A 57,671-nucleotide genomic window follows, 5' to 3' on the forward strand; every position below is an offset into this window, starting at 1 on the left:
CGCTCAAGCTCTTCTCAGCACGCCTGTGGATCAGAAGTTATGAGTCTACGCCCTAGACGAGCCAGATTGGGAAATGGGGTTCAACTAGGTTATCCATGTCAGAAAAATCAGGCTCCGGCCAGATCCACATAGCGCTCACCTTCGATGACGGGTTCTGGGCGCCGGCTTATGCGACGATGCGGTCGATCTGCCTGGCCACTCACCGGCGCCGCGATCTGGTTTTCCATCTCTGCCATCGTCCGCTGAGCGCGGAGCACCGCGACGATCTCAAAGCGATCGAAACCGAGTTCGGCGCTACGTTGCGCTTTTACGACCTCACCCAGACCCCACAGTTCCGGGAGCTGATGGGCCGGGTTCCCTATCATAAGCGGCTGACCGACATCGTCTATGCCCGCTTCGTGCTCGACAGCTTCCTGCCCGCGGATGTGGAGCGCATCATCTATCTGGACTGCGACATGATGGTGATGGCGCCCATCGAGACCCTTTGGGACGCCGATCTGGGTGGCAAGCCGGCCGCGGCGGTTCCCGAGCCGTGGGGAAAGCTGATCGGCAGTGGTCGCGATATCGCCGAAAAGAGCGATCTGCTCGATCCCGCCGATCCCTATTTCAACGCCGGGCTCCTGGTGATCGATCTGGACCCTTGGCGCGAACTCGACGTTTTCGGCAAGCTTCAGACCCTGATCGCCGACGGTTCGGTCGATCGGCTGAGCTATAGCCAGAACGTCATCAACCTCATTCTCAAGAACAATTGGCACAAGCTCGATACGCTCTGGAACGTCATCGATCCGCATCGGGCCCATGTGTCGCTCAATCCCTACAATCTCCACTATACCGGCAATACGCGTCCTTGGACGCTGACGGCGCGGTTGCGGGGGGTTGGCTATGCCCGAATCTACCGGCATATGATGACCAATGCACTGTTTTATCGCTTCTGGCGCTACCGCATGAAAAAGCAGCTCGGCAAATATCTGCCTTTCATCGGTACAGGCCCCGGCTCCCGTCCTACCTCGACGCAAAGGCCGGCGACGCCGCCGGCTGCGTGAGGACGGCTCATGCCCGCAACGGACGGTGGCCCGATCCACGTCGCGCTCACCTTCGACGATAATTTTTGGGCGCCGGCCTATGCGACGATGCGCTCGATCTGCCTTGCGAGTCATCGCCGGGGCGATCTGATCTTCCATCTCTGCCACCGGCCGCTGACCGACGAACATCGGGCCGATCTCGAAAAGATCACCCATGAATTCGGCGCGCAACTCGTCTTTTACGACATCACGCGTTCGCCCGATTTCGTCCGGACCGTCGATGGTCTTCCCTATGACAAACGACTGACCAATGTGGTCTATGCCCGATTGTTGCTTGATCGTCTGTTGCCCGCTTCGATCGAGCGCCTTATCTATCTCGACTGCGACATGATGGTGCGCGCGCCCATCGAAACGCTCTGGACGACCGATCTGGAGGGCAAGACCATCGGCGCGGTGCCTGACCCCTGGGGGCCGTTGTTTTCGATCGGCAAGGACATGCGCGAAAACGGCGATCTCTACGATCCGGCCGACACCTATTTCAACGCGGGTCTGCTGCTCATCGACATGAAGCGCTGGCGCGAGGCGAACCTGCTCGAACGGATCGTCGCCTTCACCCATGAGGGCATCATGGATCGAATCTATTACGATCAGGGTTTTTTGAACATCGTTTTCTGCCACGATCTCAAGCCGCTTGGATGGCGGTGGAATTTCACTTCGCCAGAGCCAATGCACGAACGCTTCGATATTGCCGTGCTGCACTATACCGGCCACGCCAAACCCTGGAAGTTATTCGCGCGGGTGGCGTTTTTCCGGCTCTACCGCCACGTCATGACCAATGAGCTCTATTACCGCTATATGCGGCACAGGTTGAGGGGGCGATTGGCGAGAATGGTGCCGTTTCTCAAGAAATAGGTGTTCCCGCGATATCGTCGCGGATGCAGGCGCGGCTGTGGCCGGGGACGATTTCGCGTAAGGGCGGGATCGTGTCGGCGCAGGCGGGGAGGGCGAAGGGGCAGCGGGTGCGGAAGACGCAGCCCGAAGGCGGGTTGGCGGGGCTCGGAATGTCGCCGGTCAGGACCTGGCGCTGGCCGTGCTTGTCCGGGTCGGGCGAGGGAATTGCCGAGAGCAGGGCGCGCGTATAGGGATGGGCGGGGTTGGCGTAGAGATCGGCGGCCGGGGCGATCTCCATGATGCGGCCCAGATAGAGGACGATCACCGTGTCGCAGATATATTCGACGACGGCGAGATCGTGCGAGATGAACAGCATGGTCAGCCCCAACCGCACCTGAAGCTCGCGCAAAAGGTTGATCACCTGGGCCTGAATCGAGACGTCGAGCGCGGAAACCGGTTCGTCGGCGACAATGAATTGAGGCTCCATAGTCAGGGCCCGGGCGATGCCGATGCGCTGGCGCTGGCCGCCGGAAAATTCATGGGCATAGCGGTCGAAGGCGTCAGTGGGCAAATCGACGAGCGAAAGCGCCCGTTCGGCGCGCTCGCGCCGTTCCGCCTTGCTGCCGATCCTCTGGATGTCGAGGCCTTCGGTGAGGATCTGACCGATGGTCATGCGCGGCGAAAGGCTCGCGAAGGGATCCTGGAATACGTATTGCATATTGCGGCGCGCTACACGCAGCTGGCCGGCCGAAAGCTTGGTGACGTCGGTGCCCTCGATCACCACCTCGCCGCTGGTCGGTTCGATCAGGCGCAGGACCGAGCGGCCGATTGTCGTCTTGCCCGAGCCGGATTCGCCCACAAGGCCTACCACCTGGCCGCGCGGGATATCGAAGGAGATGTCCTCGAGCGCCTTGACGATCGGGCCCTTGGAAAAGGCTGCAGGCTTGAAATGCTTGGTGAGGTTTCGCACCGAAATATAGGGAGCGGACATGGTCAGGCCTCCTGCCAGCGGATGCAGCGCGCCTGCCGCCCGGGGCCGGTGTCCAAAAGTGGGGGCACCGCTTCGCGGCACGCTGGAATCACATAGTCGCAGCGATCGGCGAAGGCGCAGCCCTTGGGGAGATTGCGCAGCGAGGGCACCGAGCCGGCGATGGTGGGCAGGGGCTGGTTGTCGCGCTTGAGCTTTACCGCCTCGCCCAGCCGGGGCAGGGAGCGCAGCAGGCCCTTGGTATAGGGATGGCGCGGATGGGAGAAGACTTCGGACACCGGGCCGGTCTCGACGATCCGCCCCGCATACATCACCGCCACGCGGTCGGCGATTTCGGCGACAACGCCGAGATTGTGGGTGATGAACAGCATGGCCATGCCGCGCTCGCGCTGCAGCTTGGCCAGCAGATCGAGGATCTGGGCCTGGATGGTGACGTCCAGCGCCGTGGTCGGTTCGTCGGCGATCAGCAATTGAGGGTCGCAGGCCAGCGCCATGGCGATGGTGACGCGCTGGCGCATGCCGCCCGAGAGCTCGTGTGGGTATTGGGTGGCGCGGCGGGCGGGATCGGGGATACCCACATTGGCGAGCAATTGTACCGCAGCCTCGGCGGCTTCGCGGCGCGATCTGCCCAGATGGATGCGGATCGGCTCGGCGATCTGCTCACCCACCGTATAGACGGGGTTGAGGCTGGTCATGGGCTCCTGGAAGATCATGCCGATATCGTTGCCGCGGATCTGGCGCAGCGCCTCGGCGTCCAGGGTTTCGAGTTCCACCCTATCGCCCGATTTGCGTTTCAGGGCTAGCGAGCCGGCCGCAATGCGGCCGACCTTTCTGGGCAGCAGGCCCATGATGGAGAGGCTGGTGACCGACTTTCCGGACCCCGACTCGCCGACCAGCGCCACCGTCTCGCCGGCCTCGATGGTGAGGTCGAGATCCTGCACGGCGGGAACGTTCGCCCCGCCGATGGCAAAGACGGTGCGCAGGCCCTTGATGTCGAGAACCGGCATGGTCATCAGTTAAGAAGTCCCGCGTTTTTGAGGATGGCTTGGATGCGGCCGGCCTCATCGGCGTTGAGGGTGCGCTGGGGGCGGGCCATGGTGTTGCTGGCGATGATGCCCAGGCGCTGCATGGCGGTTTTGAAAGCGCCGACCCCTGCAGAACCGGCGCTGGTGCGGTCGAGCGAGACGCGCACGATTTCAAACAGCGCGCAAAGCCGCTCCTGTTCCGCCTTGGCTGCGGCGTGATCGCCGGCCTGCATGAAGTTCCAGATCTTGACGTAGCCGGCCGGATCGACATTGCCCAGACCGGGCACCACGCCATGGGCGCCCATGGCGAGCGCGCTATCGACGACGATCTCCGAGCCGGTCATGGCAAAGAAGCTGTCGTGGTCCTTGAGATCGGCGATGACGTAGCGGAGATTGCCGTCGTCGCCGCTGGAATCTTTAAGGCCCGCGATGGTGCCTTCACGGGCGAGGGTGACCGTGGTTTGCCGTTCGAGCTTGATATTGACGCAGACGGGAATGTCATAGGCGATGAGCGGGATATCGACAGCGTCGCGAATGAAACGGAAATGGTCGATGGTTTCGGCCTGGTTGGTGCGGGTATAGAAGGGCGCGGTCACGACGATGGCGTCGGCGCCGGCGTCCTTGGCGATGCGGGAATGGGTGATCACCCGATCGGTGGTGGGATCGATGGTTCCGACCAGTACCGGGGCCCTGCCATTGGCGATCTTTACGGCATGTTCTGTGATTTTCCGGCGCGTTTCGGCGTCGTGGAAGATCACTTCGCTCGTCGACCCCAGGACGAAAAGGCCGTGCACCCCGGCGTCCAGCAGATGCTCGATCACGCGGGTGAACGAGGGGTAATCCACAGTGAAATCGGAATTGAGCGGTGTGACGACGGGCGGAACGACGCCGGTGAACAGAGGCATTTTTGACCCTTTGCTAGTTAAGATCGGAGCGCGGGTCGAACGCATCGCGTAGACCATCGCCAATGAAGTTGATGGCAAGGACGGTCAGCACCAGCGCGAAGCCGGCGAACATCCATTGCCAGGGATATTGTTCGAGAACGATCGAGGAGCGAGCCGAATTGAGCATGTTGCCCCAGCTCGCTTCGGGCGGCGCGATGCCCAGGCCCAGGAAGGAGAGGCCGGCTTCGAGCAGAATGGCGTTGGCCACCTGAAGCGTGGCGTAAACGACGATGATGTCGATGCAATTGGGCAGGCCGTGGCGGAAGAGAAGATGCGGTATACCCGCGCCCATTCCCCTTGCCGCGACGACGAAATCGCGTTCGCGCAATTCGAGCAGCCGGGCGCGCACCATGCGGGAGAGGACCGGCCAGGAGAGCAGCGCGATCACGAGGATGGTGGGGGCGATGCCGGTGCCGGCGATCGAAGCGAGGACCAAAAGGAAGATCACCGGCGGCAGGGTCATGGCCAGGTCAACCAGCCGCATGGAGGCGCCATCGACGAACCGGCCACCGAAGGCCGCCAATGCGCCGATCAGAAAGCCGATGATGGTCGAGATGACGACCGAGACGATGGCGACCGTGAGCGACGTTCGACCGCCTTGCAGGAGCCGCGCGAGCACGTCGCGCCCCACGCCGTCGCTGCCCAGCCAGTGGGTGGCCGACGGCCCCTTATTGATCGCAACGAGGTCGATGGCGATAGGATCATAGGGCAGCCACCATTGGTAGGTGGCAACTGCCACAAGGATCGGGACGAGGATGACGAGCCCGACGATTGCCGCGCTGTTGGAAAAAAAGCGCTCGAGGGCACGCCGGATGGGGCCGGCCGAACGCGTCTGGGTGATTGGGGCCGTTGCCTGGGTCATTGGGTCACCTGGATGCGCGGATCGACGGCGGCATAGGTCAGATCGGTCAGAAGATTGACCAGGATCACGCAGGCGCCGATGATCAGGGTGGCGCACATGATGACGGGATAGTCGCGGGTGTTGACGGCGTTGACCAATAGCAGCCCCATGCCCGGCCAGTTGAAGACGCTTTCAAGGAAGATCGCGCCGCCTACGGCGATACCGATGGTCGAGCCGATAAGGGTGATGACCGGCAGCAGCGCGTTGCGGGTGGCGTGCTTGATGATCACCCAGAATTCCTTGACGCCTTTGGCACGGGCCGTGCGCACGTAATCCTGGTTGAGCACTTCGAGGAGGGACGAGCGCATGTAGCGCATGATCAGCGCGGCATGGGCGATCGAGAGCAGCAGGGCGGGCAGGATCAGGTGCGAGAGCAGGTCGCCGATGGAAAACGGTGCGCCGGGGGTCAGCATGCCGCCGGAGGGCGCGATGCGAAGCTGCACGGCAAAGATATAGAGCCCTAAAAGCGCGGTGAGGAAGGCCGGGCTCGAAATGCCGACCGATGCGATGACCGAGAGGCCCAGATCGAGTGGGGAATTGCGGCGCACAGCACTGATGATGCCCGCCGAAATGCCAATGACGATGGCAACCAGAAGGCCCGATACCATCAGAAGAACCGTGGGCCAGATGCGTTCGACGACCAGCGGCAGGACGGCGACGCCGCCGCGCTGGATGGAATAGCCGAAATCGCCCATGAGCGCCGCCCGCAACCAGGCGAGGTACTGAATCGGCAGGGGTTGATCGAGGCCAAGGCGCTGGCGCAGGGCGTCGAGCGCTGCCGGGGACATGGGGATCGAGGGATTGATATAGGCCGAGATCGGGTCCCCGGGCGTCATGCGCAGGAGGATGAAGACGAGAACGCTCAGGGCAACCAGCATCAGGAGCCCGATGCCGATACGGCGCAGCAGATAGCTCAGCATGGTTTTGCTTTCCTGATACAATCAACGCATGGCGCCCGGAGAAGCCTTGCGTGCGGAGGACACGCAAGGCTTCGGGTCGCCGGGCTACTGGATGTCCCAGAGCTCGGGATGGTCGGCGTAGGGGCCACCGGCCGGAGCCGGGGTCCAGACAAAATCGACCAGATCGGTCGAGGCCACGCCATAGCGGTTGGCCACCCACATGGTTCCCCAGGGCAGTTGTTCGTTCATCACGCGGCAGACCTCCTGCCAGCGGGCGTCGGACTGGGCGGGGTCGGTTTCACCGAGCGCGGCGTCGAAAGCGGCGCTCAAATCATCGAACTCGATGCGCATGATGTTGGCGCCGACCGGGGGCAGTTGCGAGCCGTTGAGGCCGGGGTTGATACCGGCGGGGTCGGGCCCGTTCTGGAGGCCGGCATAGACCAGCGCGAAATCGGTCCAGGCAGGGTTTTCCTGCTGGTAGACGATGCCGTTATAGGTGGGCACATCGACCACGCGCGGCACCACGTTGATGCCGACCTGGGAGAGCATGGCCTGGATGGCGGCCATGACATTTGCGGCCTGAGGCGAGTCGTAATAGGTCAGCCAGGTGATGGGCGCGTTGCCGTTGATCTGGTCCCAGCCCGCTTCGGCTAGAAGCTGGCGGGCTAGTTCGGGATCATAGGCGTATTCATTGAGGCCATCGGGCACCAGATGGGGGGCGACATAGCCGCACTGGGCGGCCTGTGCCGCGCCGCCATAGAGGCTTTCGATGATGGCGTTGCGGTCGATGGCGTGCATCACCGCCTGGCGCACCCGGACGTCCTCCCAGATGTCCACCATCTGGTTGAAGCCGATATAGTTGACCACGAAGGAATTGCCCTCGATCACCTCGAAATTGGCGTCGTCGGCAAATGTCGTGGCGTCGTCGGATTCAACATAAGTGAACTGGATTTCGCCGGCCCGCAGGGCCGAGACGGCGGCGGCGGGGTTTTCGAAATAGCGGTTGATGAGGCGATCGACCTTGGGGCGCCCGAGCCGGTAGTCTTCGTCGGCGATCACTTCCACATATTGGTCGGTCACGTAACGGCTGAAGGCAAAAGGCCCGGTGCCGATCGCTTCGGTAGACCACCAATTGCTGTTGGCGATATTGGCCACGTCCTCGTCGCCCAGGGCGTGCTCGGGCAGGATCATCACCTGGGCCAGAACCGAGAGCAGCGAGCCATTGGGCTGGTTGAGGGTCAGGGTCACCGTGCGCTCGTCGGTGACTTCCACGGCCTCGATGGCGCTGAGGCGGGCGGCGAAGACGCTTCCGGACTCTGCGTTGCGAGCGAGATCGAGGGTGAATTTGACGTCCTCGGCGTCAAAGGCCTCGCCGTCGTGCCAGGTCTCTTCGACCAGGGTGAAAGTGTAGGTGAGTTGGTCTTCGCCGATCGTCCAATCGCTGGCCAGCGCGCCCTCGAGGGCGCTCAACTCGGCGTTGTAAATCACCAGGGGCTCGTAATAGGTCTTGAGCCACATGAAGCCGCCGGTGGCGACAAGCGGGTTGAAGTTGTTGGGAAAGCCGCCAGGGCCGACATCGAAGCCGCCGCTGATGGTCTTGTCCTGGGCCATAGCCGGCGCCGTCAGCGCCGTTCCGCCCAGCAGCAGGCCGGCGAGCGCCAGCCCTTTAGCCAGAGTTCCAAGTCGCATAATTTAGTCCTCCCTTACGTTCGCGATTACTCCATTCCCTCTCGCGTCCGGGCGATCACCTGCTGAATGCCGCGATAGTGGTCGTTGAGCCGGCTGCGGGCCCGCTCGACGTCCTTGGCGGCAATCGCTTCAACGATTTCATGGTGATCCCGCCAGGTGTTGAGCGGGTTTGGATTCTCAAGATTGGTGAAATTGGATGCCTTGGTGAAGGCGATCCAGAAGATATCGATCAGAGCGCTGAGCATCTGATTGTTCTGGCAGCGGAACAGCAATTGGTGGAATTGCTGGTCCTCGACCGCAAAGCTCTCATTGCGCTCGGCGCGCGATTTCATCCGCGCGGTCACCTCGCGCAGCTCGGCCAGATCGTCATCGGAGATCATGGCGATGGTCTTGTCGACAAGGCCGGTTTCCAGGACGCGGCGGATTTCGCGCAGTTCCTCGACGTCGCGCAATTCGTCGCGCAGGCCGTAGGCGAGGTTGTCGAGCAGGGGCTGGAAGGAAAACTCGGCAACGAAAACGCCGATCCCGCGACGGGTTTCCAGAATTCCCAGCGATTCGAGCGCCTTGATGGCTTCGCGCACCGAGTTGCGCCCGACGCCCAATTGCTGGGCCAGCACGGCCTCAGGGGGTAGCGGGTCTCCGGCGCGCAGCCCATTGGATTCGATATAGGCCTTGAGCGTTTCCTGCACCGTGACGTGGAGCAGCGGCGGGCGTGCAAGCGGCTTTATCGATGTCTTGAGGGCCATCATGCGCTCCAAAATTGCCATCCCAGGATGCGGCGGATAGTTGATGTATAGTAACATATGGGATATCCTGCAAGTGGATATAGGATATGACTATGAAGATTGCTCTTTTCGGCACCAGCCACTGGCACGCCCAAATGCATTTAGATGCGGCCCTAAATGCCGGTGGCGAGGTGGTGGCGCTTTGGGACAAGGACACTGCCCAGGCCGCGCGGTTCGCCGCCGTATCTGGCGTTCCTGCGATCGAGGGATTCGATGAGGCGCTGGGCATGGCCGATCTCGTGGTTCTCATGGGACATCCTTCCGACGTGCCCGATCAGGCCCGCCGCGTCATAGAAGCCGATGTGCCGATGATCATCGAAAAGCCCGCTGTGGCGCGGACGGCGGAACTCGAGGCGCTTTGCGCCCTGGCCGATGCGCGTAGCGCTTTTGTCGGGTTGCCGCTTCCCAACCGGTTCGGTCCCGCGCCGATCGAATACAGAAGGCTGGTGGATGAAAACCGGGCCGGGCCGCTGGCCCATGCCAGCTTCCGGCTGGTCAACGGACCTCCAGAGCGCTATCGCGACGATGGGGTGGGTTGGCTGCTCGATCCAGAAATCGGGGGCGGCGGGGCGCTGCGCAATCTGGGCATTCACGGCATCGACGCGGCGTTGTCGCTGGCCCAGGGCGAGCTTCGCGTCGTTTCGAGCCAGATCGGCAAACGCATATACGGGCGAGAGGCTGTTGAGGACCATGCGCTGGTCGTTCTTGCCGACGAGGCCGATGCGCTGTTTACCGTGGAGGCCGGTTATACCTTTGCTTCGATGCATCCGGGTGGCGATTTCGAATGGCGGATCGTTTCGGCCAACGCCACGCTTATCGATCGGGGCGATGCCGCCTGCGTGGCTACGCTCGATGACGGGGTGCAGCGCGCTCTCCCCATCGAGCCCACCGCGACGCGCTATCGTCTGTTCACTGCCGATGCCATCGCCAGGCTCGAGGCCGGGCAAAAGCCGGCCATCACCCTCAACGACTATCTCGCGGCCATGCGCCTGATCGACGCCGCGTATCAGAAGGCTCAATCATGACGGGTATCGGAATTATCGGGGCAGGCCATTTCGGGGCCGTGCACGCCAAAGCCATTGCCGAGGTGGAAGGGCTGGAGATCGTCGCCGCGTGCCGCGGCGATCAAGCGGCGCTGGCAGCGTTTACCGACCGGTTCGGGGGCAAGGGCTATGCGGGTTGGCAGGACCTCCTTGCCGATCCCAAGGTCGATGCGGTGGTTATCGCCACGCCCCACAATCTGCATGAGGAAATCACCATCGCGGCGGCGGAAGCGGGAAAGCACATCCTGCTCGAAAAACCGATGGCGCCCAGCGTTACGGCCTGCACTGCGATGAACGCGGCGGCCGGGCGGGCAGGCGTGCATCTGATGGTCGGGCATGTGATGCATTTCGCGCTGCCCTGCCTTGCGGCCAAGGCCGTTATCGATTCCGGCCGACTGGGGCGCCCTGTCATGGGGGCGAGTTGGATGATCAAGCTCTGGATGGAAGCCAACCGCCAGCCCTGGCATATGAACCGGGCGTCGGGCGGCGGCATGCTGATGACCGCCGGCATCCACGCGCTCGATCGGCTGGTGTGGTTGATGGGTCGGGACGTGAGCGCGGTGAGCGCGATGATGGGCACGAATTTCCACGATCAGGAGGCCGACGATACCGCCCTGCTCGGTCTGCGGTTTGCCGATGGCGGGGTGGGGCAGGTGCAAAGCGTGGGGTATCGCGACGGCGCTGTGGGCTTTGCTATGGATCTTGTGTGCGAAAAGGGCACGCTGCGGATCGATTTCGATACCGGCACCTGGATGGGGCAGGGTGGGAGCTGGACAAAGCTCGACCGGTCCTTGGAGCCGGACTGGATGCATCACGCGGTGGTGCGCGAGTGGCAGGCGCTTCAGGCCGCCATGCGCGGCGAGGCTGAAGTGCCGGTGACGGGGGATTATGCCAGCCATATCGTGGAGGTGATCGAAGCCGCATATGAGGCCGATGCGCTGCGCCGCGAGGTCCCGGTAGGGGCGGGCGCATGAAGCGTGCGTTCCCAACCGGATAATACCAGTTTGTATCCAGCGGGGTCCTCTGCTAATTTTTCCCAATAAGGATAGGGCATGGACGAAACCGCAATCATCGAGGCCTTGAGCGGCAGGCTGGCCGAACGGGACGGCATGCCGCTCTATCGCAAACTGGTGGCGGCGATCGATGGGTTGATCGGAGCGGGCCATCTCAAGCGCGGGGCGCTGCTGCCCAGCGAGCGGGATTTGACGGCGCGGCTCGGCGTTTCGAGGGTCACCATCCGCAAGGCGCTCGACGTGCTGATTGCCGATGGTGCCATCCGTCGCCGGCAGGGCAGCCGAACCGAGGTCACCGCGCGGGTGGAAAAATCGCTCGCCCGGCTTTCGAGTTTTTCGGAAGACATGCTTTCGCGCGGGTTTTCGCCCGGATGTATCTGGATTTCCAAGGAGTTGGCCTTCCCCACGCCTGCCGAGGCCATGGCGCTGGGCTTGGGGCCGAACGCGTCGGTCCTGCGGCTGAAGCGTGTGCGGACGGCTGACGACGTTCCCATCGCCATCGAGACGGCGGCGGTGCCCGCCACCATTCTGGACGATCCCGATCGGGTCGAGGATTCGCTTTACGAAGTGCTCGATGCGATCGGCGCGCTGCCCGAGCGCGCCATGCAGCGCATGAAGGCGGGCCCCGCCGACAGCAGCGACAGGCTTCATCTGCAGCTCGATGATCCCGCCAGTCTGCTGATCGTCGAGCGGCGGTGCTTCAGCGGTGGCCGGGTGATCGAATACACCCAGACCCGCTATCGGGGCGATGTGTACGATTTCGTGCTCGAATTGCATCGATAATACCAGTAAGAAACCAGTTGCCAGCCCGATTGGCGGTGCTATCGTTCCTCTCAAAACCGGTGGAGGACATGCACGCAATGCTCGAAACGCTGAACCAGGGGCTGATCGTTTCCTGCCAGCCGGTTCCGGGTGGACCGATGGACAACGCCGCCTGTGTCGAGGGTTTTGCCCTTGCGGCGCTCGAAGCGGGCGCGGTGGGACTGCGGATCGAGTCGCTGGCCTATGTGGAGGCGGTGCGGGCGCGGACGGGTGCGCCGATCGTCGGGATCATCAAGCATGATCTCGAGGGCTATGACGTGCGCATTACGCCTACGGCGGAAATGGCGAGCCAATTGGTCGCGGCGGGCGCCGATATCGTCGCGTTCGATGCGACGCTGCGCTCACGCCCCGATCCGGTTTCGGCTATATTGGCTGCCATCCACAAGGGCGGCGCGCTGGCCATGGCCGATTGTGCCAATCTTGCCGATGCTGAAGCGGCGCTGGCGGCGGGTGTCGATTGCATCGGCTCCACGCTTTCGGGCTATGTCGGGTCCGGCCCTGAGCCCACGCTTCCCGATTTCGGCCTTATCGAACAGATGGCCAGGCTCGATGCCTTCGTCATCGCCGAAGGCCGCATCCGCAGCCCCGAGCAGGCGGCACAGGCTCTGGCCGCAGGCGCCAATGCCGTGGTCGTGGGCTCGGCCATCACCCGCACCGAGCATATCGTTTCCTGGTACAGGGAAGCGCTGAACCCATGAGCGAAAACCCCGCCCAGACTGTTCTGGCCATCGATATCGGCGGCACCAAGATCTTGGGTGCGCTGGTCGATGGGGAGAGTGTTCATGACACGGTTCAGATCCCAACGCCCGGGTCCGGCGATCCCGCGATCTGGATCAAGGATCTGCTGGCCAGGGGCACGACATGGCAGGGGCGCTTCGGACGCGTGGGCGCGGCAGTGACGGGGGTGGTCGAGGCCGGCCGCTGGTCGGGGCTCAATCCGAAAACGCTATCGATCCCTTCGGGTTTTCCTCTGGCCGAGACGCTGACCGAATTGACCGGCAAGCCCGCCTTTGCAGCCAATGACGCCCAGGCGGCGGCATGGGGGGAATTCGTGTTCGGCGCCGGGAAGGGCACCCGAACCTGCGTTTTTCTCACCGTCTCCACGGGTATCGGGGGCGGGGCGGTGGTCAATGGCCGGCTGCTTGAGGGGTTGGCGGGCCATTTCGGGCAGTTCCGCTCCGATGTGACCGACAGCGCGCCGCTCGAAAGCGCGGCGGCGGGACGTTGGATGGCCGAGGCGGCGCGGGAAGAGGGCCATGACCTCGATGCGCGCGGTGTCTTTGAGGTCGCCGCACGAGGCGAGGTCTGGGCCGACGCGGTCATCGCGCTTTCAGCGCGGCGGATCGCGACGCTCTGCGCCAATATCGGGCTTGGCCTAGCGCCCGAAAAGATCATCATCGGCGGTTCGATTGGGCTGGCGCCGGGCTTTATCGAGCGAATGACGGGATTGCTCGAAAGCATGCCTCCATCGTTGCGGCCGGATATCGTTCCGGCACGGCTGGGGCATCAGGCGGGGATTATCGGGATCGCGAACCTCGCCGCATCGGCGGGAAAGTGAACACTCAACCAAAGGGAAGACGAAGATGTATAAATCAGGATTGAAGGGCTTGATGCTTGGCCTCTTGGCGGCCGCAATGCCATTGGGTGGCGCCCAGGCCGCCGTAACGGTTCTGGGCTGGCCGGGCGGGCCGGAGGAAACCGCGCTCAGGGCCGTGGCGGAAATCTACAACGGTCAGGAGGGGCTGGCCGATGAAAACCGGGTAGAGCTGCTATTTTTCGCCCGCGACGGGTTCTGGGACAAGCTGCAGGCCGACCTTGCGGCGGGCACGACGGCGTTCGATCTCAACCTTCTGGCCACCTATTCGATCGGCCGTTATGCGCCGTTCATGGAGCCGGTGACGCTCTCGGACGAAGCGGAGGCGGTTTATGGGGAATCGGTGCTCTCGACCATGCAGTTCGAGGGCGCGCAATATGGCATTCCCACCGATCTGTCGCTTCATTTCATGTATTACCGGCAGGACCTGATCGACGCGCTGCTCGCCGATCCTGACGCGGCGCAGGTCTATGGCGATATTTCCGAGCAATATCTGGGCACGCGGCTCGAACCCAAGGCCCCAGACGAATGGACTTGGGACGATTACGCGGCGACGGCGCTCTATTTCACGCAAGCGGTCAACCCCGACAGTCCCACGCGTTACGGCACTGTGCTGCAGATGCAGAACCTGTTGTTCAATATGATGGTCTGGCAGTCCACCGCCCGCTCCTATGGCGGCAATTGGATGGATGACGAGGGCAACGTCACCGTGGATTCGGACGCTTATCGGCGCGGGCTCGAGCTTTACAAGCTCTTGTACGATGCCGGCACGACGCCGCAGGATTCCACGTCCTATGAATTCCCCGAGGCCAATGCCGCCTTCAGCTCTGGCCAGGTGGCGACCATGTTGCAGTGGAACGGGGCGGCGGCTGAATTGTCCAATCCCGAAACCGCGCCAGTCGTTGCCGAAACCGTGGCGATCGTCGCGCCGCCCGCGGGCGATGAGGGCCGGTTCACCCATATCCACGGCCTGGGCTTCGGGCTCAACCAGAACGCGCCCAACAAGGAAGGGGCGCAGGCCTTCCTAGAATGGCTCTCGACCGAACAGGCGGCGCTCGCCTATGCCGCCGCCGGCGGCGCGCCCGCGCTCACGCCCGACGTAGTTACACAGATCGCCGATGAGCGGCCCGATCTGGTGCAGCTCGGCGAGTTCGCCAGCCAGTACGGCTATGTGATGAACGGGGCGACGGGCGCCAATGCGCTGAGTGTCTATGAGCTCCAGGCCCAGCATTTCACCGGCTATTGGACCGGCCAGGAGACGCTCGATGATGCGCTTTCCGCCGTCGCCACCGGCATGGAAGAGTTGTTAAGCCAGTAGCTGCCGACAGCGCCGGGCGGATATTTTCGCCCGGTGCTGGTTCTCAATCGACACGATGGATGCACGGATGGATCAAAAACGGCAATTGGAATGGGGCGTGCTCACAGCGCCTATGGTCGTTTTCCTGCTGCTGTTTCTCGGCTTTCCGGCCCTGGTCAACATCGTCTATTCGCTCTCCCGCGTGAGCTTTCAGACTTTACGCGCGCCCGAGCTGAGCGGGTTTTCCAACTATCTCGCGGTCCTGTCCGATGGTGATTTCTGGCGGGCGATCTGGTTTTCGCTGCGCTTCGGGATCATCACGGCGCTTGCCGAATGTCTCATCGGGTTTTTTCTGGCGATCTTTCTCGCGCCGTTGTTCGAAAAGCGTTCCTGGCTGCTCGCCATCATCATGCTGCCGCTCATGGTGGCGCCGGCGCTGGTGGGGCTGATGTACCGGCTGGTGCTGCATGAATTCGTCGGGCCGGTGCCCCATTACCTCTGGGCCTGGTTCGGATCGGCGCCCGCCTTTCTCAACGTCGCCAACGCGTTCTGGACGCTGGTGGTGATCGAGACGCTGCAATGGACGCCTTTCGCGTTCCTGCTGTTTTACATGGCCTATCGCGCCATCCCGGTCGAGGTGCGCGAAGCGGCGCAGATCGACGGGTCTTCGGCCTGGGATATGCTCTGGCGGATCGAAGTTCCTCTGATGGCGCCGACCATCGCGATCGCCATTTTCATCCGTTTCATCGACGGCTTTCGGGTGTTCGACAATGTTTACGTTTTGACCGGCAGCGGGCCGGGCGGTTCGACGCGGTCGCTCTCGATCTATATCTACGAAGCCTTCTTCCGGCAGGGCGAGATCGGGCCGGCGGTGGCGGCCTCGGTGCTGCTGTTCATCGCGTCGTTCGCGGTGCTCTTTACCATCAACCAGGGTCTGGCAAGGAGGGGCAGATGATCGTTTCCGCATTGCGCTGGATGGTCTTTGTCATCGCCGCCTTTGCGCTCAATTTTCCGGTGATCGCCACGCTGGTCACCTCGTTCAAGAGCAGCCGGGAGATCGCGTCTAATCCGGGATTCTGGGTGCAGTCGCCTACGCTCGAAAACTACGCGGTGGTGCTCCAGGTCACCGACCGGCTCAACATCTTCGCCTATCTCTGGAACTCGACGGTGGCGGCGCTGATCGGGACGACGCTTGCCATCGTGCTGGCCTTTCCCGCCGCCTACGCCGTCGCGCGGTCCGGCTTCGGGCGCCGGACGCTCATGCCGCTGATCGTCAATCTGCGGGCCCTACCGCTCATCATCTTCGCCATTCCCATCTATATGATGTTCCAATGGGTTGGGCTGCTCGACACGCAATTGGGCTTGGGACTGATCCTCACCATCGTCAATTTGCCGCTGGCGCTGGTCATCCTCGTTAATGCGGTCAGTGAAATACCGGTCGAGCTGGATGAAGCGGCCCATATGGATGGGGCGAGCCGGATCAAGATCATCACCTCGATCATCGCGCCAGTCTGCCGGCCCGCCATCGTCACCACCTTCATCTTCGGCTTCATCACCGCCTGGAACGAGTTCCTGTTCGGCCTGATGCTGACGACGCGCCATGCGGTGCCGATGACGGTTGGGGCCTCGTTCTTCTTTTCCTCGGGCGGCGGGGGCATCCAATGGGGCATGGCTTCGGCGGTGATGATCGTCGCCGCGCTGCCGCCGGCGGTGCTGGGGCTCGTCATGTATCGCCAGATCAGCCGTTCGCTGACTGCGGGAGCGGTGAAGGGCTAAGCGTTTCCAAGCGAGCGGCCCAGCCGGGAGCTGTCCGTTCGGTCAATAAAGTAACTCACTTGTGTTATTGTAACGTCCAGCGCATACTCGATGTCATCCGGACGTCAAGTTCCGGGAAAAAGCCCGAGCCAACGGGCCGCCTTGGTGCAAATTCAAAGGTAGGATGGACCCCCAATGACCAAGATCACACGACGCATGTTCATTGCGTCCTTGCCCGCAATGTATGCCGCTTCGCATATTCCCGCATGGGCTGCGCCGCTGAACGATCTCGATCTGATCGCCCGGCAGAAACTCGAACCGGCCATCGTCACGCTCTATCGCCGGCTCGAACGTCTCACATCCACCGCGACGATCATGACGACCGGCGCACACCCCGATGACGAACCCTCGGGCATGCTGGCGGCGCTGCGCCATGTCTATGGCATCCATCCGGTAATTTACGCGATTACGCGCGGCGAGGGTGGCCAGAATTCGATAGGCCCGGAACTGGGGTCGGTGCTGGGCGTGCTGCGCACGCGCGAAATGGAAGAGGCCTCGCGCTCGCTCGATGCCTCGCTGGCTTTCGGCAGCTTCGGGCACACCGATTCCGTGCACGATTTCGGCTTCTCCAAAGACCCCGACGAAACCATCGACCAATGGGGCCGCGACAAGGTGGTCGAGCGCATGACGGCGGCTTTTCGCCGGTACAAGCCCGATATCATCATGAACTGCTTTCTCGACGTGCCGGGGCAGCACGGCCATCACCGCGCCGCCAATGTGGCGACCTTCATCGCGGCCGAGCTCTCGGGCGACGAAACGCAGTTCCCCGACCAGATCGCCAACGGGCTCGATACCTGGGAAGTGCCGAAAATCTATCAGCCCGCCTATGGCGGCGGCGGTGGCGTTTATGACGACGAAGTTCCGCCGCCTCCCGTGACGCTGGTGGTGACCGCGCCCGAGCGCGACAAGATTTCCGGCGCCACCTTCCCGCAGATGGGCGAGTGGTCGCGTTCGTGCCATTTGACGCAAGGCATGGGGCGCTGGCGTCCCGAGCCGCAGACCGAATGGGAGCTCAACCTCTCCCGCGTCACCGGCGGCGGGGAAGGCAGCCAGGAACGCGATATCCGTGAGGGTATCGTCGCGACGGTCGGCGATATCGCCGAACTGGACGGAATGCCTTCGGACACCGCTGAGGCGTTGCGCGAAGCGCAGGGGCTGATCGAGGAAGCCATAGCCGATTACGGCGATCCAGTCGTCGTGCTCGAAAAGATCTCCAGAGTGGGCGAGGCCATCGACATGGCCCGCGAGACGCTGCCCGAGGAGCTGCGTGCCAGCGTGGCCCATCGCCTCGAGCGCAAGGTGCACGAGATCGATCAGGTTCTGGCTGCTGCGTCCGGCGTCCAGATCCGCGCTTATACCGAGGGCGGCGACGTGACGCCGGGCGAGGAGATCGTGGTCAAGACCATGGTCGATGCGCCTGAAACCGTCACCGTCTCGGGCGTGGAAGTCGTCGTGCGCGAGGGCCTCGCCGCATCGGGCGAGACGGTTTCGATTGCCGATGACGCTGCCTATACCAACCCGCTGAGTGAGGAATTCGACCCCTTGGGTGGCAATGGCGATGCCTATGCCAGGGTCTCTCTCGATATCGGTGGGCGCTCCGTGGTGCTCGACGTCGATCTGGAAGACGCGCTGCGCGTCGTCCCCAAAGCCTCGATGACCATCGAACCCAACGCCGTGGTCTTCAACACAACCGAAGAGCTTGCCCCCGTTCCGCTGACCGCGACAGTCGTCGGTGCGACGCTGGACGATCTCGCCATGCCGGTGCCCGAAGGCTGGTCGCTCGATGAAACCGGACGGGCGTCCGACATGAGCGGCACGTTCGATCTGGTTGCGCCCGAGGGGCTCGAACAATCGCGCATCGATATCGAGCCCGAGCTGTTGGGCGCCGAGGCTTATCAGATCAACGAGTTCACCTATCCCCATATCGGGCGTTCGGTGGTGCCGACCGTCCTTTCGGTTCCGGTGCAGGCGGTTGGCGCCGAACTGCCCGCCGAAAAGCGGATCGGCTATGTGTCGGGTGGCAACGACAATGTCGGGATATGGATGCGCCGACTGGGGCTTGAGGTTGTCGAGCTTTCGCCCGAGGATATATCGAGCGGCAATTTCCGCAATTTGCGGACCATCGTCGTGGGCATCTTCGCGTTCGGGCGGCGTCCCGATCTCGTGGAAAACATCTCGGCGATCCACGATTGGGTGCGCAATGGCGGGCATCTGGTTACGCTCTATCACCGGCCTTCGGATGGTTGGGACCCCGAGACCGTTCCGGTCGCCTTCCTCAAGATCGGCTCGCCATCGATCCGCTTCCGCGTCACCGACGCCAATGCGGAGGTGAGTGTGCTGCAGCCCGATCATCCGCTGCTCAATATCCCCAATGCGATCGGGCCGGAAGATTGGGCCGACTGGGACAAGGAGCGGGGGCTGTATTTCGCTTCGGAGTGGGACGAAGCCTATGTGCCGCTGCTTTCGATGCACGACACCGGCGAAGACCCGCTGGAGGGTTCGCTCCTTTCGGCCCAGATCGGGGCCGGGCGGCACACCCATACGAGCCTGATCCTACATCACCAGCTCGATCACCTGGTTCCGGGAGCCTTCCGGCTTCTGGCTAATCTCGTCCAACCGGCCGAATAGCTATCTTCGGTCCAGGCGTCGCAAAGCCTCCTCCTCAATGCGGCACCTGTCCTCCCTAGGACGAGAAATGCCCCGGCAGCAGCCGGGGCATTTGCTTTCAGCGGTCTTCGGAAGGAGAAGCGCGGCGGCGGAGGGCGGCGCCTTCGAGCCAGTTGGTCGATTGCAGGGCAAGGAGAATGACGATGACGCCGAGGATTGTCGTCAATGTCGGGGTGTCGCCGAAAAAGACGAAGCCGGCGATGCTGGCGAAGACGATAGAGAGATAGCCCAGCGGAGCGAGAATCGCGGTGGGCGTGGTCTGATAGGCCCGCAAAAAGCAGTATTGGCCGAGCTGGGCGAGGACGCCTATGGTTAGAAGCGTGACCCAATCCGATGCTGCGACCGGTTCCCAGACCATGATGGCCGGAATGGCGGTCAACACTGAGAGCCCCACCGTATAAAACACCATCAACACTGCCGTGTCTTCATTGGCCATGGCGCGGATCTGGATGACGGCGAGCGAGCCGAACAGCACCGAGCCGAGCGCGGCAACGAGCCCCCACGACCAGACCACTGCGCCCGGGGCAAGAATGATGAGGATGCCCAGAAAGCCGATGGCGGTGCCGATCCAGCGCACCCGCGTGATTCTTTCGCCCAGCAGCCATGCGGCAAACAGCAGGACGACCAGCGGACGGACAAAGCCGATGGCGTTGACCAAAGCCAGCGGCAGGGCGGCAAGCGCTGTGAAATTGCAGGTGAGCGCGATGGTGTTGCAGGCAACGCGGAACAGGTGCCGCAGCGGCTGTCTGGTTTCCAGCACCGCGCGCCGTTTCCGCCACGCCAGCGGCAGGATCGAGATCAGCCCGATCAGCGAGCGGATGAAGACCAGTTGAATGGCCGGATAGGTCGCGCCCTCGATCTTGACCAGCACCGTCATGGCGGTGACCAAGGTCGTATCGGCCAAAAGCCATGCGATGCCGGCGCGGTGAGGGTGGGCGGAGCCGTGCATCTACATGCGGCCGCCCGCCACGAGGTTGGCCATGATGCGGAAGGCGCCGGGGACCAGATTGTCGAGCTGATGGTGCAGCACGAGGCTGGTATGGGTGTGACGGCCCGACCCGATCTGGGCGGAGAGCAGCGCGCCTTGGAGTGGGGCTTCGCCGGCATCGCTCATGGCGAGCAGGGGAATGTAAGCATCGTCCCATTGGGAAGCGAAATAGAGGCCGCGTTCCTTGGTCCAGCCGGAGAAATCGGCCTCGGTGATGGTGTTGGGGCCGGCAAACAGAGCATGGTTTGGCGCGAGAATATCGACCGATGCATCGGGATCGGTGACGCGCCAGCGCAGGGATGGCTGGCCGATGGTCAGCGGGCGAGGCGGAACGGTCTGGGCGTCCCATTCGTCCCAGGGGCGATGATAGAGCGTCACGAGGTTGCCGCCGCCTTCGACATAGGCGCGCAGCACATCGGTTTTCGCGCGCAGATCGGGGCGCAGGCCAAAGGCGAAAAGGCCGATGACGATGGTGGGATGGCGTGACAAATCCTCGGACAGGGCGGAGGCGTCGAGTTCTGTCACCTCGAACCCCATCTTCGTCAGCCAGGAGGCGACGTTGTCCGCCCCACCCCCGACATATCCGACCCGCCGGTCGGTGGGGAGGGCGAGGTCCAGCGCGAGGATGGAAAGCCTCGCGTCGGTGAGATAGGGCGTCCTGCCGATATGGGGGTAGTCGATCACATCGATCGAAAAGGCGGGGGCGCCGTCGAGGGTGACAGGCAGATCGTAGCGGCCCTCGGGGAGGGGCGAGCCTGAGAGGGAAAAGCCGTCATCACTGTTTGCCGCCGATATGGCTTGCGAGGTGGTGAGGTTGGCAATTTGGGCGGGACCTGAACCCTTGCAGGCAATTTCGATGCCGGAAAAATCCCTGTCGGCCGGGACGAGGATCGCATTGGGCGACAGCGCCACCGAAGAGGCCGGGACGATGGCGAGGGGGCGTTCGAGTTCGAACGAGCGGGAGAGCCGGCGGCCGGCGATGGTGGTCGAAACGGCGATGCGGATCGGGTCCTTTGGACCGAACGGGTCTGTGAGGGGAGCGTCCGGTGCCGCTTCAATCGTGTAGCGGCCGGCCGATTGGGCAATCACCGAGAGGCCTTGCGGCAGGTGCAGCGCGACCTTGGCGTCGGATGGCGCGCCGAACAGGGTCACCGACAGTTCGGTGCTTTCGCCCTGAGCCAGAAGTTCCGTGTCGGCGGCAAGGATACAGTCGATACCGGCGGCAACCGCCATGGCCGTTTCAAGATCGCTGCGCAGCGTCGCGATGCGGTGCGCGTGGATCGCGGGAACGCTCTGCCCCTGCGCTTCGATGATTTCGAGGGCGCGTGTGAGCGGAGGCAGGATGTCCTCGGGATGGGGGAAGGCGGCAATCGCTTCGGCGATGGCGATGTCGGCGGCGCTCAGGGGTTCGGCGATCTCGGCGAGCCTGCGGGGCAAATTGTCGGCGATATCGTCATCGTCGGCGGGGCCGAGCGCCAGATGCAGGGGCCATTCGGTCTGTGGCGTTTCGGGCCATTCGCCCATGCCCTGGCTGGCGTGGAAGATGCGGGACCATTCGCCGATCTCGTCGAACGATGCGCCGGTCGCCGTATCGGGGCCGGGAAGGGTGATGGTGACGGTGGTCGGGGGAGGCGGCATTTCGTCGTCATAGGTCGATCCGCCGCCCGACCATGCGGGGAGGTAGAATTTGGTCACCCGCCAGGGCGTCAACCCTTGGGCGAAATGGGTGGGATAGGCGGTTTCGTCGGCGGCCAGCGCGATGGCATCGCGGGCGGCCATGGTCATGGCGCGGTGGTGGCCATGCTGGCCGGGGACGTCGAGGAAGGTTGGGATGACGATATCGGGCCTTTCTTCGCGATAGGCGCGCACCAGCCGCTCGAGCAGCCGGTCGCGCCCCCAGCGGGCCAGCGTATCCTCGCCATTTTTGGAGAAGCCGAAATCATGGACCGGATCGGAGGGACCGAAGCCGAGCCAGACGATATCGGCGTCGATCACTTTGGCCGCTTCCTCGAGCTCGCGGGTGCGCACTACGCCCAGCGCGCCGCCGCGTTCGGGGCCCAGCGTGTTCTGGCCGCCTTCGCCGCGCGTCGAACAGCCGATGATGGTGCGCATGCCCAAGCCAAACCGCATATAGGCGAGCATCGCGTTCTGTTCGTCATCCGGGTGGGCGCCCGTGTGCAGCACGGTGACCGTCGATTTGAGCCGCGCGAGCGCCCGGGCAAGTGTCACGAGCCTTGGATTGGCACGGCGTTGGGCGAAACGGTGGGAAAGCGCTTGGCGGGGTATCGACATGGACAACCTATGAGGCGGCGGCTCCTGCTGCCGGCGAATATTCGAGGGAAAGTTGGGGGGAGAGGGTTTGATGCAGCGCCAGGGCCGCGGCGCCGAGCGCGGCGGTGAAGCGTCCGGTCTGCCCGCGCATGACGCGCGGATGGAGCCGCCCGGCGCGGGTCGAAACCGAGACTGGCAGCGGATCGAGTGCGTCGATCAGCGCATCGAGGATCGCGTCGGGGAGATTGCCACCAAAGACGACTGTTTCGGGATCGAAGATGTTTTCGAGCATGGCGACGGTGGGGGCGAGATAGTCGGCGGCTTCCTCGATCCAATCGGAAAGAACCGGATCTTTTTGCGCGAAAAGAGCATCGAGCGCGTCGTTGTCGAGGGGGCTCCGACCGGCGGCTGCCAGTTTTTCGCGCAAAGCATAGAGGGAGGCGAAGCGTTCGAGCGCGCCATCTGGGCCATAAGCGCCCGTTCCGTTGCGCGGCACCAGCGAGAGGTGACCGATTTCGCCCGCATTGCCATAGGTCCCACTGAGTGGGGCGCCGTCCTTGATGACGCCCAGGCCGAGCCCGACGCCGAAATAGAGGAAGCAGAAATTGTTGATCGTCCGTCCCGCGCCGTAGAGGCGTTCGCCCACGGCGGCGGCGGTGGCGTCGTTTTCGATCGAGACCGGCTGTCCGGTGGCCTTCGAGAGCAGTGCCTTGGGATCAACACCGCGCCAGCCGGGCAGGGTGGCAGGGCCGACCGAACTCATGCCCTCGATCTCGAACGGGCCGGGCATCACAGCCCCCAGCCCGAGCAATCGCGAACGCGAGGCGTCGATCTGGGCGCACAATCTGTCGATCTCGGCGGCGACGCGTTGCGGCACGTGGTCGGGCGAGGCTGTTTCGAGCGGGGTGATGGCCTGGGCGCGCACAGCGCCGGAGAGGTCGAGAAGCGTCGTTGCCATATGATCGGCGGCTATTTCGATACCGCAGGTCAGGGGGCCGTCCGGGTTGATGGCGAACTGAATCGGCGGCTGGCCGCGTCCGGAGCGCAGGCGGCCCAATTGGACCAGCAGGCCTTCTTCGAGCAGGTCCTCAACGATATTGGCCACGGCCTGGGGGGAAATTCTGGCGCGGCGTGCGATCTCGGTCCGGCCCATATGCCCGTGCATTCGGATGACTTCGAGGACGACGCGCCGGTTGTGGGCGCGATTGCGCTCCGGATTGGAGCCGATGACGAGGCGCGGGCCGCGAGCCTGTTTTTCAGGATTGGTCAAAATTCCTCCCGGCGGCAGACGCACGCACCGGCAAAAGACTATGCGGGCAGGGATAATAACACAAGTAGATTATTTTAATCGTGGCGGGAACGATGCCTTGAAAGCAATCATACGCGAACCCTGGCTCCAAGACCTCAACTTTCGCTGCGGGAAAGGTGTCGACAGCGAGAATAACACAACTAAATTATTTTATTGACAAGCTGCCACGCCTCGTCGGACGATGATCGGAGGTGGCCGGAGGGATCGCGGCTGCCGGGCAATCTCGGGCGGGGAAGTGGATTCCCGCTGCAAAAGGAGGAAATGACATGCATAAGGCATTTGCAGTTGCCGCGTTTTCGGCCGGCGTCAGCCTTGCGGCGCTGGGCTCGGCCCAGGCCGTGGAAATCGAATATTGGCAGTATGTTTTCGATACTCGCGTCCAGGCGATGGACCAGTTGATCGCCAATTTCCAGGAAGCCAATCCCGACATTACGGTCAAGCATACCACCTTCCCCTATGCGGACTACCAGACCCGCGTGGTCGCGGCCAAGGCAGCCGGTCAAGGCCCCGATGTCGTGCAGCTTTTCTATGGCTGGACCGATCAGTTCGTCGATGGCCAGCTCCTGCAGCCGCTCAATCCGGACGTTTTCCCCACCGAGGAAATCGAAGCCGATTTCTTCCCCATCGTTACGGCCATGAAGCGTAACGACCAGTATTACGGCCTGCCGACGGCGGTGCGTTCGCTGGCGCTGTTCTACAACAAGCAGCTTTTTGAAGCGGCCGGGCTCGATCCGGAGAATCCGCCCCAGACCAATGAGGAACTGCTGGCGGCGGCCGAGGCCCTGACCCAGCGCGACGGTGGCGGCAACATCACGACGGCCGGCATCACGCTCGACATGGCCGGCCAGGACCACCATTGGTGGCGCGAAGTTCTCGTGCGCCAGTTCGGCGGCTCGCCCTATTCGGAAGACGGCAACACCGTCACCTATAATGACGATGCGGGCCTTCAGGCGCTTCAATTTTATACCGATCTGCAGACCGAGCATAACGTCGGGCTTTCGGGCTTCATGGACGAAGGACAGGCCGCCTTCCGCGCCGGCCTTGCCGGCATGACCATCGACGGCACGTTCCGGCTCGGCGCCTTTGCCGACACCCCGTTCGAATGGGGCGTGACCGAACTGCCCGCCAATGCCGAAGGTGTGCGCTCTAACTATGCGAGCTATTTCGCCAACGGTATCGGCTGGTCGGCCGAGGGTGAAGAGCTTGAGGCGGCCGAAAAATTCCTCGCCTATATCTCGTCCGCCGAGGCGATGGATGTCTGGCTCGAAGTGGTGGGCGAGCTGCCGGCCCGCCGCGAAGCGGCGCTGACGGACGCCAATCTCGCCGATCCGGTCTATGGTCCGTTCCTCGCCGCGCTCGATTATGCCCACACCACGCGGTTCGTGGACGAGGCCGGGCAGCGCCAGGTGGCCATCGATATGGTGAACCGCGTGCTGCTGGAAAATCAGGCTCCGGCGGATTCGCTTGCCCAGGCTGCCGAAGCCGAGCAGGCGATCCTCGACGCAGCCGCGCAGTAAGGCGCGCGGAGGATGGCAGGCGCTGTCGATACCATCGCGGGGGCGGCCGGCAACGGCCGCCTCTGGAACCGGTTTTCGGTCCGCACCAAACAGGTGATCTGGGCCTGGACCTTCCTTGCCATCCCCATCGTCTTTTACATCGGCATAAGGTTCTATCCCACGGCGCAGGCCTTCTGGCTGTCGCTGACCGATTGGGACCTTTTGAGCGATCCCAATTTCATCGGGCTCGCCAATTATCAGCAGCTGTTTTCCGATCCGCTGTTCTGGAAGGTGTTCCAGAACACCTTCCTTTATCTGATCATCGGCACGCCGGTGAGCCTCGTGGTTTCGTTCGTGATCGCCTATTATCTCGATCGCGTCCGGTTCATGCACGGGTTCATCCGCGCGCTCTATTTCCTGCCCTATCTCACCACGGCCGCCGCCATGGCCTGGGTGTGGCGCTGGTTCTACCAGCCGGTTCCCATCGGGGTGATCAACGGATTTCTCGGATCGTTCGGTATCCCCCAGCAGCCCTTCCTGCGGTCGACCTTCCAGGCGCTGCCGGCCGTGACGGTGACGGCCATCTGGGCGGGACTGGGGTTCCAGGTCATCATCTTCATGGCCGGGCTGCGCGCCATTCCGAGCACGTTCTACGAGGCGGCTCGCATCGACGGGTTGGGGGAATGGGCGATTTTGCGCAAGATCACCCTGCCGCTTTTGAAGCCCACGACGGTGTTCCTCGTGGTCTTCTCATCGATCGGGTTCCTGCGGATCTTCGACCAGATCTACAACATGACCACCAATGATCCGGGCGGACCGCTCAATTCGACCAAGCCTTTGGTGCTCATGATCTATCAGACCGCGTTCTCGTCCTATGACATGGGCTATGCGGCAGCCCAAACAGTGGTGTTGTTCACTATCTTGTTGATGGTTTCGCTGCTGCAATTGTGGGTGTTGAGGAAACGCTGATGACTGCAACCGCTTCCACCGAACTCGCCGCCAACAGCGCCCGCATCCGTCCCGGACGGGTGATCGCCTGGACGCTGTTGTTCATCGGCGGGCTGATCATGGTCACCCCGCTGCTCTATATGTTTTCGACCTCGCTCAAGACCTCGGGTCAGGTCTATGATCTTCGCCTGATCCCGGCGGCGCCGACGTTCGACAATTATATCAGGGTGCTCTCGGATGGGCGCTTCGTGCGCTGGTTTCTCAATTCGACGCTGATCGCGACGATCGTGACGCTCTCGAACGTGTTCTTCGATAGTCTCGTGGGCTATACGCTGGCCAAATTCGACTTTCGCGGGCGTTACATCGTCTTTATCGCGATCCTGTCGACCTTGATGATCCCGACCGAAATGCTGGTCATCCCCTGGTATCTGATGAGCAGCCAATTGGGGTGGCTCGACAGCTATTGGGGCATCATGTTCCCCGGCATGATGACGGCGTTCGGGACGTTTTTGATGAAACAGTTCTTCGAGACGGTGCCCGACGATTTTCTCGAGGCGGCGCGGGTCGATGGGCTCAACGAATTCACCATTTTCTGGAAGATCGCCATGCCCATGGTGGTGCCGGCGGTTTCCGCGCTGGCCATCTTCTCGTTCCTGGGCAATTGGACGGCGTTTTTCTGGCCGCTGATCGTTACGACCAGCCGCGACCTCTATACGCTGCCGGTGGGGCTTTCGAGCTTTGCCGTCGAGCAGTCGATCCAATGGGAAATGATCATGACGGGCGCCGCGCTCGCCACCATCCCGACGCTGATCGTGTTCCTCGTGCTGCAGCGTTTCATCGTGCGCGGCGTCATGCTGGCCGGGCTCAAGGGGTAATGATGACGACAGGAAAAGACACCAGCGTCTTCCCCGATCCGGTTTACAAGGAAACGGTGCTGCGCCCGCTGTTCGATGGCGCCAAGGACCATCACGCCGAAGGGTTCAGGGCCATCGACCGGGCGCATTTGGTCATGCTGGCCGAAACGGGCATTCTTTCGCCCGATCAGGCTCAGGCCATCGCCAAGGCGCTGGTCGAAATCGATGCGGAGATCAATCCGGACAGCCTCACCTATACCGGCGAGGTGGAGGACTATTTCTTCCTCATCGAAAATCATCTCAAGGAGCGGCTGGGGCCGGACCTAGCCGGACGGCTGCACACCTCGCGCTCGCGCAACGATATCGACCATACTCTGTTCAAGCTCGGACTGAAGCCGCGCACCGAAAAGCTGCTCGACAAGATGCGGGCGCTGCTCGATGCGGTGCTGACAACCGCCGAGCGGGAAAAGGAGACGCTGATCGTCGCCTATACCCATGGTCAGCCGGCCCAGCCCACGACCTTCGGGCATTATCTGGGCGCCATGGCCGAGGTGCTGATCCGCGATATCGAAAGGATCGAGGCGGCGTTGGAGGTGATCGACCTTTCGCCCATGGGCGCGGCGGCGATCACCACGTCGGGGTTTCCGATCGACCGTGAGCGGGTGGCCGCGCTTTTGGGCTTTTCCCGTCCGCTCGAAAATTCCTATGGCTGCATCGCTTCGGTCGATTACATCACCGGGATTTATGGCGCGATGGCGCTCGCTTTCCTCCATCTTGGCCGACCCATCCAGGATTTCCAGGTGTGGTCAAGCTTCGAGGTCGGCCAACTCTACGTGCCCAATGCGCTGGTGCAGATCTCCTCGATCATGCCGCAAAAGCGCAATCCGGTGCCCATCGAGCATTTACGGCATCTGGCCAGCCAGACCTATGGCCGCGCCAAGGCGATGCTCGATGTGATGCACAACACGCCCTTCACCGACATGAACGACAGCGAGGGCGAGAGCCAGGCCATGGGCTATCAGGCGTTCGACGTCGCCTATCGCGTGCTCGACCTGTTTGCCGCGCTGATCGGTCAGGTGTCGATCGACCCCGAGCGGGTGGAAATCAATACGCGGCGCTCCTGCATCACCATCACCGAACTGGCCGACAGCCTCGTGCGGCTCGAAGGCCTCTCGTTCCGGCAGGCTCATGAAGTGGCCGCAGCGGTGGCCAAGGCCGTCGTCGCGGCGGGGGGATCGCTGACCGACGACGGTTACCAGCCCTTCGTGGCAGCGTTTACCGAAGCGACGGGCCGGGCATCGGAGCTGTCTCCGGACCGGTTTGCCGAACTGGTTTCGGCCCGTCATTTCGTTTCGGTGCGCAACCGGCTTGGCGGACCGGCGCCGGACGCGCTTTCCGCGTCGCTGGCCCGCTATCGCGAAAAGCTCGGCCGCTTCGGCAGGACCGCGGCCGAACGCAGTGAACGGTACGACGCGGCGCGCCGCGAACTCGACTTAAAATTCAATGCACTTTCAGGAGCAGCGTGATGGCAGGCATCCGTCTAGAAGGCCTCGTTAAGCGCTATGGCAAGGTCACCGCCGTTCACGGCATCGACCTGGACATCGCAGATGGCGAGTTCGTCGTCTTCGTGGGGCCTTCGGGCTGCGGGAAATCGACGACCCTGCGGATGATCGCCGGGCTCGAGGAAATCAGCGGCGGGGCGCTGAGGATCGGGGACACTGTCGTCAATCAGTATGAGCCCAAGCAGCGCAACATCGCCATGGTGTTCCAGAACTACGCCATCTATCCGCATATGACGGTGGGGCAGAATATCGGGTTCGGGCTCTATACCTCGAAACTCCCCAAGGCTGAAAAGCAGAAGCGCATCGTTGAGGCGGCCAAGGTTCTCGGGCTCGAGGATCTGCTCGACCGCCGGCCGGCGGCGCTGTCGGGCGGGCAGCGTCAGCGCGTGGCGATCGGGCGGGCCATGGTGCGCGATCCGGCGGCGTTCCTGTTCGACGAACCGCTCTCCAATCTCGACGCGCAATTGCGCTCGCAGATGCGCATCGAAATCAAAAGGCTGCATCAGCGGCTGGGCACCACCATCGTTTACGTGACCCACGACCAGATCGAGGCCATGACCATGGCCGACCGGATCGTCGTGATGCGCGACGGGCGTATCCTGCAGGTGGGAACGCCGACCGAGCTCTACGAAAATCCCGTGGATGTCTTTACCGCCCGCTTTATCGGCAGCCCGTCGATGAACCTCGTCCCCGGCGCCATTGATAGCGGCGGCATTACCGCCGGTGGCGCCAAGGTGCGCGGCATGCCGGCCCAAACCGGCTCGGGAAAGCTTTTGGTGGGGGTGCGCCCGCACGATTTGCTGGTGGGCGAGGCCCCCGGCGATGCGGCGTTGGCCTTGACGGGAAAGATCACCGCCGTCGAGCCTTTGGGGTCCGAAACCCTTGTCCATCTCGATGTCGCGGGCGCGCCGGCCATCGCGACCGCCCCCGGCAAAATGGTGCCGGCGGTCGATAGCACAGTGACTGCCTGGGCCGCGCCGGGCAGCCTTTATCTCTTCGATGCCGAGAGCGAGAAAGCCCTGGGGCGTCTATGAGTATCGAACCATCGCGCGACGCTGTAATCAGCGTCGGCAGAATCTATTGCGATCTCGTCTTTTCGGGATTGCCGGCCCTGCCGCAAATGGGGCGGGAGGTTTTTGCCCGTTCCATGCAGCCGGTGCTGGGTGGTGGCGCCTTTATCGCGGCGGCTCATCTGGCCAATCTCGGCCGTCCCGCCGCGCTTTTGGCGTCCTATGGGACCGATCCGTTGTCGATGGCGCTGGCGCCGCAGCTCGATGACAGCGGCATCGATCTGCGTTTTGTCGAACGCACGCCCGAGGCCGGCCCGCAGGTGACCGTGGTGATGACCGGGGCGGAAGACCGGGCCTTTCTCTCCTGCCGCGCGGGGCGCGCTGTTCCCAGCGGCTTTGCCCAAGCGCTGGCCTGGGATCGGGCGGCGCTGCTCCATATCGCTGAATTCGCAACGCTGGCCGACCAACCCGATCTGGTGGCCCATGCGAAGGAAAAGGGTTTGGCCGTCTCGCTCGATCCGAGCTGGGACGATACGCTGATCAAGAGCGCGGGTCTCATCGCGGCGTGTGCCGGCGTCGATATTTTCCTCCCCAATGCCGAGGAGGCATTGGCCATCACCGGGCGATCCGATCTCGAAGACGCGCTAAGGGATCTGGTGCAGCACTTCCCCGTGGTCGCCATCAAGTGCGGCAGCCGGGGAGCCCTCCTGGGCGCTGGCGATCTTTCCGTTTCGCGCGTGGCTCCCAAGGTCGAGGCGATCGATACCACCGGAGCCGGCGATGCTTTCAACGCCGGATTTCTTGACGCCTATATCGCCGCGCGTCCCCTTCCCGAATGCCTGGAAGCGGGCATCGCCGTGGGATCGCGGTCGGTCCAATCGATCGGCGGCGCGCCGTCGCGGGTGGAGCGTTGGGCGTGAAACGCTTAGGTTCGGCTTTCCTATTCATCACGTGAGAGCGGCAGTGTCGCCGATCGTTCGATCGGCCTGAACTTTCGTTTCGCGCATGTGATCGATGATGGCTTCCACCGAGGACGGCAGGGGGCGTCCGACGGCGGTGATGAGACTCCAGCGGAAGGGAATGTCGAAGGAGAGCGGGATCTGACGCACGCCTTGCACGGGCAGGCCGGTGGCGGTGAGCGGTTCGACGATGGCGACGCCGAGGCCCTGCCGGGCGAGAGCCAGCGACGCATAGGTGGCGTTACAATCGATGACCGATGACAGCGCCACGCCATTGGCGATCAGGGATTCCTCGATCTGCATGCGTAGACGGTAAGGATTGGCGGCGATGATCAGCCTTTGGCCTTCGAGGTCGGCGGCGGTTATCACGTCGCGGCCGGCGAGCGGATGGTCCGAGGCGACGACGGCCTTGCAGGCCACTTCGCCCTGCCAATGGATTTCAATGCCGGGATTGTCGAGCGGCCAGCTTGCCAGCCCAAGGTCCGCGGTGCGCGCCACGACGGCTTGGACGACGTTTTCCGCCGATATGCTCTGGATGTGTACCTTTTGCGGCAAGGTACGGGAGATGGCGGCCAACGTGGCCGGCAGCAGGCTGCTGGCAAGGGCGGGGATGGCGGCGATCTGGATGGGCAATTGGGCCGATAAGGCTATGGATTCGGCCTTGTCGGAAATGGTCCGGAGGCCGGAGAGGAAGACTTCGACCTGTTCGTAGAAGGTGAGGCCCTGGGCGGTTGGGGAAATGCGCGGCCCGCTGCGGTGCAGGAGCGGGAAACCGACATCGGCTTCGAGATCCTGGATGAGCCGGCTGATCGCCGGTTGCGAGCGGCCTATGGCCTTGGCGGCGCCCGTCATGCTGCCGATGGACACAACAGCGGAAAAAGCCTCGAGCTGCTTGGTATCGAAATATCTCAGGCTCATTGGGCTTATCCCTTTTCCGTCACGGTTTCTGCCAGAGTGCGAGGCGATCGGCAAACCCGTCACGCTCCAGGGCAATGCCGCCCTGATCGATGTGCAGGATCGTCGGAGCGTCCTCGCCATAACGCGGCCAATCGTATGGCAGCGGTTCATCTGCGATGAAGGCGCGCCAGATGGCGTGGACGCGGGCTGCGAAAAGGGGATCGGCGACCCGCTGGCGCTCGGGCTGGGTTGCGGTATCCATCCCCTCGTGGAACCAGACGGCGCCGACTTCGGCGCCATGGGCCGCGCCGCGTTCGTCGGCGAGGATGGGGCCGTAGAGATATTTATGGACGGTGTGGCGTTTGCCATGCAGCCGGGCGAAGCGCGTGGTGGGGTTCTGGAACACCAGGTCGCCGGCCACGGCGCGCCAGATGCCGTGCGGGGAATGATTTGGCAGGGCCTTGCGATAGGTACCGACGATGGCCTCGCCCGTCCAGCCGAGGGGGCGGACGCGCTCGTGGAGCAATTGCGCCGTGCCGGCGAAATCGAGGGTTTCGGGCAGGATGGTTGAATGGGTGAGATATTCGGCGCTGGTGCAGCCGATCATCATGGGCACGGGGGCGGTGCGGCCGGCATGGGCGGCGGCTTCGGGGTGTTCGAAAAGGCTGGCGCCATCGATGATGGGCACGAAGGGAACGCCGAGCATGGCGGCGTCGCCGTCACGATCGTAGTCGTGCTGCTCATAGCTCTGGTTGCAGAGGTCGCGCTGGGCGATGAGCAGGGTTTCGATGGGGGCGGCGAGGATGCCGGCTTGGTCGGTACCGAGCGCTGTGGCCATGCGGTTTGTGAGTTTTCGCGCATCGTCAATGCCGGCGATGGCGGTGCTGGCGCCGCTCTGGGGCATGGCGCGGGAGAACAGACCCCTGGCGGCGGGCATGGCCATCACCGCGGCGATGGCGAAGCCGCCGGCGGAGCGGCCGGCAAAGGTGACGCGATCAGGGTCGCCGCCGAACTTTTCGATGTTGTCTTTCACCCAGCGCAGGGCAGCGAGGAGATCGAGGAGGCCGCGATTGTCGGGGTGGCCGTCGATATGCAGGAAACCCAGCGCGCTGAGGCGGTAGTTGACGGTGATCTCGACGACGCCGCTTTGGGCGAAGGCGCCGCTTTGCAGCACCGGTTCGTTGGCTGAACCGACGGCATAGCCGCCGCCATGGACCCAGACCAGAACCGGGGCGCGGCCTTTAAGGGATGGCGTGCGGATGTTGAGGGTGAGGAAATCACTGCCCTGGACGAGCGTCGAGGCCGCGCCCTTGCCCACCGGGCCATAGGTGGGAATTTGGGGGCAGACCGGGCCTAGCCTGGTGGCGTCGCGGACCCCAGTCCAGGGCTCGACCGGCTGTGGGGCGAGGAAGCGGCGCTCGGAGGTGATCGGCGCGGCATAGGGGACCGAGAGGAAACAGAAATTGCCGTGCTCGCTGAAGCCTTGGATCGTGCCGCCCGGTATTGCGATCTGGGTCATGGGAGTGGTCCTAGATGGCTTTCCGCAGGCCGATCAGCCGTTCGAGGGCGACGACGACGGCAACCGAAATCAGGATGAGGATCACCGACAGGGCGGCGATCTGCGGATCGGTGGAGATTTCGAGATAGCGGTAGATTTCGGTGGGCAGCGTCGAGGCGCGGACCGAGACGATGAACAGGGAAATGGTGGTTTCATCAAATGAGATGAGGAATGCGATGACGCCGCCGGCGATCACGCCGGGGCGGATCAGGGGCAGGGTGACGCGCCAGAAAACCATGAGCGGGGAAGCGCCGTGGACGCGGGCGGCCTCTTCCACGCGGCGATCGACCGACATGAGGCTCATGCTGACGGTACGCACCGTATAGGGGATGGTGATGCCGATATGGGCGATGACGATGCCCACATAGGTGTCGAGCACGCCGAAGGCCGAAAGGACCAGCACCAGGCCAACCGCGAGGACGATATTGGGGACGATGAAAGGCGCTATGACGAGGAAGTTGACGGCGCCTTCGCCCCGGAAGCGGTGGCGCGTCAGGGCCAGTGACAGCAGCGTTCCCAGGATCACCGCGCCCAGGCCGACGATGGCGCCGATCAGGAGGCTGCGCCAGAAGGCGGCGATGAAATCGGCGTTCTGCAACACGCGGACGTAGGAGCCGAACGAGAAGCTTTCGGGCGGGAAGGCGAGATATTGTCTTGTGTCGAAGGAGACGACGAAGACGATGAGGATCGGCGCCAGAAGGAAGAGATAGAGTAGCGCGATCAACACGCGCCAGGCGATCTTTGCGGCAAGCGAGGTCTGGTTCATCTATGCCTCCAGGGCGCGCAGGGCGCGGCGATAGAGCACGATGATGGCGGAAAACATCACCAGCAGCAGCATGGCGAGGGCGGCGGCCAATGGCCAGTTGAGGGTTATCGTGGCCTCCTGAAAGACCTCGGTGGCCAGAACGAAGACCCGTCCCCCGCCCATGAGGCGCGGCGTGACGAAGCCGGAAATGGCAAGGACGAAGACCAGAAGCGCCGCCGTGATGATGCCGGGGAGGCTGAGGGGAAGGATGATGCGCAAAAACACCCAGAACCGATTGGCCCCCAGCATGGATGCAGCCTCTTCGAGCTGGGCGTTGAGCCGGCCGAAGCCCGAGAGCATGGCGAGGATGGCGTAGGGCATCAGGATTTCGATCATGGCGATGGTGGCGCCGAGCAGATTGTTGGAGAGCCGCATCGGCGCATCGATCAGCGACAGGGCCTGCAGGCTGCCATTGATGACGCCGCGATCGCCCAGGATCACCATCCAGCCATAGGTGCGCACGACGCCGGAGGTCAGCAGCGGGGCGATGGCGAGGGCGGTCAGCAGGCCCCGCCAGCGGCTGGTGCTACGGGCGAGAAACAGCGCGATGGGATAGGAGAGGACCACGGCGAAAAAGGCGACGCTCAGGCCATAGGTGAGCGTGTTGGTGGTGACGCGCCAATAGAAGGGGTCAAACAGCACTTCGGTGTAATGGGCCAGCGTCCAGTCGCCGCTGGGACCGCCCAGGGCGGAGGTCGAAAACGAGGCGCGTAGCAGCCAGAGCATGGGCGCTATAAAACTCACGCCCAGGGCAAGAAGGCCGGGGAGCAAAAGCAACAGCACGATGCCGCGATTGCTCCTGTTTTCGACGGCCGTCATGCGGCGGCTCCGATGACGGTCACGTCATCGCGCGCCACCGAGAGGGTCACGGTATCGCCGCGTTCGGGAAGGGTTCCGGCGTGGGTGGGCACATCGACCGTGAAGCCGTGTTCGCCGACGGTCACCTCGAGGGTCAGCGTTTCGCCGCGATAGACGAGGTGTTTGACGACGCCTTCAAAACTGTTTTCGCCCTTGCCGTTGAGAGTGAGGCGATGCGGGCGGACGAGCAGGCGCACGGACCCGGCCGAGGGCGCGGGCTGGGAGAATGCTATGGTGCCCAAATCGGGCACCTGGGCTTGTTGCGGGCCGGTGACGATGCCGGTGAGGAAATTGCCGGCGCCGATGAAATTGGCGACGAATTCTGTGGCGGGGTGATCGAAGATTTCGCGTGGCGTTCCAATCTGCTCGATCTTGCCCGCCGACATCACGGCCAGTCGGTCGGCCATGGAGAGTGCTTCGTCCTGATCGTGGGTGACGAAAATAGCAGTCACCCCGGTGCGGGCCTGGATGTCGCGGATTTCCTCGCGCATTTCGTCGCGCAGCTTGGCGTCGAGATTGGACAATGGCTCGTCGAGCAGGAGAAGATCAGGTTCGATGACCAGCGAACGGGCGATGGCGCAGCGCTGCTGCTGGCCGCCCGAAAGCTGGGTGATGCGGCGTTCGCCATAGCCCTGGAGTTTCACCAGATCGAGGGCGCGTTCGACGCGGGCGGCGCGCTCGGATTTGGGGACGCCGCGCATTTCGAGCCCGAAGGCGACGTTTTCGGCGACGTTCATGTGCGGGAACAGGGCATAGGCCTGAAACACCATGCCCATATTGCGCTTGTGGACGGGAAGCTGCGCCATGTCCTTGCCATTGAGCAGGATGCGGCCCGATGTGGGGGCGACGAGACCGGCCACCATGCGCAGGATGGTGGTCTTGCCGCAGCCCGAAGGGCCGAGAAGGGCGAGCATTTCGCCCTTCTCGAGATCGAAATCGACGTGGTCGACGGAAGGCGCGTCGCTGCCCGGATAGGTCTTGGCCAATTGCTCGACAATGACGTGTTTTGCGGCCATGACGCGGCACTCTCTCTCGATTAGTTAAACGCGATCACTTCGCGATTGATGCGCTGAATCCAGTCCGAATAGACCGTAGCGATGAACGGCCAGTCGAGCGTCATCTGTGCGGCCTGGGCTTCGGGGGAGCCGTAGATGCGCTGGGCGACCTCGGGGGAGAGCTCGACCTGCGAATTGACCGGACCATAGAAGCTGCGCTCGGCGAAGGTGGCCTGCGCCTCGGCGCTCAACGCGTAGTTGATGAAGAGCTGGGCGGCTTCGGCATTGGCCGAACCCTCGACCAGATTGATGGTGTTGGTCTGCCCGATGCTGCCTTCCAGCGGCGCGGCGATGCCGATCACCCCATCCTGGGTGTCGTGCAGATATTGGGCGCGGCCGTTCCAGCAGATGGAAAGATCGACTTCACCGCTCTGGACGACGGCATAGCAGTCGGGGGCCGGGTCCCAGGTGAGCACGTTGGGCGCGAAGGCATTCATCGCTTCGATGGCGGGGTCGATGGTTTCCTTGTAATCGGCGCCGGCGATCGAGTTGAGGATCGGGATGAGGATCACGCCACGGGTATCGGCGAGACGGGCGGCGATGCGGCCTTCATAGCGGGGGTCGGCCAGATCGGTCCAGCTGGTGGGGGGCTCGGTGACCGTTTCGGTGTTGTAGAGGATAGCGAGGTTGTCCTGCGAGAAGGCGATGGACCGATCGCCTTCGATACGGGCCCAATCGGGGGTCTGTTCGAGATTTTCGACGATGGCCGGATCGAGGGGGGCGGTGATGCCCTCCTGGGCGGCGCGGATGCCCACGGCGACGTCGACAAGGGCAACGTCGATGGCGGGGTTGTCGCGCTGGAGCGTTAAAAGCGCCAGCGTTTCGGCCGAATTGCGCGAGGGCTGATAGACGACATCGATGCCCGGATATTGCTCTTCGAAAGCCGAGATGATGAAGGCCTCGTAGTTTTCGGCAAAGACGCCGGAAAACCCGATGACGTTGACGGTGCCGGTGATTTCGGCGTCCTGGGCGAAGGCCGGGACGGCGAGGGCGGAAGCGGCCAGAAGGCCGATGGTCAGATGACGGATCATGAAGTCCTCCTTTGCGATAAGATTCAGCTTTGCGGGGTCCAGGCGGCGTCCAAGACACGCAGCCAGTTGCCGCCCAGCAATTTGGTGATGGTGGTTTGGCTCCAGCCGCGCGCCATCATGCGGGCCGTGAGATTGGGCATATCGGTCATCCGGCGGATGCCGGCGGGCTTGTTGATCTTGACCGAGCCGAATTCGGTAAGCTTGCGGGCCGTGCCCTTGTCGCGATTGGCCCAGAGCAGCCAGTCGCTCGGGCGGGGGCGATCGAGGGAGAAATCGGTGCCGATGCCCACATGGTCCTCGCCCACCAGATCGATGACATATTCCATGGCGTCGAGAACGTCCTCAACCGTCGCGTCATTGCCGGCGGCAAGGCCGGGTGCGAACAGGCTGATGCCGATGAGGCCGCCCTTTTGCGCGCAGGCCGTAAAGAGGTGATCGGGCTTGTTGCGTTTGACGTCGTGCAGGGCGCGCGGCAGCACGTGGGAAATGCAGATAGGGCCCTTGGCGTAATCGATCGCGTCGGCGCTGGTCTTGTCGCCCACATGGCTCAGATCGCACAGAACGCCGACGCGGGCCATTTCATCGAGCACTTCGCGACCGAAGCCGGTGAGACCGCCGTCGGTTTCTTCCAGATATCCGGCGCCGGAATAGTTCTGGGTGTTATAGGTGAGCTGCATGATGCCCACGCCCAGATCCTTGAAGATCTCGACATAATCGAGCTTGTCTTCGAGTGGCGAGGTGTTCTGCCAGCCGATGATGATGCCGGTCTTGTTCTCGGCCTTGGCGGCGTGGATGTCGGCAATGGTCTTTACGGGGCGCAGGATGTCGGAATTCTCCCGCAGGAAATGCTTCCACTGCGAGACGTAGTCGATGCCCTCGCGGAAATTCTCCCACAGCACGGTCGAGACGTTGACCGCCGTGAGGCCGCCGGCGCGCATTTCCTCGAAGATCGGACGGCCCCAGAGCGAAGTCTGAAGCCCGTCAACGACGATGGAGCGATCGTGCAGCGCCTGCGCCTCGGGCGAAACAATCGGCGTATCGGTGCTCATCAGGCGGTTTCCTCTAGGTTTGCGACGGCCAGTGCCCGCTGGACGAAATCGAGCCTGTCCTGGCCCCAGAACAATTCGTCGCCCACAACATAGGTGGGCGTGCCGAAAATGCCGCGCCGTTCGGCTTCGGCGAGGTTGGCTTGCCATTCATCGACAATGGGTTGGTCCTGCGGATCGCGGACGAGATCGGCGCCCTCGCTGCCGATGGTGGCCAGCGCCAGTTCGCGTAGGGTGTCGAGATCGGCGATGTCGCGGTCCTCGGCCCAAAGGCCGCGCTGGATGGCAAAGGAAAAGCTGAAGGCATCGAGCCCGGCGCGCTGGGCGGCGATCACGGCCTGGGCGGCCGGCTCGATGGTCCGGCAGGGATAGTAGCGCGGCGCAAGGTTGAGGGGAATGTCGAGAAATTTGCGCCAGCGGTCGAGTTCGACGGCGTGATAAATCTGCCGGCTATCGGGGCGCTTGCGCAGGGGGATGCCGCCATTGGCCTCGATGATGCGGATGGGACGCAACACCAGTTCGGCCCCCGCGGCGTCGGCGATCGCCTTGGCGCGCTGGGCGCCGAAATAGGCCCAGGGCGAGGAGATGCCGTAAAACATTTGCAGGCTGGGAGGAGCGGCTTGGGTCATAGGGCGAAATCTTTTTGGTCGGCATCGGTCCATTCGTCGCCCAATAGCTCAGGGGCGTCGAAATCGAGGAAGGCTTGCAGGTGATGGGCGCGGTCTTCGACGAACAACGATCTGGCGATGGCCTGGGAGAGGCGCACCGCGCCATCGCCGATGGAGGGAATGCCGCTGGTGATCTTGCCGTGGCTGGGAACGGCCGGAAAGGCGAAGCAATGGACGTCGGAAACGCCTTTAGGGGCGCCGGGGAGGGGCGTGAACTCGAAACCGGGCCCGAGATAGGGCATTTCAGCCAGACCCTCGTGCCGCAGGTCCTCCGGGGCCGTATAGACGTCGCGCCAGCGCTTAACGAAGGGCGCGAGGGTTGAGAGTTCGGGCCGGCTGGTGAAATCGACGCTGAAGCCGGTGGCAAAGATGATGAAATCTGCCGCGTAACGGCCTTTGGGCGTCGTGATTTCGACAGCGCCGTCGCGCTCGGCCAGCGAGAGGATGGGGCTTGCGAGGTGGAAGCGGGCGTTCGCATGGCGCGAGACGCGAAGAACGCTATGGCGCGGCGGCGGAATCTGGGCGCGTTCGCCCTCGACCATATAGCGCCATTTGGTTTCGTCGGGCAGGCCGGCATAGCCATGGGTCATGCCCCGGCTACCGATGCCGGTAAATTTGTCGATGCGGGGAACGGTGTCGCGGCGCACGAAAATATCGACCTGAGCCGCGCCCGCTTCAAGCGCGGCGGCTGCATTGTCCATGGCCGAGGCCCCGGCGCCGACCACCGCGACGCGCTTGCCGGCAAGGGCCGCGAGATCGAAGACGTCGGAGCTGTGGGCATACCGGCGGAACTCGATGGCGCTCGCGACAGCCGGTATGGCTGGGGCGCCCAGGCCATCGATGCCCGTGGCGAGGACGACGCGGCGGGCTAGGATTTGCTTTTGTTCGCCCGATGCATCGAGGGAGAGGCCGATGAGGCCGTCTTCGCGCGGATCGATAGCGGTGATGGCCGTGTCGTTTTGTACAGGCAGCGCCAGAACGCGGCGATACCAGATGAGATAATCCATCCACATTTCGCGCGGGGCCAAATCCATGCGCGCGAAGGCATCGGCGCCGTGCTGAGCCTCGTACCACGCGCGGAAGGTCAGCGATGGGATGCCGAGCGCAGGACCGGCCGCGTCCTTGCGGGTGCGAAGGGTTTCCATGCGGGCCGACGTGACCCAGGGGCCCTCGCGGCCCGTCGTCGCGCGATCGAATGCGCGGACGTTATCGATGCCAAGATTGCGCAACGCGGCGGTGGCGGTGAGCCCCAGCATGCCGGCGCCGACGATGGCGACGTCGAGAACGGGGGCGGGCTGATCGGGGCGCGGTTGAACCCAGGGCTTGGCAGGCAGGTTGAGCCAGGCCAAATCCTGGGCGAGTCGGAGTTCAAGGGCGCGAAGATCAGCAGGCATGGGCACACTCGTGTTCATGTCGATTATGCATATTTAGAATTGTTAGCGCGATATTATGTAGAAAATGAATTTTCTAATTTGCGCTTGCTCCAAAGGAAATTCCACCCGCCGGCTATGATCGCGCATTCGGATGAGCAAGGATGCGGTGGAACGTCTTCAGCGTCGCGAAAATTGCCGTTTAAAGCCGATGGAGAGTAATCGAGCGATGTCGGGACCACGACCGTTTGCGCAATTTTCGGATCGGATGCTCACCCGCGATACCGATTTGCGCGAGGCGATCACTTCGGCCTATCGACCGCGCGAGACGGATTTGGTGCCGCCACTGATCGAGGCGGCGACTGTCTCCGCCGATCAGGCAAAAGCGATCCGAAACATCGCCGAAAGAATGGTCAAGGGCATCCGCGCCAAGGGGGCGGGTGCAGGGGTCGAGGGGCTGATGCATGAATATGCGCTTTCGAGCCAGGAGGGCATTGCGCTCATGTGCCTGGCCGAAGCGTTGTTGCGTACGCCGGACAATTCCACCCGAGACCTTCTGATCGCCGACAAGATCGCGCCGGGCAATTGGCAGAAGCATCTGGGGCTCGATCGCTCGGTGTTCGTCAACGCAGCGACATGGGGGCTGGTGGTGACCGGCAAGCTGGTGACGCCCGTCGATGAAAAAGGTCTGTCGAGCGCCCTCTCCCGGCTGGTTGCGCGCTCGGGTGAGCCCGTGGTCCGGGCCGGCGTCAGGATGGCGATGGGCATGCTGGGCGAGCAGTTCGTCGCCGGCCAGACCATCCGGGACGCGCTCAGGCACGCAAGGTCCTGGGAGGCTCGGGGGTTCGGGTATTCGTATGACATGCTGGGGGAGGCCGCGATCACCGCTGTCGATGCGGACCGCTACATGGCCGACTATGTCGGGGCGATCCATGCCATCGGCAAGGCCGCCGATCAGCGCGGGCCTTATGGAGGGCCTGGCATCTCGATCAAGCTTTCCGCGCTCCATCCGCGCTATACGCGGACGCAATATGGGCGCGTGATGAGCCAGTTGCTGCCAAGGCTCAAGCAACTGGCGCGGCTCGCCAAGAGCTATGATATCGGGCTTAACATCGACGCCGAGGAAATGGACCGGTTCGACCTCTCGCTCGATCTGCTCGAAGCGCTGGCGACCGATCCTGAGTTCGATGGCTGGAACGGCATCGGCTTCGTCGTGCAGGCCTATTCCAAGCGCTGCCTCTATGTGATCGATTGGATAATCGATCTCGCGCGCCGCTCGGGGCACCGGATCATGGTGCGATTGGTCAAGGGCGCCTATTGGGACAGCGAGATCAAGCGTGCCCAGCTCGATGGGCAGAGCGATTTTCCGGTGTTCACCCGGAAGGTTCATACCGATGTGAGCTATATCGCCTGCGCGAAAAAGCTGCTGGCGGCGCGTGATCTGGTGTTTCCGCAGTTTGCAACGCACAACGCGCAGACCATGGCGACGATCTATGTGCTGGCGGGGCCGGAGTTCAGGATCGGCGACTATGAATTCCAATGCCTGCACGGCATGGGCGAACCGCTTTACGAACAGGTGGTGCCCGAGGACAAGCTCGCTCGGCCCTGCCGCATATACGCGCCGGTCGGGAGCCATGAGACGCTTTTGGCGTATCTGGTGCGGCGATTGCTCGAAAATGGAGCCAATTCGAGCTTCGTCAACCAGATCGCCGATGAGGACATTCCGGTCGAGCGCTTGATTGTCGACCCGGTGGAGCGGGCCCGGCAGGTTTCGCCGCTCGGAGCGCTCCATGAGCAGATCGACCTGCCCAGGGACATTCTGGCGGAAGGGCGATGCAATTCGCGCGGACTGGACCTTTCCAACGAGCAGGCGTTGCGCGGGCTCGATCGGGCGTTGCGTGACAGCCTTGGCCGCGACTGGAAGGCCCGGGCCAGTGAGAAGGGCGGAGTTGCGCGCAAGGTCATAAATCCTGCCGATCATCGTGACGTGGTCGGCGAGGTGATCGAGGCCACCGAGGACATGGTCGGTGCGATCGTGATGCGGGCGCACGAGGTAGCACCGGCCTGGGCGCGGGTGGCGCCAGCCGAACGGGCGGCCATGCTGCACAGGGCCGCGGAAGCCATGGAAGCGCGGATGGAGCTTTTTATGTCGCTGGCCATGCGCGAGGCGGGCAAGAGCGCGGCTAACGCTATTTCCGAAGTGCGCGAAGCCATCGATTTCCTGCGCTATTACGGCCAGCAGGTCAAAGAAAGCTTTGCCAACGATACTCATCGGTCGCTGGGGCCGGTGGTGTGCATTTCGCCGTGGAATTTTCCGCTGGCCATTTTCACCGGCCAGGTTGCGGCAGCGCTGGCGGCGGGCAATCCGGTGATCGCCAAGCCGGCCGAGGAAACGCCGTTGATCGCGCAATTGGCCGTGGACCTGATCCATGCCGCCGGCGTTCCCCCCGACGTGCTGCAACTGGTGCCGGGCGACGGCAAGATCGGGGCGGCGCTGGTGGGACACGAAGCTATATGCGGGGTGATGTTTACCGGCTCGACCGAGGTCGCGCGGCTGATTGAAAAGCAATTGGCCGGACGCACGCTCGCCAATGGCGCGCCCGTGCCGCTGATCGCCGAAACGGGCGGCCAGAATGCGCTGGTGGTCGATTCTTCGGCGCTGACCGAACAGGTGGTGCTCGATGTGCTCGCCTCGGCCTTCGACAGCGCTGGGCAGCGCTGTTCGGCCCTGCGGGTGCTGTGCCTGCAGGCGGACGTGGCGGACAGGACGCTGGAGATGCTCAAGGGCGCCATGGCGCAATTGACGATCGGCAATCCGGATCGGATGGCGACCGATGTGGGGCCGGTGATCACCGCGGAGGCGCGCGATGGGATCGATGGCTATATCGCCGCGATGCGGGAAAAGGGGCATGCGGTTACGCAATTGCCGCTGCCGCAAGAGGCGGAGCACGGCACGTTCGTGCCGCCGACAATTATCGAGCTCGATGATATCTCCCGGCTGGGGCGGGAGGTCTTCGGGCCGGTGCTGCATGTGGTGCGCTTCAAGCGTCAGGCGCTCGGGCGGTTGATCGAGAAAATCAATGGGCTGGGATACGGGCTGACTTTCGGGTTGCACACACGGATAGACAGCACCATCGCAGAGGTCACCTCGGCGATCGATGCGGGCAATATCTATGTCAACCGCAACCAGATCGGGGCTGTGGTGGGCGTGCAGCCCTTCGGCGGCCATGGGCTTTCGGGCACAGGGCCCAAGGCGGGCGGTCCCCTCTATCTGCGGCGGCTGGTTACCACCACCAGCCAGGTCGTCTGGGGCCTGCCGCCGCGAGAGGTTGGCCCGACGCTCATGACGCTGGCCGATTGGGCGCGAAGGCTCGGGAACGACAGGCTGGCCGAGCAGGTTCTAACCTATGGTGGCCATCCGGCGATCAATGCCTTTGTTGAACTCGACGGGCCGGTGGGCGAGCGCAATACATATGGCACCCGGCCCAAGGGAAGCGTTCTGGTTTGCGCCCGTAGTCTGACGGGGCTGGCCCATGGGCTGGCGGCGGGGCTTGCGGCTGGCAACCGCGTGCTGGTCCGGTACGAGGCCGAGCTTGCAGACGCGATGAAGGACATCCCTGCCGATCTGGCGCAGCGGGTCAGCGTGGTCGACCATCTTGTGCCCGGCGCGGTGCGGGCCGTCATGGTGGAGGGCGATTGCAGGGCGATGTCCGAGACCGTGGCTGAATGGGACGGGCCCATCGTCACGGTGCAGGGTGCGACTGCCGAAGGGCTGGAAAAAGGCGTGGCGGTTTTCGCCATCGACCTTCTCGTCGACGAGATTTCGACGAGCATCAATACAGCGGCGGCGGGCGGCAACGCTTCTCTCATGACGCTCAGCTAGGAACAGCCATTCCTTGCGCAAATCGTTAGGTATCTGGGTCGCCGCCATGGTATGCGGCCCCCTTCACAGAGGTCGCATGATGACTCCCACAAACGACGCAGAGTTTCTGCAGGCTCCCATCCACCCCGCTCTTGCTTCCGCGCTTGAAGCTAAGGGCTATAGTCAACTGACCCCGGTTCAGCTCGAGATGGCGAACAGGGGCCAGGGCGCGACGGACCTTTTGGTTTCGGCGCAAACCGGCTCGGGCAAGACGGTTGCCTTCGGCATCGCCATCGCTTCGTCGCTCCTTGGAACGGCGGAACGGTTCGAGGCGGCCGGCCGGCCACTCGGGCTGATCATCGCGCCGACGCGCGAATTGGCGATTCAGGTGCAGCGGGAAATCGACTGGCTCTACGGGGCGACCCAGATCCGGACCGCCACTTGCGTCGGGGGCATGGACATGCGCACCGAACGCCGCGCGCTCGAGCGCGGTGCTCATCTTGTCGTCGGCACGCCGGGACGCTTGCGCGATCACATCACCAAGGGGGCGCTCGACCTTGGTGCGCTGCGCGCCGTGGTGCTCGACGAGGCCGACGAAATGCTCGACCGGGGCTTTCGCGAAGACCTCGAATTCATCCTCGGCGCCGCTCCGGACGAACGCCGGACGCTGATGTTTTCGGCAACGGTGCCGCGCGGCATCGCGGATCTGGCCAAGGCGTTCCAGAACGATGCGCAGCGCGTCGCGGTGACGGCATCGAGCGATCAGCACGCCGATATCGAATACCAGATGATGCTGGTGCGCCGGGACGAGCGCGAGCACGCGGTCATCAATACGCTGCTGGGGCCCGACAGCACCAGCGCGCTGGTGTTCTGCCACACGCGCGAGGCGGTGCGTCACCTTACCGCGCGCCTGGCCAATCGCGGCTTCGCGGTGGTTTCGCTGTCGGGCGAAATGGCACAGTCGGAACGCTCCAACGCCTTGCAGGCGATGCGCGACGGCAGGGCACATGTGTGCGTCGCGACCGACGTCGCAGCCCGCGGCATCGATTTGCCCAATCTGGACCTCGTGATTCATGCGGATGTGCCGAGCAACCCCGCCACCCTGCTCCACCGCTCCGGGCGGACAGGGCGCGCGGGCCGCAAGGGCGTGTGCGTGCTCATCGTGCCCGAGCACAGGCGCAGCGCGGCGCAACGCGTGTTGACGCTGGCCAAGCTGACGGTGACCCTGCGCGCCGCGCCCGGTATCGCCGAGATCGAGGCGCGCTATCGCAAGGACATCATGGACGGGGTGCTTTCCGCTGCCGCGCCCGACGAAGCGGAAGCCGCGTTCGTGGAGGACCTGCTTGCCAAAGTACCCCCCGAGCGGATTGCGGCAGCCTTTTTGCGCCAGCAACTCATGGCCCGCCCCGTGCCGGAGGATATAGTCCCTCTACCTGTCACCGAGATGCAGGCCAGAAAACCCAGGCGAGACAAACGGGGCGACCACGAGGGCGGTCAGACCCCGATGCGCGAGCCGCGCGGACCGGACATGGAAAATGGCGTCTGGTTCACCCTCTCGCTCGGCCGCAAACAGCGCGCCGACCCCAAATGGCTGTTGCCAATGATCTGCAAGGCCGGTGGGGTGACAAAGCGCGACGTCGGCTCGATCAAGATCGAGGATACCCAGACTCGGTTCGAGATCGCCGCCGACAAGGCGGCAGGGTTTGCAGAACAAATCCGTCAGCCCGGCGCCACCGAGCGCGGTATCGTTATCGCTCCGGCAGGAGATACGCGCGAGACGGCGTGGCAGGCAAAGCCCAAGTCCCGCAAAAACCCGAAACCGGGGAACAAGCCGGCATACCGTGGCAAGGCCAAGCCGGCGGAGCGCGGCCCGGCCGGCAAGCACAAGGGCAAGCCCAAACGTTCGGGCTGAATTGGAAGCGGCTTTGCGTCATAATCTATTATGATTGCGGTGCTTGACCGGAATCGAACGCCGGGAGCTGGTGGGTATGGGGACCGCAAATGAAGGTGTCGGACGGGCGCATCTGCATCGACACCGGCGCTTATGCGACCGGCAGGCTCACGGCAGTACGGCTAAAACCGGGTGAAGCACCGATACTTGTTGAACAATCGGGGTCTGGTCGGCCAAGGTAGGGCCAGGGCAAATTTGTCTCTTTCTCTCGCTGATCCGGAGAGTTCATGGAAGACCAGGATATCGACGTTCGCGGCGTATTGAACCTGCTGCGCCGCAGGCTTGGCTTGATCGTGACGACCCTGGTCGCCTGCCTGGGGCTCGCCGGTATCGCCATTTTTGCATTGACCCCGATGTTTACGGCATCGGCGCTGGTGCTGGTGGATGGATCGCGCAGCAATCTGATCGATCCCGAGACACAGTTGGCCACGGCGGTTTCGGACAATGCCCGGGTGGATTCAGAAGTCGAAATCCTGCGTTCGGACGCTGTGCTTCTTGAGGTGGTCGCCGCCAACGAACTCGTCTCCGATCCCGAGTTCGGGATGCGGCTGGGGGTGGGCGGCCGGATCATGGCCTTGTTTGGCCATGCCGATGCGCCCCGGGGCGAAGCGGCGCTGCAGTCTGCGCTCAGCCGGCTCAAGGATGCCGTTACCGTGCAACGGCGCGGGCTTACCTATGTGATTTCGGTTGGGGCACGATCGCACGATCCGCAAAAATCGGCGCAATTGGCCAATGCCGTGGCCGAGGCGTATATCGAAGGCCAGACCCGTTCCAAGATCGAGGGCATGCTGGCGGCGAGTGAGGTGCTTCAGGCACGGCTCGGCCTGGCGCGGGAGAACATGATCCGATCCCAGGAGGAATTGGACCCCGCCATCCACAAGCATCTGGGCGTGGAACCGGCAGTGGGGCTTTTCGAATTCCTCGCCGCGCGCACCGAGGCGGAAACGCTCTCTTCGATCATCATGCGCGACGAGGAAACGGGTTTGAGCGTCATCGTGGGATCGAAGCGGTCCGATATTCCGACCGACCAGCTGGTCACCAGCAATGCGTTCTCCCGGCTGGTGGCGGCGGCGGCCGCGAATTTCGAGGTGGTGATCCTCGATACGCCCCCGGTGCTGCCGGTCGTCGATGGGCTCTATCTTGCCCAATATGCCGATGCTGTGCTGTTTGTCGTGCGCTGGTCCTCGACAGCGCAAACCGAGGTTCGCGCGGCGCTGGGGCGGTTCGACCAGGCCAAGAAGCCCCAGGCGCCGGTGCTTGGCGTGCTCAACCAGCAGGTGCGCGGGCCAACGCGCTATGGCAGGAGTTACAGCGGCTATTACAGGGGTTAGCGGACGCTTCGATCGACCATAGCCGTCGAACGCGATATATGGGTTCGTCCCGCTAGAATAGAGTAATATTGCCCATGTCCTCTTCCGCTCAGACCGTCGGCTTTGGCACGTCCGGATTGCGGGGGCCGGCGGAAGGGTTCACGCCCGAACTGGTGGGGGCGTTCGTTTCGGCGTTTCTCGACGTCGCCGGCGCGAAGGCCGCGTACCGTGAGGTTGCGATAGGGACCGATCTTCGGGGTTCGAGCCCATCGATCGCCGCGATGGTCGCGGGGGCGGTTTCGGCCAGGGGATGGCGTCCTATAAACGGGGGTGATGTGCCCACGCCCGCGCTGGCGGCCCATGCTCTGGCGCGGGCCATCCCGGCGATCATGGTCACCGGCAGCCATATTCCGCCGGCCTATAATGGCCTCAAATTCTACCGGCCCGATGGCGAACTGCTCAAATCGGATGAAGAACCGATTAGCGCAGCCGCGCGGGAGGTACCGGCTTCGAAGTGGTCGTTCGATCGAATTGAGATGCCGCCGGTCGAGGAGGCGATTGCATCGGCGTATGTGGCTCGCTTCACCGAGAGCTTTGCGCCAACCGTTCTGGCCGGGATGCGGCTGGGGGTGTTCGCCCATTCAGCGGTGGGGCGCGATTTGCTGGTCGATATCCTCGAGCAGCTCGGCGCGCAATGCCACGTCTTCGGGCGGCTGGATCGGTTCGTTGCCGTCGACACCGAGGCGGTGAGTTCGGAGCATATGGATGCAATGCGCGCCATTCTTGCCGAACATCGTCTCGATGCCATCGTTTCGACCGATGGGGACGGGGACCGCCCCCTGCTGCTCGATGAAACCGGAACCCAGATCAATGGCGACGTTCTGGGGGCGCTCACTGCTCGATTCCTGCGCGCTGGCGTGGTGGTAACCCCGCTGACCTCGACAAGCGGTATCGAAATGAGCGGATGGTTCGAGAGCGTTCTGCGGACCCGGATCGGATCGCCCTATGTCGTCGAGGCGATGTCCGCAGCCTCGGGAGATGTGGTGGGGTTCGAAGCCAATGGGGGCTTTTTGGTGCAAACCCCGTTCAGGCTCGATGGAGGAATGCTTGCGCCGCTGCCCACGCGCGATGCGGTTTTGCCGCTCGTTGCGGTGCTCGCAGCCGCCAAGGCGGAAGGGACGTCGGTCTCGGCGCTTGCCGCATCGCTTCCGGCGAGGGTCATGAAAGCCGCGCGACTTGAGGAAATTTCCCCGCAAGACGGTGGGGATTTCGTTGCCGCCATGGCGGGTTCGCCCGAAACGCGCCATGCCTTCGCGCCGCTTCTGGCCGAGCCGGCATCGATCGACAATACCGATGGCGCGCGTTTGGCGCTCGGTGACGGATCGGTCGTTCACTTCCGCCAATCGGGCAACGCGCCGGAGTTGCGATGCTATGTCGAGACCGATACAGCCGGGGGGACCGATCGTCTGCTTGAGGCGATGATGGCAAGGCTAGGCGATTATTTTGAACGGAAGGAAAACGGCCATGCAGACCGATAGCGCGCGCATCACGCCTATTGTCCTTGCCGGCGGCTCGGGGACGCGGCTGTGGCCGATGTCCCGATCGTCACGGCCCAAGCAATTCCTCAACCTTGTCGACGATCACAGCCTGTTTCAGGACACGCTGCTGCGGCTGGCGGGCGATTCCCGCTATGGCGAGCCTATCGTGGTGACCAATGAGGATTACCGGTTCCTGGTCGCCGAACAGGCCCAGGAGCTCGGATTGCGGCTGGCCGGCATCATCCTCGAACCGGTGGCCAGAAATACCGCGCCGGCCATCATCGCGGCAGCGCTGTTTGCCTCGCGGGAGCAGACGGACAGGGTCCTCCATATCCTGCCGTCCGATCACAGGATCGTCGTCGATGCCGCTTACACCGCCGCGCTCGATGCAGCAGAAACTGCTGCCCGAAATGGGATGCTGGTGACTTTCGGTATCGCTCCCACCGAACCTGCGACAGGCTTCGGCTATATCGAGGCGGGCGAACGCGATGGATCGGGCACGCACAAGGTCGCCCGTTTCGTCGAAAAGCCCGACGAGACCAATGCCCGTGCCATGATCGAGGCGGGAAATTATTTCTGGAACTCGGGGATGTTCGTTTTTGCCGCCGACGTCTTTCTCGCCGAATGCAGCGCACTTGCCCCCGAGATCGTTTCGGCGGTCGAACCGGCGGTTGCCCATGCGGTGACCGATCTCGATTTCCTGCGGCTGGAGGCCGAAAGCTTCGCAAAGGCCCCCAATATTTCGATCGATTATGCGATTTTCGAAAAGACCGGCAGGGCCGCCGTCGTTCCGGCTTCGATTGCCTGGTCCGATCTTGGGTCCTGGGACGCGGTGTGGAAGGCGGGCGAGCGCGATAGCCGAGGCAATCTCGGCATCGGGCCCGTGACTCTTACCGGCCTTTCCTCTTCGCTGGTTATTTCCGAAAAGCATCACGTCGTCGTCGATGGGCTGGACGACATTGCAGTGCTGGCCAGCGAGGACGCGATATTCGTGGGGCGGCTCTCGGCGGCGCAGGCGGTGGGGGCGGTGGTCAAATCGCTCAAATCGGACCCCCAGACCCGCGATCTGACCGAGACGCACCAGACGAGCTACCGGCCCTGGGGCGGGTATTCCTCGGTGCTCAATGGCGAGCGCTTCCAGGTGAAGCGCCTGTTCGTCAAGCCGGGCAAGCGGTTGAGCCTGCAAAAGCATTTTCACAGGGCCGAGCACTGGGTCGTGGTGCGCGGCACAGCCGAAGTGCAGGTGGGCGAGGAGAAGAGGACGCTGCGCGAGAACGAAAGCGTCTATATCCCCCAGGGGGCTATCCACCGATTGTCCAATCCCGGCAAAATCCTGCTCGAACTGATCGAGGTCCAGACGGGCTCCTATCTGGGTGAAGACGATATTATCCGGGTGGAGGATGAATTCGGCCGCGCCTAGAGCATTTTCGCTTTTCTTCGAAGCGCTCAATCCACTTTTGCTGAAAGCGCTCTAGCGCGAAGTAATCCCCGCTCCCCGGCGCGCGCCTATTCTTCCCGGCATTTGATGCAAGGGCAGGGAGAATGGGCATGACGAAACTGGAAACACGTGCGGCCGACAGATCGGACCCGGCGGGCGGCGGGTTTGCGATTACGCCGGGTGGAACGGATCCGTTGGAAAGGGTGACGCGGGCGCTTTATATCGGCACCGGAGGTACGCTCGCCGTGGAAATGGAATGGGGCCAGACGGTGACGTTCCAGAACGTCGCCGATGGTGCGCTCCTGCCGGTGAGGGTGAGGCGGGTCCTGCCGGGAACCACGGCTTCATCGATCGTGGGACTTTACTGATGGCCGGGTTCGGACTGGGCCTTTTTGCGGCAGGTGGGCCGGCTTACGGCCAGACGCGTTCGGGGATGCCTGCCGCCACCGGCCCGATCGTGGCCTGGGGCGACAGCCTTACGCGCTCGACCGGCGCGTCGTCGGCGGCAGCGCGCTATCCGGCAATCGCGGAGAGCCTTTTCGACCCCCAACGGGTGGTTCTCAATCGCGGCATCGGCGGGCAGAGTTCGACGCAGATTGCGGCGCGGCAGGGCGGCATACCCATCGCCGTCACCGTGGAGGGAAATGCCATTCCGGCCCTGCGCAAATGGCATTGGGATTTTTCCGAGGGTATCGGGGGATGGTATCCGCGCCCGACGACGGACGCGGCGGTTTTGACGATCGAAGGCGCCGATCTTCTCATTGCCGGGAAGGGAGGTCCGCAGGGCGGGGCGCAATGCTGGCTCGATGTCGCCGGCGGATTGGCCACCGGCACTGTATGGAAAGTCGAACTCGATATGTCGGGGGCCGGCTCGATGCAAATAGGGCTCGTTTCCACCATCACTCCGGATGGGTCGTCCGGCGCCGGCTCGTGGGTCAGCGGGGGCAGCGGCGTAGCGGGCAGCGGGACTGGCGTTTCGGTTTCGGGCACGCTGGCGGCGGAAGGAGCAACCACGCTGGCGCTCTATATCGGGACGTCGACCAATACCGTGCGGGTTGCAAATCTCGCCTTTACGGCGGGGCGGCCTGTTGCCGTGATTGAAAAATCGGTCAACGTGCTGGTCGATAGCGGCAATTTCAGCGGTTCGCTGCCGGGTACTCTTGCAAATGTGCATGGCGTGATGAGCACCGACGCGTTGGGCAACTGGACCTTTATTCGCGACGAGGAAGGCGGGGAGATCGAATGTTTGCCCGGCACGCCCTTTATCCCCGACGAAGCGATTTCCCTTCGTCAGCACACGGCATGGATTTGGGCGGGGCGGAACAACAGCGGCAATGCCGAAACGGTCAAGGCGGATATCGCGGCGATGGTTGCCCATCTGGGCCATGGCCGTTATCTGGTGGGAGGCATTCTCAACTCGGAAACCGAGATTGCCGGTTCGCCCGCGCATGCAGCCATCCGGGCGCTCAATGACGATCTCGCCACGCTTTACGGCTCGCGTTTTCTCGACATCCGTTCGGCTTTGATCGCGGCCGGCGATCCGGTGGAAGACGCCGCCGACATCGAAAACGACGTGGTTCCCGCTTCGTTGCGCAGCGATGCCATCCACCTCAACGACGCGGGATATGGCGTGGTGGCGCGCCGGTTTTTTGCTGGCTAGACCGTTTCGGCAAAGCTTTGCTGGCGGTCGCGGATGGGGCGGGCCGGATTGCCGGCATAAATCGTCCAGGCGGCCAAATCCTTGACCGTCACGCCGCGCGCACCCAGCACGGCGCCTTCGTGGATTTCGACGCCGGGGCCGACAAAGGCCTCGGCGGCGATCCACGCACTGGGGCCGATGGTGATGGGAAAGGCTTGAAGCTGGAAATGGGGGTCATCGACGTCATGGGTGCCGGAACACAAATGCGCGCCCTGCGAGATTATGGCGTCCGGGCCGATAATTATCGGCGCCATGCTGTAGCAATTGACCCGAGGGCCGATCACGGCGTTGCGGCCCATGGCGAGATTGGCGGGATACCAGATGCGGGTGGTCCCGTAGATGCGAGCGCTCCAGTCGATCCGCGCGCCAAAGCAGCGCAGGAGAAAAACGCGCCATTTGTGCAGTGGTGGCGGTGTCCAGGCGGCGCCGATGGTCCAGACGAGCACCCACAGCGCTCGCGTCAGCCGGTGCTTGAACGAGAAACTGGGACCGCCCGTGCGCGATCGCGAGACGCGGGCGTCGAGGATGCCGGAACTATCGGATCGTGGTTCGGTCATCGTTTGGCGTCCAGTATGGTTTGGTATCGGTCAAGCATCTCACGGGCGATATTGGACCACAGGTAGCGTCGGGCAGAGGCCCGGGCCTTGTCCGAACGCGCCGCGAATATGGCTTCGTCCCAGGCGAGGACCGATGCGGCGACGGCACCGAAATCGCTGAAATCGGTGGCCATGCGTATGGCGGCGCCATCGATGAACAGCTCGGGCAGGTTGCACTGGTCGGTGATGATGGGCACCGCGCCATATTGAAGGGCTTCCAGCACGGCCATCGGCAGGCCTTCACTCAATGAGGGGAGGATGAAGACCTTGGCCTTGCGCAGGGCGGCAGCCTTGTGGTCGTCGTAAAGCGGTCCGACGAATTCGATATTGGCATTTCCATCCGCAAGGGCGGCGACGCGACGTTCATAAGCCTTCTCACCCCAACCGGCGATGGTGAGCCTATGATTCCGAAGGCCTGGGTTGGCGGACCACGCATCCATGAGTTCGAGCACCTGCTTTTTCTCGTGCAGCCTGCCCAGATAAAGGGCGCCAGTACGGGCGGCTGGATAGGCGGGCTCGGCATGGGGAACCCCGTTGGGGAGTACGAAAATCCGCTCGGCCAGATCGGGCATGAAACCGATGGCCGATTGCATTTCGGTTCGGTTGAGGGCGTGGAGATGGGCCTTTTTCAGCATGGGCCGCTCGAAGAGGGCTGCATGAAGCGCCTTGAGCCTCGGCCTTCGTGCCAGAATCCAGGGATCGAGCATGCCGCGCGGGGAAACGACCACGGGCAAATCCATTGCAATTGCTGCCCGGCCGTAGATCGAGGCCGCCGACCAGATTCCGTGAATATGCACGATATCGGGCGCGAGCGCGTTCAGCCGGGAAAAAACGGATGGCGCGAAACCATAGCGGCCAAGGCGAAGATCATGGGGGTTGAGTTTGAGCTCGCCCCACTGCGCCCGGTCCTGTGCGAAATGGGAGTCGGCGCCGCCAATAACGATGACTTCGGCACCAGCCTTTTGTTGCGCAAGGGCAAGGCCGGATACCGAATAATACAACCCTCCGGCGGATCGGCTCAGGGAGGTCGAATAGTGAACGATCCTCACGGACGCCATCCCAAGGCGGGGTCGTCATATGCGCGGGCGGCCCGCCTTTGAAACCAATTATAAACGAGGGGCAGTGCCGCCCGCATGGCGAGGACGAGATAGAAATACCGCAATCCGTTTCTAATCGGGTATTGCGATATCAAAACCCATCCCAGGCAGAAAACGCAGAGCAGCAACAGAAACGGAAAGACCCGTAGCGCATTGAGGAATTGACGGCCAGAACGCTCAAGGCAAGTAGTGCCCAGAAGCCGATCAGATAGTGCGGGCCGAACAGCCAGGCCTCCGCAAAGCCGTTGAACGGAATGTGGCCGAGTACCCGTTGCTCGAAGATTGCCTTGCTTGTCTGGAACCCGTCGATCGCATCGATGGTGGGCATGAAGGACAGGAGCTTGAAATCCAGTCCATATGCGTCGGGAATGGCGATTTTCATGCTTGCCGAGGTGACCAGAAGGCCCGAGGACACATTGGTCAGGACGCTTTCGAGAATGGCTTCGTTTTGCAGCGCCGCTGCCACATATTGAGGGAGATAGGTCAATCCAAGGGCAGGATTGCCGCGCGCTTCGAGGGCGTAGGCTACGCCCATAAATGCCAGGGCGCTCATGACGAGTGCCCCCAACCGCTTCCCGACCAACAGAAAGCCTATGGCGGCCAGGCCGAAATAGACCGATACGATCCGGCTGGCTTCGGCGAGGCCTATGGCAAAGGCGAGCGCAATGGCGGGCAGCGCGAGGAAAACATACCGCTTCGATCCGTTTGCCCAGGCATGGATGCAGATCACGATGAGCAGCATCGTCGTGAGGCGAAAGCCCGTGGCGATCAGACGGCCGACGACATTGCCGTCATAGATTTCGTTGAGTGCCTTGATCGACCCATAGCCGGTATAGGCGAAAATGTTTTCAAGCCCGAGGGTGGCCGCGATATAGATTGCCGACAGCCAGGCGAAAGCCAGAACCCAAAACATCAGCCATGCCGGCGGGCGGAGTTTGAACGTTTCCAACGAGAGGCGGCGGGCCTGTTTGCGGTAGGTCGTGGCGGCGAGCAGCGCCAGGAGGAAGCCCAGACCGGCGGTGATCCCTTCGCCGCCCCAGGGAGACGGATCGAGGCCGACGAAATTGCCCAATGCGCCTACGCCCAGCGGAGCACGGCCGGTCAAGACGGCGCTTCCGTAGACCCAGCACCATGCCGCCGACAAAAGCCCCAGGACGCGCCCGAGAAGGCTGACCTTCCAGGGCAGGGCTGCAATCGCCAGCGACAGGACCGAAAGGGCGAGAAAATACATCTTATGCCAGACCGCCTATCGGCCGGTAACGCCGCCGGAGGAAGAATGCCACGGCGCCGATTGTGAAGATATTGGCGAGCATGTCGGCGATGGCGAAAATGGCGAGGGCTGGAATGAGCGCCGTCGCGCTGCTGAATAGGGAGCCCAGGGCGATGGATGCGAGCATGGTGCAGGCGGCGCGGGCATAAAGGCCGTGCGCGTTCAAGCCCTGGATGCACGACAAGGCGAGAGCGCCCGAAAGAACGGTCGGCGCAAATATCGCGACGGCTCCACCGGCTTGGGCGAGCGCGCCCTCGAAACGAAAATGCACGGCTGTGCCGATAGCGCCGATCAACGCTGCCGAAACGAAGGCGACGATCGTTCCCCTGCGCTGGACGTGGAAGATTTTGGAGAGAGGGAAAGAGGCGCCATTTTCCAGCCGTGCGACGAGATCGGGAAATTCAATACGCCGCATGAACGCGATCACCTGGGAAAAGCCTGATACGATCTGCTTGGCATAGACCAGGACGGCCACCGCCGCCGGACCGAGAAAGACCGCAGCCAGAACGAGCTGGATACGGAAATACAATTGGCCCGGCAGCATGGTCCAAAGAGCTCCCAGGCCCGCCGCGCCCGATTGGCGGATCGTCCCGGCCCGTGGCGCGATCCAGCGCGGGCGATAGCGTGTCGTGCGCAACACGGATATCTGCATGATGAGCGAGAGACCGTAGCCAATCGAAAGAGCGCTACCCAGCCATGCACCGGTTTGGGCGAGCGGCGCGCCGGCGCATAGAAACAGGGTCAGCCCGGAGAGGATATAGGGCGGCGTGCCCGCCAGGCCGCCAAGGCCGCTGATCTTCAATCCGTCTATGATGCCGGTCGCATTGAACGCCCAGAACAGCAGCGCCGGGCTCGCGAAAAGCGCGTAGGTGGTCGTGAAGGGATGGCCGGCTGCCAGAGCAAGGACGGCAACCGAGCCAGCCAGCATAAAGGCGAGGATCAGGCGGAAGGCGCTGATTTGCCAATAGGCTTGCCAAACCTGCCGTTCGGGTTCTGCGGTGGTGGTGCCGATCACGGTTTGGCGCGCCAGCACGGTGACCCCGCCCCAATCGACGATGAGGATGAACAGGATGGCAAAGGAGAAATGGGTGCCGAACAGGGCGATGAGGTCGAGATGTCCGTGAGCGAGGAGCCAGGTCTGGGCGAGAAAGATCGAGCCCTGTCCGGCCCCAAAGCTACCGATAAGAAGTGCCAGATTGAGAGCCTTGCGGTCCGTCATGGCTGTGATGGAACCAGGGATGCGGCGTTGGTCGCGCGGCGCAATTGTGCGTCCAGCGCGGCTAGAATGACCTCTCCGCTCCAGCGTTGCTTTGCCCTTTTTCTTGCGGCAGCCGATAATTTTGCGTGCATCGGGGGATCGTCGATTAGCCGCTCGATGGCGCTGGCAAAGGCGGTGGCGTCGCCCGCCGGGGTGACGATGCCGCACCCTTCGACATCATCGTAAAGCCCAGTGCCCCGTTCGGCGGTTGCAACGACAGGCCGGCCCGATGCCAGCATATTGGTCAGCTTGGAGGGGAGGACGAGATCGGCCGCTCCGGCCAGTTGCGGCAACAAATGAATGCTCGCCAGCCCCATCAGATCGTTGAGCCGCTCCTTGGGTTGAAGATCATGGAATCGGAGCGATGGCAGCCCCGCCGCCTTCATTTCGAGATTGCGCCTGTTGGGGCCGTCACCGCAGACGATGAAGGTGAGGTCCTTTCGGTGGGCGAGCGATCGGGCGGCAGCGAGGATGATTTCGATGCCCTGTTTGTTGGCGATATTGCCCGAATAAAGCGCCACATGGGGCGTCTGGATATTCCATTCGGCACGATAGGACGAAGGGGCCGCAAGCGGAAAGATGGCGCCGATATCCGCCCAGTTGCGAAATTCGTATATGGCTTCCGGTGCGGCGCCCTTCTCGACGAGCCTGCGGCACATCCGGGGTGAAATGGAGCTGACGGTATCGAAGCTCTTTAAAACCCTGGCTTCAAACGACCGGGCCAGCCGGGCCATCGTGCCCGTGTCTTCGAGAAGTCCGGTGGCAAACGCGGCCTCGACCTCGAAATCCTGAATGTGCAGCCAGGAGCGCGCGCCGCATAATCGTGCCGCCATGCGCGCCACCGGGGCGGCGATAAGGGAAGGGGCGATGGTCATGACGATATCGGGCTGGAAACGCAGGGCGCGTTCGAGCAGCGGGAAGAGCGACGCGGCGGCAAAGCTTGCGTGGTGGAGCAGCCGTTTGCCGCCCGAGGGTGTTTTGGGAATGAAATGGGGAACGCGGGTAATGCCGACCCCATTTTCCACGCCCCGCGCATAGGTATAGGAACTGTGTCCCTCCATGATCTTCCAGGCAGGGTAGTAGGGGCGTCCCGCAATCACCTGAACCTCGTGTCCCATTGCGGCGAGCGCCTGTGCCATTCCCGCCGTATAGACGGCGATGCCGACGCGTTCGGGCGCGTAATTGAGACCGAGGATCAGCAGCTTCACGAAAGCGGTTCCTCTGCCTTGTGGGTGAGAAACCATCGGTAGGTATCGGCTATACCCTCATCGAGCGAAATCGTGGGTGTCCAACCCATGGCCCTGAGCTTGCCGTTGCTCATGAGCTTGCGGGGCGTGCCGTCGGGCTTGGCGGGATCGGTTCGGATGGTGCCGGCAAATCCCACTGTCGCGCAAACTTTTTGCGCCAGCTCGAGAATGGTGAGGTCCCGCCCAGAGCCGACATTGACGTGCTCGTCGCCCGAATAGGATTTGAGCAGGAACACCAGAGCATCGGCGCAATCATCTACATGCAGGAATTCACGGCGCGGCGTTCCGGTGCCCCAGATGGTGATCGCGGCATCGCCCCTTTGCT

Annotated in this window: 49 protein-coding genes (1 of these 49 running past the window's edge); 24 read left to right on the top strand and 25 right to left on the bottom strand. The window is 63.2% G+C overall.

What is annotated here, in order from left to right; all coding sequences use genetic code 11:
* The first annotated feature begins 95 nt into the window (after window positions 1–95).
* Window positions 96–1,043 (top strand): glycosyltransferase family 8 protein, encoded by a 948-nt coding sequence (locus tag V4T21_RS00005; protein WP_332711291.1) that lies wholly within the window; start codon window positions 96–98, stop codon window positions 1,041–1,043.
* 9 nt (window positions 1,044–1,052) lie between these two features.
* Window positions 1,053–1,934 (top strand): glycosyltransferase family 8 protein, encoded by an 882-nt coding sequence (locus tag V4T21_RS00010; protein WP_332711294.1) that lies wholly within the window; start codon window positions 1,053–1,055, stop codon window positions 1,932–1,934.
* On the opposite strand, the gene V4T21_RS00015 is transcribed toward V4T21_RS00010, so the two are convergent.
* From V4T21_RS00015 to V4T21_RS00045, 7 genes are all read right to left on the bottom strand, one after another.
* On the bottom strand, window positions 1,924–2,904 hold the full coding sequence (locus V4T21_RS00015; RefSeq protein WP_332711296.1) for an ABC transporter ATP-binding protein: 981 nt from the start codon (window positions 2,902–2,904) through the stop codon (window positions 1,924–1,926). The genes V4T21_RS00010 and V4T21_RS00015 overlap by 11 nt on opposite strands.
* Before the next feature lie 2 nt (window positions 2,905–2,906).
* Window positions 2,907–3,917 (bottom strand): ABC transporter ATP-binding protein, encoded by a 1,011-nt coding sequence (locus V4T21_RS00020; RefSeq protein WP_332712666.1) that lies wholly within the window; start codon window positions 3,915–3,917, stop codon window positions 2,907–2,909.
* The gene (locus tag V4T21_RS00025) at window positions 3,914–4,831 is read right to left on the bottom strand and encodes a dihydrodipicolinate synthase family protein (RefSeq protein WP_332711299.1); all 918 of its coding nucleotides are present in this window, start codon (window positions 4,829–4,831) and stop codon (window positions 3,914–3,916) included. Before V4T21_RS00025 ends, V4T21_RS00020 begins: the two co-directional genes overlap by 4 nt.
* A 13-nt stretch (window positions 4,832–4,844) precedes the next feature.
* Entirely contained in the window at window positions 4,845–5,732 is an 888-nt protein-coding gene (locus V4T21_RS00030) for an ABC transporter permease (protein WP_332711302.1), read from the bottom strand.
* Window positions 5,729–6,691, bottom strand: a complete 963-nt coding sequence (locus V4T21_RS00035) for an ABC transporter permease (RefSeq protein WP_332711305.1) — start codon at window positions 6,689–6,691, stop codon at window positions 5,729–5,731. Before V4T21_RS00035 ends, V4T21_RS00030 begins: the two co-directional genes overlap by 4 nt.
* 84 nt (window positions 6,692–6,775) lie before the next feature.
* The gene (locus tag V4T21_RS00040) at window positions 6,776–8,359 is read right to left on the bottom strand and encodes an ABC transporter substrate-binding protein (RefSeq protein ID WP_440589598.1); all 1,584 of its coding nucleotides are present in this window, start codon (window positions 8,357–8,359) and stop codon (window positions 6,776–6,778) included.
* A gap of 26 nt (window positions 8,360–8,385) precedes the next feature.
* Window positions 8,386–9,105: a FadR/GntR family transcriptional regulator gene (locus V4T21_RS00045; protein WP_332711308.1), complete on the bottom strand. Its 720-nt coding sequence runs from the start codon at window positions 9,103–9,105 to the stop codon at window positions 8,386–8,388.
* A 92-nt stretch (window positions 9,106–9,197) separates the two neighbouring features.
* On the opposite strand from V4T21_RS00045, the gene V4T21_RS00050 reads away from it, so the two are divergent.
* The 9 genes from V4T21_RS00050 to V4T21_RS00090 all read left to right on the top strand — a co-directional run bounded on the left by V4T21_RS00050 (window position 9,198) and on the right by V4T21_RS00090 (window position 19,356).
* Complete coding sequence (locus V4T21_RS00050; protein WP_332711311.1) at window positions 9,198–10,169, top strand: Gfo/Idh/MocA family protein; 972 nt, start codon at window positions 9,198–9,200, stop codon at window positions 10,167–10,169.
* Window positions 10,166–11,161 carry a Gfo/Idh/MocA family protein gene (locus tag V4T21_RS00055; RefSeq protein ID WP_332711314.1) on the top strand — a complete coding sequence of 332 codons (996 nt, stop codon included), beginning with the start codon at window positions 10,166–10,168 and terminating at the stop codon, window positions 11,159–11,161. Before V4T21_RS00050 ends, V4T21_RS00055 begins: the two co-directional genes overlap by 4 nt.
* Before the next feature lie 78 nt (window positions 11,162–11,239).
* Window positions 11,240–11,983 (top strand): GntR family transcriptional regulator, encoded by a 744-nt coding sequence (locus V4T21_RS00060; RefSeq protein ID WP_332711316.1) that lies wholly within the window; start codon window positions 11,240–11,242, stop codon window positions 11,981–11,983.
* Between the two features lie 77 nt (window positions 11,984–12,060).
* Window positions 12,061–12,720: an N-acetylmannosamine-6-phosphate 2-epimerase gene (locus V4T21_RS00065; RefSeq protein ID WP_332711318.1), complete on the top strand. Its 660-nt coding sequence runs from the start codon at window positions 12,061–12,063 to the stop codon at window positions 12,718–12,720.
* Window positions 12,717–13,580, top strand: a complete 864-nt coding sequence (locus V4T21_RS00070) for an ROK family protein (RefSeq protein ID WP_332711321.1) — start codon at window positions 12,717–12,719, stop codon at window positions 13,578–13,580. Before V4T21_RS00065 ends, V4T21_RS00070 begins: the two co-directional genes overlap by 4 nt.
* A gap of 52 nt (window positions 13,581–13,632) precedes the next feature.
* The gene (locus tag V4T21_RS00075) at window positions 13,633–14,934 is read left to right on the top strand and encodes an extracellular solute-binding protein (protein WP_332711324.1); all 1,302 of its coding nucleotides are present in this window, start codon (window positions 13,633–13,635) and stop codon (window positions 14,932–14,934) included.
* Between the two features lie 67 nt (window positions 14,935–15,001).
* Window positions 15,002–15,868 carry a carbohydrate ABC transporter permease gene (locus V4T21_RS00080; RefSeq protein ID WP_332711326.1) on the top strand — a complete coding sequence of 289 codons (867 nt, stop codon included), beginning with the start codon at window positions 15,002–15,004 and terminating at the stop codon, window positions 15,866–15,868.
* Window positions 15,865–16,689 carry a carbohydrate ABC transporter permease gene (locus V4T21_RS00085; RefSeq protein WP_440589599.1) on the top strand — a complete coding sequence of 275 codons (825 nt, stop codon included), beginning with the start codon at window positions 15,865–15,867 and terminating at the stop codon, window positions 16,687–16,689. Before V4T21_RS00080 ends, V4T21_RS00085 begins: the two co-directional genes overlap by 4 nt.
* A 174-nt stretch (window positions 16,690–16,863) precedes the next feature.
* A complete protein-coding gene (locus V4T21_RS00090) occupies window positions 16,864–19,356 on the top strand; it encodes a PIG-L family deacetylase (RefSeq protein WP_332711329.1) in 2,493 nt (830 codons plus the stop codon).
* A 97-nt stretch (window positions 19,357–19,453) separates the two neighbouring features.
* Here V4T21_RS00090 and V4T21_RS00095 read toward each other — a convergent pair whose 3' ends face one another.
* From V4T21_RS00095 to V4T21_RS00105, 3 genes are read right to left on the bottom strand one after another with little or no spacing between them, the layout of a single operon-like run.
* Window positions 19,454–20,344 carry a DMT family transporter gene (locus tag V4T21_RS00095; protein ID WP_332711332.1) on the bottom strand — a complete coding sequence of 297 codons (891 nt, stop codon included), beginning with the start codon at window positions 20,342–20,344 and terminating at the stop codon, window positions 19,454–19,456.
* Complete coding sequence (locus V4T21_RS00100; RefSeq protein ID WP_332711335.1) at window positions 20,345–22,675, bottom strand: PIG-L family deacetylase; 2,331 nt, start codon at window positions 22,673–22,675, stop codon at window positions 20,345–20,347.
* A gap of 7 nt (window positions 22,676–22,682) precedes the next feature.
* Window positions 22,683–23,924, bottom strand: a complete 1,242-nt coding sequence (locus V4T21_RS00105; protein WP_332711338.1) for an ROK family transcriptional regulator — start codon at window positions 23,922–23,924, stop codon at window positions 22,683–22,685.
* 305 nt (window positions 23,925–24,229) lie between these two features.
* Between V4T21_RS00105 and V4T21_RS00110 the strand changes: the two genes are divergently transcribed.
* The 6 genes from V4T21_RS00110 to V4T21_RS00135 are packed head-to-tail and all read left to right on the top strand — an operon-like array spanning window position 24,230 to window position 30,753.
* A complete protein-coding gene (locus V4T21_RS00110) occupies window positions 24,230–25,480 on the top strand; it encodes an extracellular solute-binding protein (RefSeq protein ID WP_332711340.1) in 1,251 nt (416 codons plus the stop codon).
* 12 nt (window positions 25,481–25,492) lie between these two features.
* Window positions 25,493–26,428: a carbohydrate ABC transporter permease gene (locus V4T21_RS00115; RefSeq protein ID WP_332711343.1), complete on the top strand. Its 936-nt coding sequence runs from the start codon at window positions 25,493–25,495 to the stop codon at window positions 26,426–26,428.
* On the top strand, window positions 26,428–27,282 hold the full coding sequence (locus V4T21_RS00120) for a carbohydrate ABC transporter permease (protein ID WP_332711346.1): 855 nt from the start codon (window positions 26,428–26,430) through the stop codon (window positions 27,280–27,282). Before V4T21_RS00115 ends, V4T21_RS00120 begins: the two co-directional genes overlap by 1 nt.
* 2 nt (window positions 27,283–27,284) lie before the next feature.
* Complete coding sequence (gene argH / locus V4T21_RS00125) at window positions 27,285–28,787, top strand: argininosuccinate lyase (protein ID WP_332711348.1); 1,503 nt, start codon at window positions 27,285–27,287, stop codon at window positions 28,785–28,787.
* Window positions 28,787–29,857 (top strand): ABC transporter ATP-binding protein, encoded by a 1,071-nt coding sequence (locus V4T21_RS00130; RefSeq protein WP_332711351.1) that lies wholly within the window; start codon window positions 28,787–28,789, stop codon window positions 29,855–29,857. The genes argH and V4T21_RS00130 overlap by 1 nt, the downstream gene beginning before the upstream one ends.
* The gene (locus tag V4T21_RS00135) at window positions 29,854–30,753 is read left to right on the top strand and encodes a carbohydrate kinase family protein (protein WP_332711355.1); all 900 of its coding nucleotides are present in this window, start codon (window positions 29,854–29,856) and stop codon (window positions 30,751–30,753) included. Before V4T21_RS00130 ends, V4T21_RS00135 begins: the two co-directional genes overlap by 4 nt.
* Before the next feature lie 27 nt (window positions 30,754–30,780).
* Here the strand turns inward: V4T21_RS00135 and V4T21_RS00140 are convergent, their stop codons facing one another.
* Genes V4T21_RS00140 through V4T21_RS00180 form a run of 9 tightly spaced genes read right to left on the bottom strand, consistent with a single transcriptional unit; the run spans window position 30,781 to window position 40,104 of the window.
* Window positions 30,781–31,710 carry a LysR family transcriptional regulator gene (locus tag V4T21_RS00140; protein WP_332711358.1) on the bottom strand — a complete coding sequence of 310 codons (930 nt, stop codon included), beginning with the start codon at window positions 31,708–31,710 and terminating at the stop codon, window positions 30,781–30,783.
* 19 nt (window positions 31,711–31,729) lie between these two features.
* A complete protein-coding gene (locus V4T21_RS00145; protein ID WP_332711361.1) occupies window positions 31,730–33,208 on the bottom strand; it encodes a carboxylesterase/lipase family protein in 1,479 nt (492 codons plus the stop codon).
* Window positions 33,209–33,218: 10 nt separating this feature from the next.
* The gene (locus V4T21_RS00150) at window positions 33,219–34,013 is read right to left on the bottom strand and encodes an ABC transporter permease (protein ID WP_332711364.1); all 795 of its coding nucleotides are present in this window, start codon (window positions 34,011–34,013) and stop codon (window positions 33,219–33,221) included.
* Window positions 34,014–34,871 carry an ABC transporter permease gene (locus tag V4T21_RS00155; protein WP_332711367.1) on the bottom strand — a complete coding sequence of 286 codons (858 nt, stop codon included), beginning with the start codon at window positions 34,869–34,871 and terminating at the stop codon, window positions 34,014–34,016.
* On the bottom strand, window positions 34,868–35,926 hold the full coding sequence (locus tag V4T21_RS00160) for an ABC transporter ATP-binding protein (protein ID WP_332711370.1): 1,059 nt from the start codon (window positions 35,924–35,926) through the stop codon (window positions 34,868–34,870). The genes V4T21_RS00155 and V4T21_RS00160 overlap by 4 nt, the downstream gene beginning before the upstream one ends.
* A 20-nt stretch (window positions 35,927–35,946) precedes the next feature.
* Window positions 35,947–36,996: a polyamine ABC transporter substrate-binding protein gene (locus V4T21_RS00165; RefSeq protein WP_332711372.1), complete on the bottom strand. Its 1,050-nt coding sequence runs from the start codon at window positions 36,994–36,996 to the stop codon at window positions 35,947–35,949.
* Window positions 36,997–37,019: 23 nt separating this feature from the next.
* Window positions 37,020–38,045, bottom strand: a complete 1,026-nt coding sequence (locus V4T21_RS00170; protein ID WP_332711375.1) for a dipeptidase — start codon at window positions 38,043–38,045, stop codon at window positions 37,020–37,022.
* Window positions 38,045–38,671, bottom strand: a complete 627-nt coding sequence (locus tag V4T21_RS00175; protein WP_332711378.1) for a 2-hydroxychromene-2-carboxylate isomerase — start codon at window positions 38,669–38,671, stop codon at window positions 38,045–38,047. Before V4T21_RS00175 ends, V4T21_RS00170 begins: the two co-directional genes overlap by 1 nt.
* Window positions 38,668–40,104: an NAD(P)-binding domain-containing protein gene (locus V4T21_RS00180; RefSeq protein WP_332711381.1), complete on the bottom strand. Its 1,437-nt coding sequence runs from the start codon at window positions 40,102–40,104 to the stop codon at window positions 38,668–38,670. The genes V4T21_RS00175 and V4T21_RS00180 overlap by 4 nt, the downstream gene beginning before the upstream one ends.
* Window positions 40,105–40,309: 205 nt before the next feature.
* Here V4T21_RS00180 and putA point away from each other — a divergent pair, with 205 nt between their 5' ends.
* The 7 genes from putA to V4T21_RS00215 all read left to right on the top strand — a co-directional run bounded on the left by putA (window position 40,310) and on the right by V4T21_RS00215 (window position 51,839).
* Entirely contained in the window at window positions 40,310–43,963 is a 3,654-nt protein-coding gene (gene putA, locus V4T21_RS00185) for a trifunctional transcriptional regulator/proline dehydrogenase/L-glutamate gamma-semialdehyde dehydrogenase (RefSeq protein WP_332711384.1), read from the top strand.
* A gap of 79 nt (window positions 43,964–44,042) precedes the next feature.
* The gene (locus V4T21_RS00190; protein WP_332712674.1) at window positions 44,043–45,854 is read left to right on the top strand and encodes a DEAD/DEAH box helicase; all 1,812 of its coding nucleotides are present in this window, start codon (window positions 44,043–44,045) and stop codon (window positions 45,852–45,854) included.
* A gap of 266 nt (window positions 45,855–46,120) precedes the next feature.
* Window positions 46,121–47,224, top strand: coding sequence for a Wzz/FepE/Etk N-terminal domain-containing protein (locus V4T21_RS00195; RefSeq protein WP_332711387.1), 1,104 nt, complete (start codon window positions 46,121–46,123; stop codon window positions 47,222–47,224).
* 74 nt (window positions 47,225–47,298) lie between these two features.
* Complete coding sequence (locus V4T21_RS00200; protein ID WP_332711389.1) at window positions 47,299–48,741, top strand: phosphohexomutase domain-containing protein; 1,443 nt, start codon at window positions 47,299–47,301, stop codon at window positions 48,739–48,741.
* Entirely contained in the window at window positions 48,728–50,161 is a 1,434-nt protein-coding gene (locus V4T21_RS00205) for a mannose-1-phosphate guanylyltransferase/mannose-6-phosphate isomerase (RefSeq protein WP_332711392.1), read from the top strand. Before V4T21_RS00200 ends, V4T21_RS00205 begins: the two co-directional genes overlap by 14 nt.
* A gap of 128 nt (window positions 50,162–50,289) precedes the next feature.
* Complete coding sequence (locus tag V4T21_RS00210) at window positions 50,290–50,547, top strand: spike base protein, RCAP_Rcc01079 family (protein ID WP_332711395.1); 258 nt, start codon at window positions 50,290–50,292, stop codon at window positions 50,545–50,547.
* On the top strand, window positions 50,547–51,839 hold the full coding sequence (locus V4T21_RS00215; protein ID WP_332711397.1) for an SGNH/GDSL hydrolase family protein: 1,293 nt from the start codon (window positions 50,547–50,549) through the stop codon (window positions 51,837–51,839). Before V4T21_RS00210 ends, V4T21_RS00215 begins: the two co-directional genes overlap by 1 nt.
* Here the strand turns inward: V4T21_RS00215 and V4T21_RS00220 are convergent.
* From V4T21_RS00220 to fcl, 6 genes are all read right to left on the bottom strand, one after another.
* Window positions 51,836–52,435, bottom strand: a complete 600-nt coding sequence (locus V4T21_RS00220; protein WP_332711400.1) for an LbetaH domain-containing protein — start codon at window positions 52,433–52,435, stop codon at window positions 51,836–51,838. The two genes, V4T21_RS00215 and V4T21_RS00220, sit on opposite strands and share 4 nt — an antisense overlap.
* Entirely contained in the window at window positions 52,432–53,523 is a 1,092-nt protein-coding gene (locus V4T21_RS00225) for a glycosyltransferase (protein ID WP_332711403.1), read from the bottom strand. The genes V4T21_RS00220 and V4T21_RS00225 overlap by 4 nt, the downstream gene beginning before the upstream one ends.
* 139 nt (window positions 53,524–53,662) lie before the next feature.
* Window positions 53,663–54,802, bottom strand: a complete 1,140-nt coding sequence (locus V4T21_RS00230; protein ID WP_332711406.1) for a hypothetical protein — start codon at window positions 54,800–54,802, stop codon at window positions 53,663–53,665.
* Between the two features lies 1 nt (window position 54,803).
* Window positions 54,804–56,060, bottom strand: a complete 1,257-nt coding sequence (locus V4T21_RS00235; RefSeq protein WP_332711409.1) for a hypothetical protein — start codon at window positions 56,058–56,060, stop codon at window positions 54,804–54,806.
* On the bottom strand, window positions 56,057–57,307 hold the full coding sequence (locus V4T21_RS00240; protein WP_332711412.1) for a WcaI family glycosyltransferase: 1,251 nt from the start codon (window positions 57,305–57,307) through the stop codon (window positions 56,057–56,059). Before V4T21_RS00240 ends, V4T21_RS00235 begins: the two co-directional genes overlap by 4 nt.
* Window positions 57,304–57,671 carry the 3' portion of a GDP-L-fucose synthase gene (gene fcl / locus V4T21_RS00245; protein WP_332711415.1) on the bottom strand. 583 nt of this gene lie beyond the right edge of the window, so 368 of the gene's 951 nt are visible here — the last part of the coding sequence; its start codon lies beyond the right edge, outside the window — the gene reads right to left on this strand; its stop codon occupies window positions 57,304–57,306. The genes V4T21_RS00240 and fcl overlap by 4 nt, the downstream gene beginning before the upstream one ends.

Source organism: Pelagibacterium mangrovi, assembly GCF_036662815.1.
Lineage (GTDB): Bacteria > Pseudomonadota > Alphaproteobacteria > Rhizobiales > Devosiaceae > Pelagibacterium > Pelagibacterium mangrovi.

Excerpts from the sequence above, each read along its gene's own strand:
- V4T21_RS00005 (WP_332711291.1), top strand. The coding sequence starts at position 96 with ATGTCAGAAAAATCAGGCTCCGGCCAGATCCACATAGCGCTCACCTTC.
- V4T21_RS00010 (WP_332711294.1), top strand. The coding sequence starts at position 1,053 with ATGCCCGCAACGGACGGTGGCCCGATCCACGTCGCGCTCACCTTCGAC.
- V4T21_RS00015 (WP_332711296.1), bottom strand. The coding sequence starts at position 2,904 with ATGTCCGCTCCCTATATTTCGGTGCGAAACCTCACCAAGCATTTCAAG.
- V4T21_RS00025 (WP_332711299.1), bottom strand. The coding sequence starts at position 4,831 with ATGCCTCTGTTCACCGGCGTCGTTCCGCCCGTCGTCACACCGCTCAAT.
- V4T21_RS00030 (WP_332711302.1), bottom strand. The coding sequence starts at position 5,732 with ATGACCCAGGCAACGGCCCCAATCACCCAGACGCGTTCGGCCGGCCCC.
- V4T21_RS00035 (WP_332711305.1), bottom strand. The coding sequence starts at position 6,691 with ATGCTGAGCTATCTGCTGCGCCGTATCGGCATCGGGCTCCTGATGCTG.
- V4T21_RS00040 (WP_440589598.1), bottom strand. The coding sequence starts at position 8,359 with ATGCGACTTGGAACTCTGGCTAAAGGGCTGGCGCTCGCCGGCCTGCTG.
- V4T21_RS00045 (WP_332711308.1), bottom strand. The coding sequence starts at position 9,105 with ATGGCCCTCAAGACATCGATAAAGCCGCTTGCACGCCCGCCGCTGCTC.
- V4T21_RS00050 (WP_332711311.1), top strand. The coding sequence starts at position 9,198 with ATGAAGATTGCTCTTTTCGGCACCAGCCACTGGCACGCCCAAATGCAT.
- V4T21_RS00055 (WP_332711314.1), top strand. The coding sequence starts at position 10,166 with ATGACGGGTATCGGAATTATCGGGGCAGGCCATTTCGGGGCCGTGCAC.
- V4T21_RS00060 (WP_332711316.1), top strand. The coding sequence starts at position 11,240 with ATGGACGAAACCGCAATCATCGAGGCCTTGAGCGGCAGGCTGGCCGAA.
- V4T21_RS00065 (WP_332711318.1), top strand. The coding sequence starts at position 12,061 with ATGCTCGAAACGCTGAACCAGGGGCTGATCGTTTCCTGCCAGCCGGTT.
- V4T21_RS00070 (WP_332711321.1), top strand. The coding sequence starts at position 12,717 with ATGAGCGAAAACCCCGCCCAGACTGTTCTGGCCATCGATATCGGCGGC.
- V4T21_RS00075 (WP_332711324.1), top strand. The coding sequence starts at position 13,633 with ATGCTTGGCCTCTTGGCGGCCGCAATGCCATTGGGTGGCGCCCAGGCC.
- V4T21_RS00080 (WP_332711326.1), top strand. The coding sequence starts at position 15,002 with ATGGATCAAAAACGGCAATTGGAATGGGGCGTGCTCACAGCGCCTATG.
- V4T21_RS00085 (WP_440589599.1), top strand. The coding sequence starts at position 15,865 with ATGATCGTTTCCGCATTGCGCTGGATGGTCTTTGTCATCGCCGCCTTT.
- V4T21_RS00090 (WP_332711329.1), top strand. The coding sequence starts at position 16,864 with ATGACCAAGATCACACGACGCATGTTCATTGCGTCCTTGCCCGCAATG.
- V4T21_RS00095 (WP_332711332.1), bottom strand. The coding sequence starts at position 20,344 with ATGCACGGCTCCGCCCACCCTCACCGCGCCGGCATCGCATGGCTTTTG.
- V4T21_RS00100 (WP_332711335.1), bottom strand. The coding sequence starts at position 22,675 with ATGTCGATACCCCGCCAAGCGCTTTCCCACCGTTTCGCCCAACGCCGT.
- V4T21_RS00110 (WP_332711340.1), top strand. The coding sequence starts at position 24,230 with ATGCATAAGGCATTTGCAGTTGCCGCGTTTTCGGCCGGCGTCAGCCTT.
- V4T21_RS00115 (WP_332711343.1), top strand. The coding sequence starts at position 25,493 with ATGGCAGGCGCTGTCGATACCATCGCGGGGGCGGCCGGCAACGGCCGC.
- V4T21_RS00120 (WP_332711346.1), top strand. The coding sequence starts at position 26,428 with ATGACTGCAACCGCTTCCACCGAACTCGCCGCCAACAGCGCCCGCATC.
- argH (WP_332711348.1), top strand. The coding sequence starts at position 27,285 with ATGACGACAGGAAAAGACACCAGCGTCTTCCCCGATCCGGTTTACAAG.
- V4T21_RS00130 (WP_332711351.1), top strand. The coding sequence starts at position 28,787 with ATGGCAGGCATCCGTCTAGAAGGCCTCGTTAAGCGCTATGGCAAGGTC.
- V4T21_RS00135 (WP_332711355.1), top strand. The coding sequence starts at position 29,854 with ATGAGTATCGAACCATCGCGCGACGCTGTAATCAGCGTCGGCAGAATC.
- V4T21_RS00140 (WP_332711358.1), bottom strand. The coding sequence starts at position 31,710 with ATGAGCCTGAGATATTTCGATACCAAGCAGCTCGAGGCTTTTTCCGCT.
- V4T21_RS00145 (WP_332711361.1), bottom strand. The coding sequence starts at position 33,208 with ATGACCCAGATCGCAATACCGGGCGGCACGATCCAAGGCTTCAGCGAG.
- V4T21_RS00150 (WP_332711364.1), bottom strand. The coding sequence starts at position 34,013 with ATGAACCAGACCTCGCTTGCCGCAAAGATCGCCTGGCGCGTGTTGATC.
- V4T21_RS00155 (WP_332711367.1), bottom strand. The coding sequence starts at position 34,871 with ATGACGGCCGTCGAAAACAGGAGCAATCGCGGCATCGTGCTGTTGCTT.
- V4T21_RS00160 (WP_332711370.1), bottom strand. The coding sequence starts at position 35,926 with ATGGCCGCAAAACACGTCATTGTCGAGCAATTGGCCAAGACCTATCCG.
- V4T21_RS00165 (WP_332711372.1), bottom strand. The coding sequence starts at position 36,996 with ATGATCCGTCATCTGACCATCGGCCTTCTGGCCGCTTCCGCCCTCGCC.
- V4T21_RS00170 (WP_332711375.1), bottom strand. The coding sequence starts at position 38,045 with ATGAGCACCGATACGCCGATTGTTTCGCCCGAGGCGCAGGCGCTGCAC.
- V4T21_RS00175 (WP_332711378.1), bottom strand. The coding sequence starts at position 38,671 with ATGACCCAAGCCGCTCCTCCCAGCCTGCAAATGTTTTACGGCATCTCC.
- V4T21_RS00180 (WP_332711381.1), bottom strand. The coding sequence starts at position 40,104 with ATGCCTGCTGATCTTCGCGCCCTTGAACTCCGACTCGCCCAGGATTTG.
- putA (WP_332711384.1), top strand. The coding sequence starts at position 40,310 with ATGTCGGGACCACGACCGTTTGCGCAATTTTCGGATCGGATGCTCACC.
- V4T21_RS00190 (WP_332712674.1), top strand. The coding sequence starts at position 44,043 with ATGACTCCCACAAACGACGCAGAGTTTCTGCAGGCTCCCATCCACCCC.
- V4T21_RS00195 (WP_332711387.1), top strand. The coding sequence starts at position 46,121 with ATGGAAGACCAGGATATCGACGTTCGCGGCGTATTGAACCTGCTGCGC.
- V4T21_RS00200 (WP_332711389.1), top strand. The coding sequence starts at position 47,299 with ATGTCCTCTTCCGCTCAGACCGTCGGCTTTGGCACGTCCGGATTGCGG.
- V4T21_RS00205 (WP_332711392.1), top strand. The coding sequence starts at position 48,728 with ATGCAGACCGATAGCGCGCGCATCACGCCTATTGTCCTTGCCGGCGGC.
- V4T21_RS00210 (WP_332711395.1), top strand. The coding sequence starts at position 50,290 with ATGACGAAACTGGAAACACGTGCGGCCGACAGATCGGACCCGGCGGGC.
- V4T21_RS00215 (WP_332711397.1), top strand. The coding sequence starts at position 50,547 with ATGGCCGGGTTCGGACTGGGCCTTTTTGCGGCAGGTGGGCCGGCTTAC.
- V4T21_RS00220 (WP_332711400.1), bottom strand. The coding sequence starts at position 52,435 with ATGACCGAACCACGATCCGATAGTTCCGGCATCCTCGACGCCCGCGTC.
- V4T21_RS00230 (WP_332711406.1), bottom strand. The coding sequence starts at position 54,802 with ATGTATTTTCTCGCCCTTTCGGTCCTGTCGCTGGCGATTGCAGCCCTG.
- V4T21_RS00235 (WP_332711409.1), bottom strand. The coding sequence starts at position 56,060 with ATGACGGACCGCAAGGCTCTCAATCTGGCACTTCTTATCGGTAGCTTT.